Annotated in this window: 46 protein-coding genes (1 of these 46 only partly in view); 27 read left to right on the top strand and 19 right to left on the bottom strand. The window is 71.3% G+C overall.

The features are described from left to right. The first annotated feature begins 207 nt into the window (after positions 1-207). The 8 genes from ACFTXQ_RS20580 to ACFTXQ_RS20545 all read left to right on the top strand — a co-directional run bounded on the left by ACFTXQ_RS20580 (position 208) and on the right by ACFTXQ_RS20545 (position 6,875). On the top strand, positions 208-861 hold the full coding sequence (locus tag ACFTXQ_RS20580) for an HAD family hydrolase (RefSeq protein ID WP_382642694.1): 654 nt from the start codon (positions 208-210) through the stop codon (positions 859-861). Positions 862-904: 43 nt separating this feature from the next. Then, positions 905-2,113 (top strand): MFS transporter, encoded by a 1,209-nt coding sequence (locus ACFTXQ_RS20575; RefSeq protein WP_382642692.1) that lies wholly within the window; start codon positions 905-907, stop codon positions 2,111-2,113. Then, on the top strand, positions 2,064-3,233 hold the full coding sequence (locus ACFTXQ_RS20570) for an acetoin utilization protein AcuC (RefSeq protein WP_382642691.1): 1,170 nt from the start codon (positions 2,064-2,066) through the stop codon (positions 3,231-3,233). The genes ACFTXQ_RS20575 and ACFTXQ_RS20570 overlap by 50 nt, the downstream gene beginning before the upstream one ends. Before the next feature lie 100 nt (positions 3,234-3,333). Beyond that, on the top strand, positions 3,334-4,164 hold the full coding sequence (locus ACFTXQ_RS20565) for a phosphatase (protein WP_382642689.1): 831 nt from the start codon (positions 3,334-3,336) through the stop codon (positions 4,162-4,164). Positions 4,165-4,278: 114 nt separating this feature from the next. Further along, a complete protein-coding gene (locus ACFTXQ_RS20560) occupies positions 4,279-4,488 on the top strand; it encodes a helix-turn-helix domain-containing protein (RefSeq protein WP_008738568.1) in 210 nt (69 codons plus the stop codon). Positions 4,489-4,609: 121 nt separating this feature from the next. Then, complete coding sequence (locus ACFTXQ_RS20555; RefSeq protein ID WP_003948845.1) at positions 4,610-4,708, top strand: 30S ribosomal protein bS22; 99 nt, start codon at positions 4,610-4,612, stop codon at positions 4,706-4,708. A gap of 95 nt (positions 4,709-4,803) precedes the next feature. After that, positions 4,804-5,889 carry an NAD-dependent epimerase/dehydratase family protein gene (locus ACFTXQ_RS20550; protein WP_382642687.1) on the top strand — a complete coding sequence of 362 codons (1,086 nt, stop codon included), beginning with the start codon at positions 4,804-4,806 and terminating at the stop codon, positions 5,887-5,889. Further along, a complete protein-coding gene (locus ACFTXQ_RS20545) occupies positions 5,889-6,875 on the top strand; it encodes a lysophospholipid acyltransferase family protein (RefSeq protein ID WP_382642685.1) in 987 nt (328 codons plus the stop codon). The genes ACFTXQ_RS20550 and ACFTXQ_RS20545 overlap by 1 nt, the downstream gene beginning before the upstream one ends. Before the next feature lie 48 nt (positions 6,876-6,923). Here the strand turns inward: ACFTXQ_RS20545 and ACFTXQ_RS20540 are convergent, their stop codons facing one another. From ACFTXQ_RS20540 to ACFTXQ_RS20530, 3 genes are all read right to left on the bottom strand, one after another. Then, positions 6,924-8,129: a DUF5667 domain-containing protein gene (locus ACFTXQ_RS20540; protein WP_382642683.1), complete on the bottom strand. Its 1,206-nt coding sequence runs from the start codon at positions 8,127-8,129 to the stop codon at positions 6,924-6,926. A 213-nt stretch (positions 8,130-8,342) separates the two neighbouring features. After that, complete coding sequence (locus ACFTXQ_RS20535) at positions 8,343-9,158, bottom strand: ECF subfamily RNA polymerase sigma factor, BldN family (protein WP_382642681.1); 816 nt, start codon at positions 9,156-9,158, stop codon at positions 8,343-8,345. 396 nt (positions 9,159-9,554) lie between these two features. After that, positions 9,555-10,553, bottom strand: a complete 999-nt coding sequence (locus ACFTXQ_RS20530; RefSeq protein WP_382642680.1) for an HAD family hydrolase — start codon at positions 10,551-10,553, stop codon at positions 9,555-9,557. 118 nt (positions 10,554-10,671) lie between these two features. On the opposite strand from ACFTXQ_RS20530, the gene ACFTXQ_RS20525 reads away from it, so the two are divergent. The 6 genes from ACFTXQ_RS20525 to ACFTXQ_RS20500 all read left to right on the top strand — a co-directional run bounded on the left by ACFTXQ_RS20525 (position 10,672) and on the right by ACFTXQ_RS20500 (position 17,796). Then, a complete protein-coding gene (locus ACFTXQ_RS20525) occupies positions 10,672-10,950 on the top strand; it encodes a glutaredoxin family protein (RefSeq protein ID WP_382642678.1) in 279 nt (92 codons plus the stop codon). A 273-nt stretch (positions 10,951-11,223) separates the two neighbouring features. Further along, positions 11,224-12,033: a redox-sensing transcriptional repressor Rex gene (locus ACFTXQ_RS20520; RefSeq protein ID WP_382642677.1), complete on the top strand. Its 810-nt coding sequence runs from the start codon at positions 11,224-11,226 to the stop codon at positions 12,031-12,033. Continuing rightward, positions 12,030-13,745: a glutamyl-tRNA reductase gene (locus ACFTXQ_RS20515; RefSeq protein ID WP_382642675.1), complete on the top strand. Its 1,716-nt coding sequence runs from the start codon at positions 12,030-12,032 to the stop codon at positions 13,743-13,745. Before ACFTXQ_RS20520 ends, ACFTXQ_RS20515 begins: the two co-directional genes overlap by 4 nt. After that, a complete protein-coding gene (gene hemC / locus ACFTXQ_RS20510) occupies positions 13,742-14,707 on the top strand; it encodes a hydroxymethylbilane synthase (protein ID WP_382642673.1) in 966 nt (321 codons plus the stop codon). The genes ACFTXQ_RS20515 and hemC overlap by 4 nt, the downstream gene beginning before the upstream one ends. Next, positions 14,704-16,371, top strand: coding sequence for a uroporphyrinogen-III synthase (locus ACFTXQ_RS20505; protein ID WP_382642671.1), 1,668 nt, complete (start codon positions 14,704-14,706; stop codon positions 16,369-16,371). The genes hemC and ACFTXQ_RS20505 overlap by 4 nt, the downstream gene beginning before the upstream one ends. Before the next feature lie 75 nt (positions 16,372-16,446). Further along, entirely contained in the window at positions 16,447-17,796 is a 1,350-nt protein-coding gene (locus ACFTXQ_RS20500) for a HEAT repeat domain-containing protein (protein WP_382642670.1), read from the top strand. Here the strand turns inward: ACFTXQ_RS20500 and ACFTXQ_RS20495 are convergent. Both ACFTXQ_RS20495 and ACFTXQ_RS20490 read right to left on the bottom strand, forming a co-directional pair. Then, on the bottom strand, positions 17,793-18,101 hold the full coding sequence (locus tag ACFTXQ_RS20495) for a DUF397 domain-containing protein (RefSeq protein ID WP_382642668.1): 309 nt from the start codon (positions 18,099-18,101) through the stop codon (positions 17,793-17,795). The two genes, ACFTXQ_RS20500 and ACFTXQ_RS20495, sit on opposite strands and share 4 nt — an antisense overlap. After that, a complete protein-coding gene (locus ACFTXQ_RS20490; RefSeq protein WP_382642666.1) occupies positions 18,098-18,883 on the bottom strand; it encodes a Scr1 family TA system antitoxin-like transcriptional regulator in 786 nt (261 codons plus the stop codon). The genes ACFTXQ_RS20495 and ACFTXQ_RS20490 overlap by 4 nt, the downstream gene beginning before the upstream one ends. 154 nt (positions 18,884-19,037) lie before the next feature. On the opposite strand from ACFTXQ_RS20490, the gene ACFTXQ_RS20485 reads away from it, so the two are divergent. After that, complete coding sequence (locus ACFTXQ_RS20485) at positions 19,038-19,451, top strand: ATP-binding protein (protein WP_382642664.1); 414 nt, start codon at positions 19,038-19,040, stop codon at positions 19,449-19,451. Positions 19,452-19,499: 48 nt separating this feature from the next. Beyond that, entirely contained in the window at positions 19,500-19,847 is a 348-nt protein-coding gene (locus ACFTXQ_RS20480) for a hypothetical protein (protein WP_382642662.1), read from the top strand. Positions 19,848-19,850: 3 nt separating this feature from the next. On the opposite strand, the gene ACFTXQ_RS20475 is transcribed toward ACFTXQ_RS20480, so the two are convergent. Then, the gene (locus tag ACFTXQ_RS20475; protein WP_382642660.1) at positions 19,851-20,591 is read right to left on the bottom strand and encodes a hypothetical protein; all 741 of its coding nucleotides are present in this window, start codon (positions 20,589-20,591) and stop codon (positions 19,851-19,853) included. Between the two features lie 142 nt (positions 20,592-20,733). On the opposite strand from ACFTXQ_RS20475, the gene hemB reads away from it, so the two are divergent. The 3 genes from hemB (at position 20,734) to ACFTXQ_RS20460 (ending at position 23,346) form a co-directional block, all read left to right on the top strand. Then, entirely contained in the window at positions 20,734-21,735 is a 1,002-nt protein-coding gene (gene hemB / locus ACFTXQ_RS20470; protein ID WP_030851849.1) for a porphobilinogen synthase, read from the top strand. 108 nt (positions 21,736-21,843) lie between these two features. Then, entirely contained in the window at positions 21,844-23,001 is a 1,158-nt protein-coding gene (locus ACFTXQ_RS20465; protein WP_382642658.1) for a preprotein translocase subunit SecY, read from the top strand. A gap of 72 nt (positions 23,002-23,073) precedes the next feature. Further along, complete coding sequence (locus tag ACFTXQ_RS20460; protein WP_382642656.1) at positions 23,074-23,346, top strand: DUF1876 domain-containing protein; 273 nt, start codon at positions 23,074-23,076, stop codon at positions 23,344-23,346. A gap of 47 nt (positions 23,347-23,393) precedes the next feature. Here ACFTXQ_RS20460 and ACFTXQ_RS20455 read toward each other — a convergent pair whose 3' ends face one another. Both ACFTXQ_RS20455 and ACFTXQ_RS20450 read right to left on the bottom strand, forming a co-directional pair. Continuing rightward, positions 23,394-24,140 carry an ABC transporter permease gene (locus ACFTXQ_RS20455; RefSeq protein WP_382642654.1) on the bottom strand — a complete coding sequence of 249 codons (747 nt, stop codon included), beginning with the start codon at positions 24,138-24,140 and terminating at the stop codon, positions 23,394-23,396. Continuing rightward, positions 24,137-25,078 (bottom strand): ATP-binding cassette domain-containing protein, encoded by a 942-nt coding sequence (locus ACFTXQ_RS20450; RefSeq protein WP_382642652.1) that lies wholly within the window; start codon positions 25,076-25,078, stop codon positions 24,137-24,139. The genes ACFTXQ_RS20455 and ACFTXQ_RS20450 overlap by 4 nt, the downstream gene beginning before the upstream one ends. Positions 25,079-25,182: 104 nt before the next feature. On the opposite strand from ACFTXQ_RS20450, the gene ACFTXQ_RS20445 reads away from it, so the two are divergent. Next, a complete protein-coding gene (locus ACFTXQ_RS20445) occupies positions 25,183-25,965 on the top strand; it encodes a TetR/AcrR family transcriptional regulator (RefSeq protein ID WP_382642650.1) in 783 nt (260 codons plus the stop codon). A gap of 275 nt (positions 25,966-26,240) precedes the next feature. On the opposite strand, the gene ACFTXQ_RS20440 is transcribed toward ACFTXQ_RS20445, so the two are convergent. Continuing rightward, on the bottom strand, positions 26,241-27,200 hold the full coding sequence (locus ACFTXQ_RS20440) for a hypothetical protein (protein ID WP_382642648.1): 960 nt from the start codon (positions 27,198-27,200) through the stop codon (positions 26,241-26,243). Positions 27,201-27,280: 80 nt separating this feature from the next. Beyond that, positions 27,281-27,676 (bottom strand): hypothetical protein, encoded by a 396-nt coding sequence (locus ACFTXQ_RS20435; protein WP_382642646.1) that lies wholly within the window; start codon positions 27,674-27,676, stop codon positions 27,281-27,283. A 307-nt stretch (positions 27,677-27,983) separates the two neighbouring features. Between ACFTXQ_RS20435 and ACFTXQ_RS20430 the strand changes: the two genes are divergently transcribed. Next, entirely contained in the window at positions 27,984-28,358 is a 375-nt protein-coding gene (locus ACFTXQ_RS20430; protein WP_382642644.1) for a hypothetical protein, read from the top strand. 57 nt (positions 28,359-28,415) lie between these two features. Here ACFTXQ_RS20430 and ACFTXQ_RS20425 read toward each other — a convergent pair whose 3' ends face one another. Together ACFTXQ_RS20425 and ACFTXQ_RS20420 are read right to left on the bottom strand one after the other, a co-directional pair. Then, on the bottom strand, positions 28,416-29,213 hold the full coding sequence (locus ACFTXQ_RS20425) for a VOC family protein (protein ID WP_382642701.1): 798 nt from the start codon (positions 29,211-29,213) through the stop codon (positions 28,416-28,418). Between the two features lie 53 nt (positions 29,214-29,266). Next, positions 29,267-29,746 (bottom strand): DUF3995 domain-containing protein, encoded by a 480-nt coding sequence (locus ACFTXQ_RS20420; RefSeq protein ID WP_382642642.1) that lies wholly within the window; start codon positions 29,744-29,746, stop codon positions 29,267-29,269. 106 nt (positions 29,747-29,852) lie between these two features. Here ACFTXQ_RS20420 and ACFTXQ_RS20415 point away from each other — a divergent pair, with 106 nt between their 5' ends. Both ACFTXQ_RS20415 and ACFTXQ_RS20410 read left to right on the top strand, forming a co-directional pair. Beyond that, the gene (locus tag ACFTXQ_RS20415) at positions 29,853-30,083 is read left to right on the top strand and encodes an antitoxin (RefSeq protein ID WP_382642640.1); all 231 of its coding nucleotides are present in this window, start codon (positions 29,853-29,855) and stop codon (positions 30,081-30,083) included. Beyond that, positions 30,080-30,478: a type II toxin-antitoxin system VapC family toxin gene (locus tag ACFTXQ_RS20410; RefSeq protein ID WP_382642638.1), complete on the top strand. Its 399-nt coding sequence runs from the start codon at positions 30,080-30,082 to the stop codon at positions 30,476-30,478. The genes ACFTXQ_RS20415 and ACFTXQ_RS20410 overlap by 4 nt, the downstream gene beginning before the upstream one ends. Positions 30,479-30,674: 196 nt before the next feature. Here the strand turns inward: ACFTXQ_RS20410 and ACFTXQ_RS20405 are convergent, their stop codons facing one another. Both ACFTXQ_RS20405 and argS read right to left on the bottom strand, forming a co-directional pair. Then, positions 30,675-32,099: a hypothetical protein gene (locus ACFTXQ_RS20405; RefSeq protein ID WP_382642636.1), complete on the bottom strand. Its 1,425-nt coding sequence runs from the start codon at positions 32,097-32,099 to the stop codon at positions 30,675-30,677. A 141-nt stretch (positions 32,100-32,240) separates the two neighbouring features. Then, the gene (gene argS / locus ACFTXQ_RS20400) at positions 32,241-34,001 is read right to left on the bottom strand and encodes an arginine--tRNA ligase (protein WP_382642634.1); all 1,761 of its coding nucleotides are present in this window, start codon (positions 33,999-34,001) and stop codon (positions 32,241-32,243) included. Between the two features lie 179 nt (positions 34,002-34,180). Here argS and lysS point away from each other — a divergent pair, with 179 nt between their 5' ends. Beyond that, positions 34,181-35,920, top strand: a complete 1,740-nt coding sequence (gene lysS, locus ACFTXQ_RS20395; RefSeq protein WP_382642632.1) for a lysine--tRNA ligase — start codon at positions 34,181-34,183, stop codon at positions 35,918-35,920. A 91-nt stretch (positions 35,921-36,011) separates the two neighbouring features. On the opposite strand, the gene ACFTXQ_RS20390 is transcribed toward lysS, so the two are convergent. The 3 genes from ACFTXQ_RS20390 to ACFTXQ_RS20380 form a co-directional block, all read right to left on the bottom strand. Then, positions 36,012-37,328, bottom strand: a complete 1,317-nt coding sequence (locus tag ACFTXQ_RS20390) for a DUF2637 domain-containing protein (protein ID WP_382642630.1) — start codon at positions 37,326-37,328, stop codon at positions 36,012-36,014. Positions 37,329-37,478: 150 nt separating this feature from the next. Next, a complete protein-coding gene (locus ACFTXQ_RS20385; protein ID WP_382642628.1) occupies positions 37,479-38,207 on the bottom strand; it encodes a DUF3558 family protein in 729 nt (242 codons plus the stop codon). Between the two features lie 124 nt (positions 38,208-38,331). Continuing rightward, on the bottom strand, positions 38,332-39,204 hold the full coding sequence (locus ACFTXQ_RS20380) for a DUF3558 domain-containing protein (protein ID WP_382642627.1): 873 nt from the start codon (positions 39,202-39,204) through the stop codon (positions 38,332-38,334). Positions 39,205-39,372: 168 nt separating this feature from the next. Here ACFTXQ_RS20380 and ACFTXQ_RS20375 point away from each other — a divergent pair, with 168 nt between their 5' ends. Then, the gene (locus tag ACFTXQ_RS20375) at positions 39,373-40,566 is read left to right on the top strand and encodes an RtcB family protein (RefSeq protein WP_382642626.1); all 1,194 of its coding nucleotides are present in this window, start codon (positions 39,373-39,375) and stop codon (positions 40,564-40,566) included. Between the two features lie 82 nt (positions 40,567-40,648). Here ACFTXQ_RS20375 and ACFTXQ_RS20370 read toward each other — a convergent pair whose 3' ends face one another. Beyond that, a complete protein-coding gene (locus tag ACFTXQ_RS20370) occupies positions 40,649-41,221 on the bottom strand; it encodes a Uma2 family endonuclease (protein ID WP_382642624.1) in 573 nt (190 codons plus the stop codon). Positions 41,222-41,379: 158 nt separating this feature from the next. Further along, a complete protein-coding gene (locus tag ACFTXQ_RS20365; protein ID WP_382642622.1) occupies positions 41,380-42,159 on the bottom strand; it encodes a hypothetical protein in 780 nt (259 codons plus the stop codon). A 222-nt stretch (positions 42,160-42,381) separates the two neighbouring features. On the opposite strand from ACFTXQ_RS20365, the gene ACFTXQ_RS20360 reads away from it, so the two are divergent. Together ACFTXQ_RS20360 and ACFTXQ_RS20355 are read left to right on the top strand one after the other, a co-directional pair. Beyond that, positions 42,382-43,470: a hypothetical protein gene (locus ACFTXQ_RS20360; protein WP_382642620.1), complete on the top strand. Its 1,089-nt coding sequence runs from the start codon at positions 42,382-42,384 to the stop codon at positions 43,468-43,470. A gap of 56 nt (positions 43,471-43,526) precedes the next feature. Continuing rightward, positions 43,527-43,784, top strand: partial view of a polysaccharide deacetylase family protein gene (locus ACFTXQ_RS20355; RefSeq protein WP_382642618.1) — the 5' end (the start) only. It continues 402 nt past the right edge of the window; only the first 258 of its 660 coding nucleotides appear in the window; its start codon is at positions 43,527-43,529; its stop codon lies beyond the right edge, outside the window.

Genomic DNA, 43,784 nt, shown 5'->3' with positions numbered 1-43,784 from the left:
AAGCTAAGCCTTTCAGCGCCGATGGTACTGCAGGGGGGACCCTGTGGGAGAGTAGGACGCCGCCGAACAATCATTGTGGGAAAGCCCCGCACCTTCTGGTGCGGGGCTTTTCTGCGTTCCGGGGCCGAATCCGGTGTGCTCAGAATCCGTCGGATGCCCGGCATGGGGACGAGCGGATCGTGGGCTGACGGCTCGTAGGGTTGGGGTATGGGTTATGACCTCGTCATCTTCGACAACGACGGCGTGCTGGTGGACAGCGAGCCGCTCGCCAACAACGTCCTCGCCGAGTACCTGACCGAGCTGGGGCACCCGACCACGTACGAGGACTCGCTCAGGGACTACATGGGGGCGGCCGTGCACCGCGTGCACGATCTCGTCCTCGAGCGGACCGGCGGCCGGCTGCCCACGGACTTCGACAAGACCCTGACCGCGCGGACGGCCGCCGCCTTCGAACGGGAACTCAAGCCCGTCGCCGGGATCGAGGACGTGCTCGGAGCGCTGACCGCGAGCGGGGTCGGCTACTGCCTGGCGTCCTCCGGGAGCCACGAGCGGATCCGGGCCGGCCACCTGGCCGCCGGGATCGACGGGTGGTTCGAAGAGGAGTGGATCTTCAGCTCCGACGACGTGGGCCAGGGCAAGCCGTCCCCCGAGCTGTTCCTGCACGCGGCTCGGCAGATGGGCGTCGACCCCGCGCGGTGCGTGGTCATCGAAGACAGCCCGCGGGGGATCGAGGCGGCCCGGGCCGCGGGGATGGACGTGTACGCGTACACCGCGATGCTGCCCGCCGACCAGCTGCCGGGGGCCACGGGTTACTTCGGGGACATGATGCAGCTCCCGCTGCTTCTGCAACTGCCCGTGTGATCTCTCTACCCACCGGTAGCCCTGGGGCCTACGCTGTGCCGCCATGACGGTTGACGTGCGGCTACGGCGCGGGCGTAGCGCTCTGGGGTTCAGCTTCTTCGCGCAGGGCGTCGCCTTTGCGCTGCTCGTGACGCGGATCCCGGCGATCCAGGACCGGTACGGGATATCCGACGGGCTGCTGCCCGCCTTCCTCGCGGCCGTGCCGATCCTCGCGGGGGTGTCGAGCGTCGCCACCGAGCACCTCGTGAAGCGGGTCGCGCCCAGTGCGGTACTGCGGTGGGCGCAGCCGCTGGTGCTGCTGTCGCTGCTGGGGGTCGGGGCCGGCACGCAGCTGTGGCACGTGGCGGTGGCCCTGGGGGCGTTCGGGCTGTCGGTCGGCGCGCTGGACGCCTCGATGAACATGCTCGGGGTCAGCCTCCAACGGGCGTACGGGCGCAGCATCATGCTGGGTTTCCACGCCGCGTACAGCCTCGGCGGGATTCTGGGCGCCTCGGCCGCCTGGGCCGGGGCGCACTGGCACCTCGACCTCTTCGTGAGCTACCTGCCGACCGTGGTGGTGCTGCTGCCGCTCGGGCTGGTGGGCAGCCGGCGTTACGTCGACGCTCCCGCCGAGGCCCACGAGAAGGGGCTGGGGGCCGGTGGGGGCAAACTGCTGCTGCCGCTCTGCCTGGTGATGGCGTGTGCCTACATCGGGGACTCGACGGTGGCGAACTGGAGTGCCAAGTACCTCCAGGACGTGCTGGGGAGCTCCGAGCAGCTGGCGACCGTCCCGTACAACGTCTACATGGTGACCACGCTGATCGGGCGGGCCGTCGGGGACCTGGGCGTGCGGCGCTTCGGGGCCGCGGCCGTGGTCCGGGGCGGGACCCTCGTCGCCGCCTCCGGGTTCGCCGTCGTCGCGTCGGCACCCGGCGCGTGGGTGGGGATGCTCGGCTTCACGCTGCTGGGGATCGGGCTGTGCGTGATCGTGCCGCAGACCTTCGCCGCCGCGGGGCGGTTGTTCCCGGGCGCGTCCGACACGGCCATCGCCCGGCTGAACATCTTCAACTACGTGGGGTTCCTCATCGGGTCGCCGCTCGTTGGGGGGATCGGAGACGCGTGGAGCTACCGCGGGGCCATGCTCGTACCGATGGTGCTCGTCTTGATCACGCTTCTGTACGCCCGCTCGTTCGGCTCCGACCGGGCCCGATACGGTGTCGGGCATGAGCGGCCGCGGGTTGTTGATGTGGGACGAGGCGGTAACGAAGTATGACTTCGGGCCCGGCCATCCGATGGATCCGGTGAGGCTGGCCCTGACCATGGGGCTGGTACGCGCCTTCGGGCTCGACCGGGCGCTGGAGGTACGGGCGGCCCGTCCGGCCGGGGACTCGACGCTGCGGCTCGTCCACCGGGAGGACTACGTCGCGGCGGTCCGCGAGGTGTCCGCCGACCCGGGGATCGCCGACGGGTCGTACGGGCTCGGGACCATGGACGATCCCGCCTTCCACGGGATGCACGAGGCGTCCGCGCTGATCGCCGGGCAGTCGGTGGCGGGCGCGGAGGCGATCTGGCGCGGCGAGGCCGAGCACGCCGTGAACTTCGCCGGCGGGCTGCACCACGCGATGCCGGGCGGGGCGGCCGGGTTCTGCGTGTACAACGACGCGGCGCTGGCGATCGCGCGGCTGCTGGAACTGGGGGCCGAGCGGGTCGCGTACGTGGACGTCGACGTGCACCACGGGGACGGTGTGCAGGCGGCCTTCTGGGACGATCCGCGCGTGCTGACGGTGTCGTTGCACGAGCACCCGCGGACGCTGTTCCCGCAGACGGGGTGGCCCGAGGAGACCGGGGGGCCGGCCGCCGAGGGGTCGGCGGTGAACGTCGCGCTGCCGGCCGGGACCGGCGACGAGGGGTGGCTGCGTGCCTTCCACGCGACCGTGCCGGAGCTGTTGGCGGACTTCCGGCCGCAGGTGCTGGTCACCCAGCACGGGGCCGACACGCACTTCGAGGACCCCCTCGCCCATCTGGCGGTGTCGCTGGACGCGCAGCGGGCGGTGCAGGAGGCGTGCCACGGGCTGGCGCACGAGTACGCGGGCGGGCGGTGGCTGGCGCTGGGCGGTGGCGGGTACGCGGTGGTCGACGTCGTACCGCGGTCCTGGACGCATCTGGTCGCCATCGCCGGGCACCGGCCCGTGGATCCGGGGACGGCGGTGCCGGCGGACTGGCGGGACGAGGTGTATGCGCGGACCCGGGAGGTGGCGCCGCTGCGGATGACCGACGGGCGGTCGCCGGCCTGGCGGGACTGGGAGGCGGGGTACGACCCGGCGGACCGGACCGATCAGGCCGTCCTGGCCACTCGGCGGGCCGTGTTTCCGTTGCGGGGCATGCTGACCTGAGGCGGGGCGGGGCGGGGCGGGGCGAGGCCGGAAATGCCCTGCCTCAAACGCCGGCGGCTGAATGTGCGTCCGGCGGGGCTTTGTGAGGCAGCATCGGAGGGTGTTGAGTGCCGGCGCCCTGCGTGCGCATCTGCTGGCCGCCCGGTTGGCCGGGACCGTTGCGACCTCGCGGGAGGAAAGCCTGCGCAGTTACCGGCTGTTCGCGGCGCGGGATCCCCGGGTGTTACTGGGGCTGGAACCCGAGTGGGGCTGGGACGAGGGTGACCTGCTGAGGCTGATGGCGGACAAGTGCGGGGTGTCGGCGGATCCCGCGCACGTCAGCGGCCCGGACGTGATCGATCCGGAGCTGACGCTGGCCGCGCTGGAGGTGTTCGCGGGGCGGCTGCGGGCGGCGGCCGAGGTGCGGGCGCCCGTGTTGTTCGGGACGGGGCACCCGCACCGGCTCCTGGGGTTCTACGGCGGGTTGGCCGAGGCGATGTCGGCGGCGGGATGTGTTGTCCTCACTCCGGCGCAGGGGGCCAGTGTCGACATGGCGACCCGGTTCGGCGTACGCACGCACAGCATCGATTACGTACGGGGGGTCGCACTGGTGCGGGAGCCCGGCGTGCGGCGGCCGGGGAGTGCCACCGGCGCACACACCCATTCGCCGCTGCCGGTTCGAATGGCGCTGGAAGCCCTGGCGGAGGCCGGCGGGCCCCTGCCGGAACTCGTGGTGGGGGATCACGGATGGGTCTGCGGTGCAGGTCAGTTGGGTGTGGAGGCGATCGGGCTGGCCGATACGGATGATCCCGCGCTCTTCGTCGGGGAGGCCGAGGGCCGGGTCTCGGTGGCCGTTCCGCTTGATGACGCGGTGCGCGCGGACTACTACCGACCGCTTACTCGCTACGTGCTCGGCCGGGCGGGCTTGCCGCACGGCCAGGAGTGGCTGTAGCTCCTCTTCCCCACTCGTATCACGCGCCCCTACTCTGGGGAGTGAGCGTGCGACGACGAGGAGTAACCGGAGGGGAAGCCGGTGCCCGTCATGCGCGGAAGGTCAAGGTGTGTCATGGCTGCTGGCGAGAGGCCTCTCAGTGAGGTTCAGTTCCTGACCGTGGCGGAGGTCGCCTCGGTGATGCGAGTGTCGAAGATGACCGTGTACCGCCTGGTGCACAACGGTCATCTGCCCGCAATCCGGGTGGGCCGGTCCTTCCGGGTCCCCGAGAACGCGGTCCACGAGTACCTCCGAGAGTCCTATGTGGGGGTGGAGTCGGCCTGAGAGTGACCCCCCGGCACCTCTCGGATTACAAGCTCAGAGCTGGGACGGGTAGGCTAGGCCGACGTAGGTCGTGTGGGCCCAGACGCCCCGCACCAGTGAAGAGAAGTGAGCGAGGGTAGTCGTGGGCTCTGTTATCAAGAAGCGGCGCAAGCGGATGGCTAAGAAGAAGCACCGCAAGCTGCTCAAGCGCACCCGCGTCCAGCGCCGTAACAAGAAGTAAACGGCAGCTGTACGTGTTCTCCGCAGCCCCTCCACCATCCTTGGTGGAGGGGCTGCGGTGCAGCCGGGGTACTTCTCGAGGGAGGCGCTGAACTCGTGGGGAAGGTCGTACTCGTCACCGGGGCTGCCCGGCAGCTGGGCGGCCGCTTCGTGCGCCGGATCCAGCGCGACCCGGAGGTCGAGCGGGTGATCGCGGTGGACGCGGTGACGCCGCCGCACCGGCTCGGATCGGCCGAGTTCGTCCGTACGGACATCAGACAGTCGGCGATCGCCCGCGTGCTGGCCGAGCACGCCGTGGACACGGTGGTCCATCTCGCGGTCACGGGGGGCACCGGGGGGACCGGCGGTGCGCACAGCACCGTGAAGGAAACGAACGTCATCGGGACGATGCAGCTCCTCGGGGCCTGCCAGAAGTCGCCGACGGTACGGCGGCTCGTGGTGAAGTCCAGTACCAGCGTGTACGGGGGCACCTCGCGGGATCCGGCCGTCTTCACCGAGACCACGGAGCCCAAGTCGCTGCCGGCGGGCGGCTTCGCCAAGGACGCCGCCGAGGTCGAGGGGTACGTACGGGGCTTCGCCCGCAGGCGGCCGGACGTCGCGGTGTGCGTGCTGCGGTTCGCGAACATCCTGGGGCCCTTCGCGGACTCGGCGCTCGCCGAGTACTTCTCGATCCCCGTGATGCCGACGGTGCTCGGCTACGACCCGCGGCTCCAGTTCGTCCACGAGGACGACGTGCTCGACGTCCTGCGGCTGGCGGCGCAGGAACCGCGGCGGGGGACGCTGAACAGCGGGACCTTCAACATCGCGGGCGACGGGGTCCTGCTGCTGTCGCAGTGCGCGCGGCGGCTGGGGCGGCCGACGGTGCCGATGCTGCTGCCCGCGGTGACGTGGGTGGGGTCGGCGCTGCGGGCGGTCGGGATCACCGACTTCTCGCCGGAGCAGATGAGGCTCCTGACGCACGGCCGGGTCGTGGAGACCACCCAGATGCGGGAGGTGCTCGGCTTCGAGCCGATGTACACGACCGTCGAGACCTTCGCGGACTTCGCGCGGAGCCGGGGGAACGGGCTGCTGCCGCCCGAGCGGATGGGGCGGGCCGTGGAGCGGGTGGCGGCCGTGCTGAAGGCCGACATGCGTGCGGCTGCCGATGCGGATGCGGATGCGGATCAAGGAGCGAGGCGATAGTGGCGGACGCCAAGGTCATTCCGTTCGACGAGGACCGGCCGAGACGGCGGTCGCCGCGCAGGGTGCGGGCGGTGTCCGCGCCCGAGCCGGCGGCGGAGCCCGTGGAGCCGGCCGCTCCCGAGCCGGCGCCGGTGGAGCCGCGCGGCGGCGGCTGGGACCGGCGGATCGCGGGCGGGCTGTCGTTCCTGCGGCGGCGGATCACCGGGGAGTACGAGGTCGACGACTTCGGCTACGACAAGGAACTGACGGACCAGGTCCTGATGTCCTTGATGCGGCCGCTGTTCGAGAAGTACTTCCGGGTCGAGGTGAAGGGGATCGAGAACGTCCCGAAGGAGGGCGGGGCGCTGATCGTGGCGAACCACTCCGGGACGCTGCCGCTGGACGGCCTGATGATGCAGGTGGCGGTGCACGACCACCACCCGGCGCAGCGGCACCTGCGGCTGCTGGCGGCGGACCTGGTGTTCATGCTGCCGGTGGTGAACGAGCTGGCGCGGAAGGCCGGGCACACCCTCGCCTGCGCGGAGGACGCGCAACGGCTGCTGGAGGCCGGGGAGCTGGTCGGGGTCATGCCCGAGGGCTTCAAGGGGATAGGGAAGCCGTTCGGAGACCGGTACAAGCTGCAGCGGTTCGGGCGGGGCGGGTTCGTGTCGACGGCGCTGCGGGCGGGGACGCCGATCGTGCCGTGCTCGATCGTGGGGGCGGAGGAGATCTACCCGATGGTCGGCAACGCGAAGACGTTGGCGCGGCTACTGGGGATCCCGTACTTCCCGATCACGCCGACGTTCCCCTGGCTGGGGCCGTTGGGGGCGGTGCCGTTGCCCACGAAGTGGACGATCCAGTTCGGGGAACCGATCGCTACCGCGGGCTATGCGGCTGAGGCGGCCGATGATCCGATGCTGATGTTCAACCTGACCGACCAGGTTCGGGAGCAGATCCAGCACACGCTGTACAAGCTGCTCGTGCAGCGGCGGTCCGTTTTCTTCTGACGCGCCGTTGAAGGGCGGGCTGCGAGGTGCAGCCCGCCCTTCCCGTTGTTACTCCGCGTCCTCCGCGTTGATGCCCAGGCCCGGTAGGAGGCCGGGGAGGAGGGGCGGGAGGGTGATGTCCGGCTTGGGGTGGTCCGGGGTGCCCGGGGAGGGCGGGGCGGACTGGCCCGCCGGCGGGTTGAGGATGTCGCCGGCGCCACCGATCAGGCCGCCGGTGGCCGGGGGCCTGCTGCTGCCCGAGGGGGACGGCGCGGGGCTGCCCGACGGGGTGCCGGAGGCGGGGGCCGACTGGTGCTTGGTGCCGGGGGTGCCCGGTGTGGCCGGGGTGCCGGACGAGCCGGAACCCCGGGTCTGCTCCGGGGGCTTCGGGAGCAGACCCTGGAGCGGGGCCACGTCTTCGTCTATGGCCCGGAACACCGATTCCACCTCGCCGCCCACATCCGTGAGCTGCGGGGGGAGGTTCGACCGCAGTTGCCCCCACGTGTCGCGGTGGGAGCGGGAGAACGCAGACAGCGCCTTGATCGGGTCGAGCGAGCCGTCCCGTTGGTAGGCCGCCTGGAGCAGCCGGTGGCCCTGTTCGGCATCGTGCTTCATGCCCGCCAGCGCTCGGCGGATGTCACCCAGGGCCTCGTGGTCCAGGATGTTTCCGCCCTTGCCGCGCTCCATCAGCCTGCGGGCCTCCGACAGGCGGTTCGAGGCCTGGTCGAGGTAGAGCTCGCCCCGGTCCGAATCGTCCTCGGCCATCCCGAGCTTCAGATCCTCCATGCCCCGCTTGATCGGGTAGAGGGAGTCACCGGGCAGGGCGTCGGTGCTGGCAGCGGCCACTCCGCTGAAGGCCCCTGCGGCCACACCCACGGTGAGTCCGCCCGCTGCGATGCCCTTGGACCAGCGGGAGCGGGGCCGCAATTTCCGGAGCGAGGTCGCCCGGTGGGCGCCGCGGCCGGTCCGCTGTTCGGGCACCTGAGGGTCCGATGCGGCACCGCCCCCGGCCCTTTCCTCGAGCACCATGGCCTCCATGGCGGCAACGAGCTGGGCTCGCTGCACCACTTTGACCTCGGGGTCCAGCACCGGGCGCGGCATACGTTCGCCGAGCGCGCTCGCCAGGGCCAACAACCGGTCGTGGTCGGCAGGTTCGGCAGGTGCCTCGGACTGCTCGGCCGCCGGGTCCGGTTCCGAAAGGTCGGACTGGGTCCGATCCTCCAGGGCCTGGGCGAAGGCGTTCGCCCGCCGGTGCGGAGTCACGTTCGCGATCACTGGCGGCACCTCCTCTCGTCATGACGATCGACTCCCCAAGGTGTCCGGAAGGTTGCCTTCCTTGAGCACATCCACACTTTCGAGTGAGCGGCTTCGGGCAGGGCGTGTCCACAGGGAGCCTGCATTCCGCACAACGAGCGTCGCGGCACTTGGGTTACGGACGAAGGATGATCGGACCACAGCGTCATCGAGGGGTCACCGGTTGTGAGTGATTCAGCGGGCGTCTTCGGGGAGGAGGCGGGCCAGGGTGCGCACCGCCCGGTACTGGAGCGTCTTGATGGCGCCTTCGTTCTTCCCCATCACCCGGGCCGTCTCGGCGACCGAGAGGCCCTGCAGGAAGCGCAGGGTCACGCACTCCTGCTGCTGCGGATTGAGTTTCCGTACGGCCTCCAGCAGGGCCGCGTTGGAGAGGGACTCCAGGACGGAGTCCTCGGGGGACCGTTCCACCTCGTTCGCGTCCAGCATTTCGCCCGTGGTCACTTCCAGGCGGAAGCGGCTGGACTTGAAGTGGTCGGCGACCAGGTTGCGGGCGATCGTCACCAGCCAGGCGCCGAAGTCGCGGCCCTGCCAGGTGAAGGTGGAGATGCGGCGCAGCGCGCGCAGGAAGGTCTCGCTGGTGAGATCCTCCGCGGTCGCCTTGCCGCCGACGCGGTAGTAGATGTAGCGGTAGACCGTGTCGCTGTACTGGTCGTAGAGGCGGCCGAAGGCCTCGGCCTCGCCGGCCTGGGCGCGTTCGACCAGGTCCATCATGCGGGCCTGGTCGCTGTCCGCGGTGGGGCGGCGGGGGGCGGCCTGCGTGCTCGTGCCGGCGGTCCCGGCCGAGCCCGCGGCCGTACGACCTCGTCTGCCCACCGTCGCTCCGCCGTCCGTCAGGGCATAGCAAGGGCCGGCCGGGCCGAGACCGGCAGGGACCGCGGCGGCGAAGGCGGGGACGGCGTACGCGGTGGGGACGAAGCCGCGCAGGTGGTCGAGGACCGTTGCGCGCAGCGTAGCCAGGCCCGAGGCGTCAACCCCGACAGGTGGGTACACGGGACTCCCAGAGGCAGAGCTTCCATCACGTGCAGTGCGGGACCGTTCACCCGTCGTGGCGACAGATGGCCGGTGGCATGCGTTTGAGGAGAATAACGCTTCGTACAGGCAGCACTACACCCAGTTGCTCAAATCACCGGTTCCGACACTTCTGTTGCGTGTCGAGGGCATATTCAGTCGCTGTTGGTGATCGTTTGGTGATCAGTTGGATGCGCGGAATGGACGCTTCCTAGGGGGCGCGCGACCGAGTCGGGCATGGCGGAGTGCCCTGCCCCATCCGGGGGTAGGGCTGGGGGAATGCCCCCGGGTACGGAGGGGCGGAGCCGGGCGGGCGCGGCCCGTCGGGCGTGCGGGGGCTCCGGCGCTGGCGGCGGCCCGTCGCCGGGCCCGTCGGGGCTAGCGGCGGCGGCGGTGCAGGGCGATGGCGGCGGCCGCGCCGCCCGCGAGCGCGCCGACTCCGGCGGCCGCCGGGACGCCGACCTTCACGGCCTTGCGGCCGGTCCGATAGTCGCGCAGCCGCCAGTCGTTGGTCCGGGCATGCTTGCGCAGTTTTGTGTCGGGATTGATCGCGTACGGGTGCCCGACCAGTGACAGCATCGGAATGTCGTTGTGCGAATCGCTGTAGGCGGCGCAGCGTTCGAGGTCCAGGCCCTCGGCGGCGGCCAGGGCGCGGACGGCCTCCGCCTTGGCGGGGCCGTGCAGCGGCTCGCCGACCAGGCGGCCGGTGTAGACGCCGTCGACGGATTCGGCGACGGTGCCCAGCGCCCCGGTCAGGCCGAGGCGGCGGGCGATGATCGTGGCCGTCTCCACGGGCGCGGCCGTGACGAGCCACACCTTCTGGCCGGCGTCGAGGTGGGCCTGGGCCAGGGCGCGGGTGCCCGGCCAGATCCGCTCGGCCATGTACTCGTCGTAGATCTCCTCGCCGATGGCCATCAGTTCGGAGACCTTGTGGCCCTTGACGATGGACAGGGCGCTGTCGCGGGCGTCCTGCATGTGGTCGGGGTCCTCGACCCCGGCGAGCCGGAACCAGGCCTGCTGCCAGGCGAAGCGGGCGAGTTCGCGGCGGCGGAAGAACTCGCGCTTGTAGAGGCCGCGGCCGAAGTGGAAGATCGCGGCGCCCTGCATGACGGTGTTGTCGAGGTCGAAGAAGGCGGCGGCGAGGTCGTCGCCGGCGACGGGGAACTCGGGCTCGGGTTCTGCCTCTTCCGGTGCCGGTGCGGGTTCCGCCACCGCTTGCGGTGCTTCCGCTTCCGCCTCGTGTGGCCCGGCCGGCCCGGCCTCCACGGTTTCGGCCAGCGCGGTCTTGCGGGCGGCCTCGGCCGAGGCCTCGCCTGCCAGCACGCTCCGCGCGGTGGCGGAGCGCCTACGGGGGGTGAGCCATCCCAGAGCGGCCATGACGCGAGCATAGCCACTGTGTTCGGGAGTTCCCGAACCGATGGGATTCGAAGGCGTGAACTCTTCGGGGCGCGCCTGTTACGGCGGGGAGCGGGCGCAGGAGCGGGAGAATGGGCGCATGAGCCCTTTGTTGCGCCGCAAGGAAAAGAAGAGCCCCGCGGAGCGGATGGTGACGCTCGTCGGGAAGCCGGGGTGCCACCTCTGTGACGACGCCCAGGAAGTGGTCGAGAAGGTCTGCGCGGAGACGGGGGCGCAGTGGGAGAAGAAGGACATCTCGCAGGACGAGGAGCTCTACCGGTTGTACTGGGAGCAGATTCCGGTCGTGCTGGTGGACGGCGAGCAGCACACCTTCTGGAGGGTGAACCCGGACCGGCTGCGGCGGGCATTGGGGGGCTGACCCGCTCCCCGGTTACCATCATGGGCGATTTATGGGGTCTCGGGGGCGTATCTGTGAGGAGTGTGTACGGTTTTGCCCCCTTCGGGATTTGAACGGGTTCGGCGTGCCGTCGGTTCCTGCCTCACCCGCCCCGGTTGCGTGACCCCGGTCACTTTGGTCGGACAAAGCGGACACAATCTTTGTGCACGCGTTCACAAAGGCATAGCCTGCTGTCGACGGGGCGGTCCTGGGACAAGTGGCCGCCTGCAGCCCCGCTCATCCCGCAGGAGCATCGTGGCAACTGGCCGAACTCACCGACCGGCGACCCGCAGCCGAGGTATTCCCGAGGCCACTGTCGCCCGGCTTCCGCTGTACTTGCGCGCCCTCACCGCGCTCTCCGAGCGATCGGTCCCCACGGTGTCCTCCGAGGAGCTCGCGGCCGCCGCCGGAGTCAACTCCGCGAAGCTGCGCAAGGACTTCTCGTACCTCGGTTCCTACGGGACGCGCGGCGTCGGCTACGACGTCGAGTACCTCGTCTACCAGATCTCCCGCGAGCTCGGGCTGACCCAGGACTGGCCGGTCGTCATCGTCGGCATCGGTAACCTCGGCGCCGCCCTGGCCAACTACGGCGGCTTCGCCTCGCGCGGATTCCGCGTGGCCGCGCTGATCGACGCCGACCCGGCGATGGCCGGCAAGCCGGTGGCCGGGATGCCCGTCCAGCACACCGACGACCTCGAGAAGATCATCGAGGAGAACGGCGTCTCCATCGGCGTCATCGCGACGCCGGCCGGAGCCGCGCAGCAGGTCAGCGAGCGGCTGATCGCCGCCGGTGTCACCTCCATCCTGAACTTCGCCCCGACCGTGCTGTCCGTGCCCGAGGGCGTGGACGTGCGGAAGGTCGACCTGTCCATCGAGCTCCAGATCCTCGCCTTCCACGAGCAGCGCAAGGCCGGCGAGGAAGCCGCCGCCGCAGCCGGCGAGAGCGGCTCCTCCGTGGGCGGCGCCGCCCCCGCCGCGGCCGTGGTGCCGCCGGCCGGGCGCGCGGCCGCCGAGGCGCGCAAGGGCAACCCCGAGGGCGACGTGCCGGCGGTGATGCCGGCATGAGTCTGCTCGTCGTCGGTCTGAGCCATCGCAGCGCGCCCGTCAGCGTGCTGGAGCGGGCCTCGCTGTCCGCTGACGCCAAGGTGAAGCTGCTGCACGACACGCTGGCCGCCGAGCCGGCGGTCGAGGCGGCGGTGCTCGCCACGTGCAACCGGATCGAGCTCTACGCGGACGTGGACAAGTTCCACGCCGGCGTGGCCGAGCTGTCCACGTTGCTGGCGCAGCACAGTGGTGTCGCGCTGGAGGAGCTCACCCCGTACCTGTACGTGCACTACGAGGACCGGGCCGTCCACCACCTCTTCTCGGTGGCGTGCGGGCTGGACTCGATGGTGGTCGGCGAGGGGCAGATCCTCGGGCAGATCAAGGACGCGCTGGCGCTGGGGCAGGAGCTGCACACCGCCGGGCGGCTGATCAACGACCTGTTCCAGCAGGCGCTGCGGGTCGGCAAGCGGGCGCACTCCGAGACCGGGATCGACCGGGCGGGGCAGTCGCTGGTGACCTTCGGGCTGGAGCAGCTGGCCGTTCACCTCCCGGTGGGGGAGTGGGCCGCCGGCAAGCGGGCGCTGGTGATCGGTGCCGGTTCGATGTCCTCGCTGGCGGCGGCGACGCTGGCGCGGGTGGGCGTGGCCGAGGTCGTGGTCGCCAACCGGACCGCCGAGCGGGCGGAGCGTTTGGCGGAGATTCTGGTTGCCTCGGGCACCGGGGTCGCTGCGCGGGCCGTCCCGATGAGGGCGGTTGCCGATGAGCTGACGCGCGTCGATGTGGTGGTGTCCTGCACCGGGGCCACCGGGTTGGTGCTGACCGCCGATGACGTGCTCGCCGCCGTGTCCCGGGGCTCCGCCCCGGACCCCGCGCCTCAAACGCCGGCGGGGCTGGATTTGGCTCCCGCCGCTGTTTCGGCTGCCGCCGGAGGTTCGGCTGCCGCCGGAGGTTCGGCTGCCGCTGCGGTGGAACTGCTGGACGCCGGGCTCGTGGCTCGGCTGGCCGCTGCCGCCGAAGGCGGGAAGCGGCTGGCCGATGCCGGGGCCGCGCGGACCATCGCCGCTCCCGCGGAGGCGGACGGGTGCCCGGTCGGGCCCGACGGGCGGGCCGCGCTGACCGGGGTCGATGCCAACTCGCTGGAGCTGCACGGGACCTGGGCCGACCAGGGCGAGGCCGCCGCGCAGCGGCAGCCCCGGCGCACCACCCGTACCCACGCGGACGGCACCGCCGTACGGCTGGCGCTGCTGGACCTGGCCATGCCCAGGGACGTCGACGCCGCCGTGCACCGGATTCCCGGCGTGCGCCTGGTCGACATCGAGAGCCTCGCCGAGGCTTCCGCCGACGCGCCCATGGCGGCCGACGTGGATGCCGTACGGGCGATCGTCACCGATGAGGTGGCCGCGTTCGGGGCCGCCCAGCGGGCCGCGCACATCACGCCCACCGTCGTCGCGCTGCGCGCCATGGCGGCAGAGGTCGTGGCCATGGAAGTGGCCCGGCTCGACGGGCGGGTACCCGACCTCGACGAGCGGCAGCGGGCCGAGGTCACCCAGACCGTGCGCCGCGTCGTCGACAAACTGCTCCACGCGCCGACCGTGCGCGTCAAGCAGCTCGCGAGCGAGCCCGGCGGCGCCGGGTACGCCGAGGCGCTGCGCGAACTTTTCGATCTCGACCCGCAGACGGTGGCCTCCGTCAGTCAGGCCGACAAGAACGACGATCCAGGACGGGCATCATGAACCCACGTCTCGACCAGCCCCTCCGGCTCGGCACGCGGCGAAGCAAGCTGGCCATGTCCCAGTCGGGCCATGTCGCCGAGGCCGTACGGGCGATCACCGGCCGCCCCGTGGAGCTCGTGGAGATCACGACCTACGGTGACGTCTCGCGGGAGCACCTCGCGCAGATCGGCGGGACCGGCGTCTTCGTCACGGCCCTGCGCGACGCGCTGCTGCGCGGCGAGGTCGACTTCGCCGTGCACTCGCTGAAGGACCTGCCGACCGCGCAGCCCGACGACCTCGTGATCGCGGCCATGCCGCGGCGCGAGGACGCGCGGGACGCGCTCGTGGCGCGCGACGGCCTGACCTTCGAGCAGCTGCCCGACGGCGCGCGGGTCGGTACCGGCTCGCCGCGGCGGATGGCCCAGCTGAACCACTACGCCCGTTCCCTCGGCAAGCGGATCGAGACCGTGCCGATCCGGGGGAACGTCGACACGCGCATCGGGTTCGTGCGCGACGGCGAGCTGGATGCCGTCGTGCTGGCCGCCGCCGGCCTGAACCGGATCGGGCGCAGTGATGAAGCGACCGACCTGCTGTCGGTCGACCACGTCCTGCCGGCCCCCGGCCAGGGCGCCCTCGCGGTGGAGTGCCTCGCGTCCGACGCGGACCTCATCGCCGCGCTCGGCAAGCTCGACGACCCGTACACCCGGGCCGCCGTGACCGCCGAGCGTTCCCTGCTCGCCGCCCTGGAGGCCGGCTGCAGCGCGCCGGTGGGCGCCTTCGCCGACCTTTTGGCCGACGGGCAGATTGTCAATGAAATGCGCCTGCGCGGCGTCGTCGGAACCCTCGACGGCTCGACGCTGGTGCAGCTGTCCACCACCGGTCCCGTGCCCCAGTCGTACGACGAGGCCATGGCGCTCGGCCGCGAACTCGCGGACGAGATGCTGGCCAAGGGCGCGGCCGGTCTTATGGGGGAGCGAGCGTGAGCCCCACAAGTCCGAACACCTCCGCATTCGCGGGCGTCGCCGCCCACGGGCACGTCACCTTCCTCGGTGCCGGCCCGGGCGACCCGGGTCTGCTGACGCTGCGCGCCGTCGAGGCGCTCACCGCCGCGGACGTACTGATCGCGGAGCCCGAGGTGCTCGAAGTCGTACGGACGCATGCGCGCGCGGGGGTGGACACGCCGCAGCTGACGATAGCTGACGAAGTGTCAGCAGCCGCCGGGGTCCCGGTGATCCGCGATGCCGCCAATCTTGTCATGGAGGCCGCGCGGTCCGGCAGGCGGGTCGTCCGTGCCGTCACCGGCGACCCCGGGCTCGACGGGAACGCGGCCGGCGAGATGCTCGCCTGCGCCACCGAGGGCATCCCCTTCGAGGTGGTGCCGGGCGTCGCGACCGCCGTCGGCGTGCCCGCGTACGCGGGTGTGCCGCTGCGGGGCGAGCAGGGTGCGGACGTCCGTTTCGTCGACGCCCGCAACGCGTCGGCGCGCTGCTGGAGCGAGGTGGGTGCCAGCGACGGGATCCTCGTCGTCTCCGCGACGCTGGAGACGGTCTCGGCGGCGGCCGCCGAGCTGGTGGGCGCCGGGCGCAAGCCCGACACCCCGCTGACGGTGACGGTCGCCGGTACGACCACGCGGCAGCGGACCTGGACCGCGACGCTGGGGACGATCGCCCAGGTGTTCAAGCAGGGCAAGGTGCTGCCGTCGCCCGAGGGCGCCCGGCCGGTCATAGCCGTGGTCGGTGAGCACAGCGCCGCCGCGCGGCGCGAGGACATGGCCTGGTTCGAGTCGAAGCCGCTGTTCGGCTGGCGGGTGCTCGTGCCGCGCACCAAGGAGCAGGCCGCTTCGCTCTCCGACCAACTGCGTTCGTACGGCGCGGTGCCGCACGAGGTGCCGACCATCGCCGTGGAGCCGCCGCGGACCCCGCAGCAGATGGAGCGGGCCGTGAAGGGCCTCGTCACCGGCCGCTACGAGTGGATCGCCTTCACCTCGGTCAACGCGGTGAAGGCCGTACGCGAGAAGTTCGAGGAGTACGGGCTCGACGCGCGGGCCTTCGCGGGCATCAAGGTCGCCGCGGTGGGCGAGCAGACCGCCGCGGCGCTGGTGGAGTTCGGTGTGAAGCCGGACCTGGTGCCGAGCGGGGAGCAGTCCGCGGCCGGTCTGCTGGAGGACTGGCCGCCGTACGACCCGGTCTTCGACCCGATCGACCGGGTGTTCCTGCCGCGGGCCGACATCGCGACCGAGACGCTGGTCGCCGGGCTGATCGAGCTCGGGTGGGAGGTCGACGACGTCACCGCCTACCGGACGGTGCGCGCGTCGCCGCCGCCGGCGGACACGCGCGAGGCGATCAAGGGCGGCGGCTTCGACGCGGTGCTCTTCACGTCCTCGTCGACCGTCCGCAACCTGGTCGGCATCGCGGGCAAGCCGCACAACGTGACCGTCATCGCGTGCATCGGCCCGGCGACGGCCAAGACCGCGGAGGAGCACGGGCTGCGGGTGGACGTGCTGTCGCCGGAGCCGAGCGTGAGCAAGCTGGCGGAGGCCCTGGCCGAGTACGGCGCGGCGCGCCGCGAGGCGGCCAAGGAGGCCGGCGAGTCGGTCTTCCGCCCGAGCGAGCGGCGTCCGGGCGCGCGGCGGCGTCGTACGACCTGACCGGCCTGATCGACGAGGTCCCCCGACAGGGCCCGGGTGCCACGTGCGCCCGGGCCCTGTGGCATGTTCGGGCCCATGGGGCTGTACGAAGCGGTACGGGCGGGGGACGCCGAGCGGGTGCGCGAGCTGCTGGAGGCGGGCGCGGACCCGGACACGGCGGGCGAGGACGGGCTGCCGGTGCTGTGCGCGGCGGTGGCCGCGTTCGCGCACGGGATCGCCGAAGACCTCGTGGAGGCCGGCGCGGATCCGGACCGGGTCCTGCCGGACGGAACGACCCCACTGCTGCGGGCCGTCGAAGGCGGCTCCGACTCGACGGTCGGGGCCCTGCTGTGGTCCAGGGACCTCCAGGACCCGGGGCTCCGCCTGCCGGAGGCGGAGCGCGAGCGGCTGCTCGCCGCCGCCCGGCACTGGTACGGGACGGGCCCGGAGACGGAACTGCGCCGCCGGACCGGCGCCACGGGTCCGGCGCACACCAGCGAGGTCGACGAGAACTGGTGCCGGGTCGGGCAGATCGCGCTCGGCGGGCTGACCGTCCGCGCCGGACACGGCGCCGTCCTGACCACCCTGGAGTCGGCGTTCGGCGTCCCGGCCCCGCTGGAGGAGCTGGTGGCCCGTGCCGTCCGGCACCCCGACCCCGGGCACGTGGACTGGGCCGGCTCCCGGTACGCGCTCGGGGAGCGGCTCGGCGAGGGGGCGTGGGAGACGGTGACGGCCCTGCGCCACCACCCCTCCCCGGACCATCGGCGCTTCGCCGCCGACTGGTTGCAGACCCAGCAGTTCTTCCCGGGCCACGACGTCTACCCGCACCACGAGGAGGACCGTGAGCTCCTCGCCGCCTGGGCCGACGCGGAGCCGGACGCCGTGGTGCTGGCCGAGGTGCTCTCGGCCCTCACCGAACACGAGGTGGAACACCCCCGGCTGGAAGCCATCGGCCTCCGGTACGCCGGCCATCCCGATCCGCGGGTGCGCCGCGAGGTGCCCGACTGCCTGTCGTGGTCCGGTCGACCGCTGACGCCCGGGGGCGGCGCTGCGCTGCGCGCCCTGACGCGGGACCCGGACGACCAGGTCCGCTTCACGGCCGCCCTGACCCTGCTCGCGGAGGAGCATGAGGACCCGGAGCGGCCCCGGGCCGTCGTCCGCGACCTGGTCCGCGACCCGCACAGCCCGGTGCACGGCGGGGCGGCGGACTACCTGGCCGCTTCCGACGACCGCACGGCCGACGCCACGGCGCTCCTGCTGGGGCTCCTGGACACCGACGACCGCGTGCTGCGCCTGATCGGCGCCTACGGCCTGGCCCTGCGGAACGACCCGCGCACGCCGGAGGCGTACGCGCGGGTGCTCGAACTCGGCCCGATCTACCAGCCCGACCACCGACGGAACGCGCTGGTGGACTGGTGCCGGCGCAACGACCCGTCCGCCGGCTAGGCGGCGACCCAGCGGGTCAGGGCCGCCCAGGCGGCGGGGGCGAGGGGGAGGGTCGGGCCGTCTTGGACCTTGGAGTCCCGGACGTGGACGGTGTCGGCGCAGTCGCACGACGCGACCTCGACGCACTGGCCGCCCTCGTCGCTGCTGTGGGAGGACTTCTGCCAGGCGTAGCTGGCAACCTCGACGCAGGCACCGCCTTCGTCGTTGCTGTAGGAGGACTTCTGCCAGGTGATGGCCGCTTCCAGGCACTGGCCGCCCTCGCTGCCGCTGTAGCTGGACTTGAACCACTTCAGTGCGGTGCTCATGACTCTCCTAGCAGCCGGTCCAACAGGCCTTTCGTCTCTGCGACGTTGAGGGCCTGAGACCGCAGCATTGCATACTTCTGAGCAAGGATGCTGACCTCATTGGGATCGCGGACGAGGATGCTGCCGCGCTGGGTCTCCGAGTACGCAAGACGCTGGTGATCGGGGGTTTCCAGCAGGATGAACGGGCCTGTGAGACCCGCGTGAGCGGTGAGGCCGAGGGGTAGAACCTGGAGCGAGACGGCGGGGCGGTCAGCGCAGTCGCGCAGGTGGCGCACCTGCTCCCGGTGGACACCGTTGCCGCCAAGACGGTCGCGCAGTGCTGCTTCCGAGACGATGAAACCGAGAGTGGGCGGGATCCTGCGGTGCAGTATCTCCTGACGCTTGATTCGGCGGGCAGTCTGGAGCTCGATCTTCTCCTCGCCCATGTATGGGACGCGACAGCTGAACACAGCGCGGGCGTATTCCTCGGTTTGGAGTAGGCCGGGGACGAGCACCGTGTCGTACCAGGACAGGGCGAGGGCCTCGGCCTCGCTGGCAAAGTACTCCTCCGCCCAGGCCGGGACCATGTCCACCTCGGGGAGGCGGTTCGCCGCCACCGTGAGGACCCCGGGCAGGCCCAGGTTGCGGTCCATCTCTTCGGCGACGTTGGGCATCAGGACGCGCCTGCCCTGTTCGATCGAGGCGAGGGTTTCGACGTCGATGTGCAGCGCCTCGGCGAGGGCGCGTTGGGTCATTCCCTTGGCGATGCGGGCGGCGGCGACCTGGGCGCCGACCATCTTCATCGCGGTGGCGTTGGGCCTGGCGGCCCTCCTGCGTGGTGGCATGGCTGTGAACTCCCCGCCTGGACGTGCGAGATACCCGTACCAACCCGTACTCATCAAGGAGTACGGGTTGCTCGTCTCCTCCACGCTAGTCACTCACCGCGACGATCACGCCGTGAACGTGGAAATCCAACCCGCCCTGCTGCGCGAGCGGTTCTACCCCCGCAGCCGCCAAACTGTCCGCTCTGCCAGGGAGTTCGCGGACATGACGCTGCACGCGTGGGGTGTCACATGCCGCCGGGACGACATGTTGCTCTGCGTGAGCGAGCTGGCGACCAACGCCCTGCGTCACGGTGTCCCGCCCGGCCGGGGGTACCTGCTGCGGATGCTGCGGTTCGAAGACCTCGTTCGGGTCGAGGTGCACGACAGTGGCGGCGGGCGTCCGCGGATCGAAGGCCGGGGCCCGGGGTGCGAAGGCGGGCGCGGGTTGCTGCTCGTGGCGGCCGTCGCCGACCGGTGGGGGGTCGGGGCGCGGGTGCCCGGCAAGGTGGTGTGGTGCGAGTTCGGGCTCGTACCCAGGCGGGATTGAGTACCTGTGCGGATCCGGGGACCACCGGGGGCGGGGTTCAGTGTCCCCATGACCGAGCTGACACACGACCGCGACCGCCGGGCCTTCGTCGCGCCGCTGGCCTCCACCCTGCTGACGCTGCCGCTGGCCTTCGTGACGCTGCTCTACGCCGGGCTGTCGCCGATGGCCTGCGACTCCTGCGGGACGGAGGCGGCCCATGCCTTCGACGCCAGCTTCGAGATCGCCTTCCCCGTGTTCATCGCGGGGCTGCTGGCCGTGCTGGGGCTGCTCGTGTGGTGCTGGGCCCTGCCGTGGCGGACGCGCAACGCCGGCCAGCGCGTCGCGATCGCGGTGGCCACGCCCGCCGTGGTGCTGCTGAACGCGCTGGTGTTCTGGGGGCTGCTCGACCTGCCGTAGGCGTCAGCTCTGCGCCTGCTGGAGGAGGGAGGTCTGTTGGGAGATCAGGGCGGGCGGGAAGTCGCGTACGTCGCGGTCGCCGACCGAGAGTTTGGTGAAGGTCGCGACGACGCTTCCCGTGCGGACCACCGTGTACTGGGTCACGTGCGGGCCCATCTCGGTCGGGGCGGTGATCTCGAACCGCACCGCTTCGTCCCCGAGCTGCGGGGCGGGAGAGACGGTGACCGTGCCCTTGTAGGTCGTGATCGGTTCCGGGGCCGGGGCCTCGTAGTACCGGCAGGTGTTCAGCCCCTCGCGGACCTGGGCGAACGCCGCCACCGCGCCGGAGTTCCCGTAAGAGGCGAGGGTGGAGTTGCCGCCGTTCCCGTCGTTCTTCCAGTTGAAGGTCTGCTCCACCACGGCCGGCGCGGGTTGGGAGGGCTGCCGGGCATGGGCGGCGGTCAGCATCTGCGCGCAGGCGGGGTCGGACGGCTCGGAGTTCCGGTCGCCCGCCCGGCGTTTGCGGACCGAGACCGGGTTCCCGTACGTGTCCGCGCCCGCCTCTCCCGGCAGGGCGGCCGCCACCAACTCCTCAGCGGTCAGCGGGCGGCTCGGGGGCGCCTTCGGGGCGACGGGGGGCGTGGAGGCGGGAGCGGGTCCGGGCGCCGGCTTCACGGGTGGTGGCGAGCAGCCGACGAGGGCCAGGGCGGCGACGGCCGCCAGGGCCGGCAGGCCGGGGGCCCGTCGGGCAACGCGTATCGGCATGGTCTGTCCCCGGGAACGGTACGGATGATCAGGCGGAGGCTAGCGGCCGTGATCCACCATCGCCAGGGGCTTTCCGTCTGGCGGGACAGCGACCGCCTAGGCTTGTGCCGACTGCTGTCGATGCTCGAAGAGGCGACTGAGAATGAGCGCGTACGGATCCTTCCCCGGCTCCCGGCCCCGCCGGCTGCGGACCACCCCGGCCATGCGGCGGATGGTCGCGGAGAACCGGCTGCACCCCTCGGACCTGATCCTTCCGGCGTTCGTGCGCGAGGGGATCTCCGAGCCGCTCGCCATCTCGGCGATGCCCGGGGTGGTCCAGCACACGCGGGACACGCTGCGGAAGGCCGCCGTGGAGGCGGTCGAGGCGGGCGTCGCGGGGATCATGCTCTTCGGGGTCCCGGCGGACGAGAACAAGGACGCGCTGGGCACGGCGGGCACCGAGCCGGACGGGATCCTCCAGGTCGCCATCCGCGATGTGAAGGCGGAGGTCGGGGACGACCTCGTCATCATGTCCGACCTGTGTCTCGACGAGTACACCGATCACGGGCACTGCGGGGTCCTCGACGAGCACGGCCGCGTCGACAACGACGCGACGCTGGAGCGGTACGCGGAGATGGCGCAGGTCCAGGCGGACGCGGGCGTTCACGTGGTGGGCCCGAGCGGGATGATGGACGGCCAGGTCGGTGTCATCCGGGACGCGCTCGACGAGACCGGGCACGAGGACGTGTCCATCCTCGCCTACACCGCCAAGTACTCCTCCGCCTTCTACGGGCCCTTCCGCGAGGCCGTCGCGTCGAGCCTCCAGGGTGACCGCAAGACCTACCAGCAGGACCCGGCGAACGCCCGGGAGTCCCTGCGCGAGCTGGCCCTGGACCTGGAGGAGGGCGCCGACATGGTCATGGTCAAGCCGGCCGGCCCCTACCTCGACATCCTGTACCGGGTCGCGCAGGCGGTGGACGTGCCGGTGGCCGCCTACCAGATCAGCGGCGAGTTCGCGATGATCGAGGCCGCCGCCGAGAAGGGCTGGATCGAGCGCGACCGGGCCATCCTGGAGACCCTGCTGGGCATCAAGCGGGCCGGTGCCGACACGATCCTCACGTACTGGGCGACCGAGGTCGCGGGCTGGCTGCGCGAGGCCCGCTGACCCGCTGCCGCCGCAACCGTCACCGTCAACGGGTTCGTCCTACACGCCGGTTGGGCAACGTTGACGGTGGGGGTGGGGGCTCTGTCCAGATGGGTGCGCGCGTTACGGATGCCGGACACGCGGCGGCGGCTGCTGGTCACGCTGGGCGCGGTGCTGCTGTTCCGGCTGGGGCAGAACCTGCCGCTGCCGGGGGCGGACGGGCCGGTCGGCCCGGGCGGGCTGGCCGATCTGGTCACCGGCGGTGGGCTGCGGGCGCCGGCGGTCCTCGCGCTGGGTGTGCTCCCGCTGTATGCCGCGCGCGTCCTGACCTCGGTGCTCACCGCGCTGGTCCCGCGGATGAGGGCGCTCAGCGAGTACGAGGACCCGGGGAGCGGGAGCGCGGTGGGCGCCGCCGTGATCGGGCGGTTCAGGCGGTACCTCGCCGTCGGGCTCGGTGCCCTCGGGGGCGTGGTGGTGGCGGTCGCGGCGGATGCCGGGCGGGCGTTCCCGGACGGGGTCGCCGTGGTGGCCTGTACGGCCGCCGGCACCGCGCTCACGGTGCGGCTGGCCGAGTGGATCGGTGACCGCGGGCTCGGTGACGGGCCGTCCCTGCTCTTCCTGACCCAGGTCGCGGCCGTCCTTCCGGGGCAGGCGTACGCCGCCGGGGGCGCCCCGGCCCTGGCCGTCGTACCGGCCGTGGCCCTGGTCGTCGTACCGGTCGTCATCACGGCCCGGCAGGCCGAGCGGCGCATCCCGGTGCAGCGCGCGCGGCGGATGACGGGCCGCTGGAGGCACGGCGCCGACACCGTGTACATCCCCGTCCGGTTCGACCAGGCCGGATACAACCCGATGGTCTGGGCGTCCCTGGTGGTGTTCGCGCCGGCGTGGCTGTGGGGGCTGGGCGGCCCCTGGTACCTGGCGGCCGCCTTCGTGGCCGTCGTCCTCGGCATGTACCGGTGCGCGCTGCGGGTGCTCGACCCGCAGGAGGCGGCCCATGACATCCGGCGGCAGGGCGGTTTCGTCCCGGGCATCGAACCGGGCCCGCCGACCGCCGCCCACCTCGGCCACGTCCGGTCGCGGATGGCCTGGTGGAACGCCCTGTACTCCGGGGTGATCGTGCTGCTCCCGATGGTGGCGCTGACCGTACTGGGCATCGGGGCCCGGGACCCGCTGAGCGCTCCGGGGATCCTGATGGCCGCCGGCCTCGCGATGATCGTTTCCATGGACGTCGCGAAGCAGGTCGAGTCCTCGCTCCTCATGGAGCAGTACGCGCCGTACCTGCGCTAGCCAGCGTTCGCGTACGGGGCACGAGGGGCGCACCCTGGAAGTCAAAGGGTGACCCCCTGGAGGTGATGCACCATGTCCACGCTGGTCGGATGGCATGTGGAACTGGAGTTCACCGAGGAAGGCCACCGCACGAGTGCGGCGGCCATGGTCAGACTCGGTGACGGCAGCGAGGTGAAGGCGCGCGGTTACGCCCTGCGCCACCCCTCGGACCCGGAGCAGTTGCGGGTCGGCGAGGAGATCGCGGGAGCCCGTGCGCTCATGGATCTCTCGTCGCAGCTGCTGACGAAGGCACACGGTGAGATCGACGAGGTGACGGGCCGGCACTCCTACCCGCTGACCCACTGATCCACCTCCGCGGCAGGGCGGTCCGAGCCGAGTGTCCGGGCCGCCCGCTACCGCGTCCGGCGCCGGAAGAGGACGGCCGTCAGGGTCACGGCGAGGGCCGTGATGGCCGCGCACCAGGCGAGGGCGATCCAGGGGGTGTTTCCTGCGGGGCGGTCCAGGAGGAGGGCGCGGAGGGATTCGATCACCGGGGTGAGGGGCTGGTGGTGTGCGAAGCCGTGGAGCCAGCCCGGCATGGTGTCGATGGGGACGAAGGCGCTGGAGGGGTAGGGCAGGAACATCATCAGGAACGTGAACCCGCCCGCCGCCTCGGGGGATTGGGCGAGCAGGCCGAGGGCCGCGGCCAGCCAGGAGATCGCCGTGATGTAGGCGGCGAGGAGTCCGGCGGCGGCGAGGAAGCCGGGTGCGCCGGCCTGGGGGCGGAAGCCGATGGCGAGGGCGACGGCGAGGACCAGGGTGGTGGAGAGCAGGTTGCGCGCGACGGAGGCGGTGACGTGCGCGGTGAGGAGGGGGATGCCGCCGATGTCGCGGGAGCGGAAGCGGTCGATGACGCCGCCGCGCATGTCGTCGGCGACGCTGATGGCGGTGCTGGCCGCGCCGAAGCCGGCGCAGAGCAGCATGGCTCCCGGGACGACGTAGGTCACGTACGCGGTGCCGGTGTCGATGGCCCCGCCGAAGAAGTAGACGAAGATCAGCATCAGCATGACGGGCAGCATCAGCGCGGTGATCAGGACGTCGGGCTGCCGGCGGCTGATGCGCAGGCTGCGGGCGGTGAGGGCGAGGGCGGCGGTGCTCATGGGGCGGCTCCCGTCAGGGTGAGGAACACGTCGTCGAGGGTGGCGCTGCGGACCGCGAAGCGGTCGACGGTGGTGCGGTCGGGGTCGAGTTCGTCGAGCAGGGCGCGCACGTGGGCGGCGGTGCCGTCGGTGGGCAGTCCGAGGACGAGCTCGTCGGGGGCGTGGTGGACGGCGCGCGGGGCGAGCGTGTCGTAGGCGGCCCGGGTGGCCAGGGTCAGGTCGAGGCGGTGCCCGGCGACGCGGGCTTTGAGCTCGGCCGGGGTGCCTTCGGCGGCGATCCGGCCGTCGGCGAGGACGGCGACGCGGTCGGCGAGCCGGTCGGCCTCCTCCAGGTACTGGGTGGTGAGCAGCACGGTCGTGCCGTCGGCGCGCAGTTCCCGTACGAGGTCCCACAGGTCCTGGCGGCTGCGCGGGTCGAGGCCGGTGGTGGGTTCGTCGAGGAAGAGCACCTCGGGGCGGGAGACCAGGCTCGCGGCGAGGTCGAGGCGACGGCGCATGCCGCCCGAGTACGTCTTCGCGGTGCGGCCGGCGGCCTCGGTGAGTCCGAAGCGGGCGAGCAGCTCGTCGGCGCGGGCGCGGGCCGCGCGGGCGGAGAGCCCGGAGAGCCGGCCGGTCATGCGCAGGGTCTCGGTGCCGGTCTGGAGGTCGTCGAGGGCGGCGAACTGTCCGGCGAGGCTGATGCGTTCGCGGACGCGGGCCCGGTCGGCGGTGATGTCGTGGCCGGCGACGCGGGCGGTTCCGGAGCCGGGGTCGGGGGCGGTGAGGGTGGCGAGGAGGCGGACGGTGGTGGTCTTGCCGGCGCCGTTGGGGCCGAGGAGGGCGAGGACGCTCCCGCGGGGGACGGTGAGGTGCAGGCCGTCGAGGACGCGGAGGCCGCCGTAGGACTTGGTGAGGCCGGTGGCGTGGATGCCGTGGTCGGCGTGGTCGTACGTGGTCATCGGGGACCACGCTCCCTTCTGCGTATGGGTTACGCGCTTCTGTGTAAGTAATACACAGACCTAGGATGTGGGTCAATCGATCTGCTGCGGAGGGAGGGACGGCGATGCCGGAAGAGGACGGCGCAACGGGACTCCCCGCGAGCCTGGAAATGGCCTGGGGCCTGCGCGAACGCCCCGGAAAAGGGCCGCGCCCGACCCTGACGCTGGCGCGGATCGTGGACGCGGCCGTGGCCCTGGCCGCCTCCGAGGGGATGGACGCCGTCTCCATGGGCCGGGTCGCCAAGGAGCTGGGCGTCTCGACGATGTCCCTCTACCGGTACGTCACGGCGAAGGAAGAGCTCTACATCCTGATGTCGGACGCGGGAGTCGGCACACCGCCGCCGCCGTCCGCGGGGGAAGGCGCGGGCTGGCGGGAGCTGCTGTCGGAGTGGGCGTACGCGCAGCGGGCCGTCCTGATGGCCAACTCCTGGATCCTGCGCATCCCGATCACGGCGCCGCCCGCCACCCCGAACCAGCTGGCCTGGATGGAACGCGGGCTCGCGGCCCTGGCCGGCACGGGCCTGGAGGAGGGCGAGAAGCTCTCGACGATCATCCTGATCGGAGGTCTCGTACGGAACGAGGCCACCATGGCCGCGGACATGATGGACGCCATCGTGAAGGCCGGTCTCTCACCGGAGCAGGTCCTCGGCCAGTACGTGCACACCCTGCACCTGCTGACCGCTCCGGACACCCATCCGGCCCTCACACGGCTGCTGGAATCCTCCGCCTTCGGCGGCTCGGGCGAGCCGGACTTCCAGTTCCGCTTCGCCCTGGGCCGCCTGCTGGACGGCCTGGCCGACCTGATCGACGGGCGCGGTGGGTCCGCTCCGCGGTCCGGGTCGGGGTGAACCGCTCCGGACCGACGGGCAGGCCGTCCGCCCACGCGCACGCACGCGCACGCGGCGGACGGCCGCCGTCAACCGGCTTCGAGATCAGAGGATGGCGCCGAGCAGCCTGGCCAGGATTGCGATCAGCGCAGCCAAGGGGTGGCCGTGACCATCGAGAATCATGTCGACACCTTTCGTAGGGCCCGGCCTCGGCGCCGGACAGCCGGACAACGACCACCCGTGACGGCGGGCACGCCCGTTGGGCCATCAGCCTGTCCATCCCCGCCCCGGGCCGGCTAGCCGGCGGCGGTCAGGGTGGCGGCGAGCCGCATGCGCTCGTCGAGCTGCTTCCTGACCCGGTCCAGGGTCTCCGCGTTCTGCTCGACCAGCCGCTTCTGGTAGGCGACTTCGACCGTGTACCAGGTGCCCACGAGGTTCGTCTGCTTCTTGCAGTCCACGTCCTGCCGGGCGATGGCGGTGGCCTGCGGGCTGCCGATGTTGGAGTCGTTGATGCCGGGCGGCTGGTCCAGCGGGCTCTTCATGGTGTAGCCGTGCTTGGCCATGCACGCGCTCCAGGCCTCCGTGGAGGTACGGACCCGGCTGTCCTCGCGGGAGCGGGCGAAGCCCTCGAAGCCGAAGTTCTGCGGGACCATCGTGTCCACGGTGTCCTTGGACGGGCTGTACAGCTTGAGGGCGCTCTCGCGCAGGCAGCCGCCCGCGGGGACCTTCTGGCCGCCGACCACCGTGGTCGCCACGTCGGACCCCTCCGCCTCCTCCTGGGTCATCGGGACCGGCTTGGAGGGGTCGACCTCCAGCCCGTGCAGCACCAGCTGCTCGTTGGCGCCGAGGGGCGGCTGGGGCGGCCGCCGGCCGCCCTTCGCCGCCGGGTTCTCGTAGCCGGTCCGCTCCGCCTCGGCGGCGTCGGAGACCCCGTAGCGCCGGTTGTTGTCGTTCTTGGCGGCCGGGTCGGCCTGGCGCCGCTGCTGGTAGCGGAATCCGTAGCGCTGCATGCACCGGTCGACGAGTACGTCCTGCGCCTGGTCGAGCTGTCCGCGCTGCCGGGCGTCCGGGAGGTAGGGGTCGAGGGGGTAGGCGAGGTCCCGGCTTTCGAGCAGCTGCGGGACGGCGCCGATCGCGGGTTCCTTGCCGGAGTCGCCGGCGGCGCCGCCGTCCGATGCCGAACAGCCGGCCAGCAGGAGCGTCAGTACGACTGCGGAGGCCGTGAGGGCGGGCAGTGCGGGACGCGGCGGGTGCATGGGTGACTCCGTGGGGCGGGGGTGGCTGGGGGGAGCAGTTCCGCCGGGACGGCGAGGGCGGAACTGCCGTTCGTGCGCTCCTAGAAGTAGAAGGCCGAGGAGATCGTGTTGGTGAAGGTCGAGTTGGTGTTGCCCCGCGCGCCGGCCGGGATGGTGGCCGTGTAGCCCTGGCCCCCGAAGCCGGTGTAGATCTTCCAGTCGTAGGTGTCCCTGTTCAGATAGGACTCCGTGTAGTTGTCGACGAGTTGGTTGGCGCAGCTCTGGGTGCCCTTGAAGAAGTCGTCGTTGAAGTTGATGTCATTGCCGTAGAGGTCGAAGACCGAGTCCGTCTGGTTCTTGTAGCAGAAGAGGCCGAACTCCCCGGCGGTGAGCCAGCCGTCCTTCTCGGCGGCGGTGGCGGAACCGGCGCCTATGCCCATCGTGACGAGGATCAGGCTTGCGGCGGCGGCGGCGCGCAGTGAATTGCGAAGCTTCATCGGGAATGCCCTTCATTCATTTCGGCCATGGCGGGGGCTCGGGAACTGACCGCCGAGAAGTCGATCACGCTGGGGCGGTCGCCGCAACTATCCCTGAGTACAAGGTCTTTGGGGTCCTTTTGGCCTATGGTGCGATGACATGAAGGCGCCTAGGAGGCCTGCTGTGCCCAGTCTGTGGATCCGGTCCGTGGCCGCTCCCGCCCTGATCTCCCTCCCGCTCCTGCTGTCCGGCTGTTCCGGTGGGGCGTCTGCCTCGGCCTCGGCACCGTCCTCCGCGCCGGCCTCCGACTCGTCGCCTGTCCCGTCAGTGTCCGGTGAGCCGCCCAAGCGCCCCAAAGGCGAGGTTCTCCCCGAGATGGCGCCCTTTTTCCAGTGCCTGAAAGACAAGGGCCTGCCGATGAAGGACACCCCTTCGGGGATTCAGGTCGTGGATGACTCCAAGGCGGATCCGGACAAGACCAGGGAGGCGGAACGCGCCTGCGAGAGTCTCGTACCGGCGACGCCGGTGAGCGCGGAACAGCACGCGAAGGCGAAGGAGTTCACGGCCTGTATGCGGGCGCACGGCATTGACGGGTTTCCGGATCCCGATCCGAAGACCGCGCGGCACGATTACGAGGGCATGGGCCTGAAGGGCACGAAGGAGGGGGACGAGGCCCTGAGGGCGTGTGCCTGGGTCAGGTGAGGTCCGGCTCGAGGGCCGGGGCCCCGCCCCGGTGGACGGGACCTGCGGGCGGGGCGGCTAGGCGGGCTGGTCGGCGGCCTGGGGTGTGATGACCGAGAAGACGCCGCCCTGCGGGTCCGCGAGGACGGCCATGCGGCCCGCCACCATGTCGAAGGCCGGGGCCATGACGCTGCCCCCGGCCCGTTCGGCGGCGGCCTGGATCTCGTCGACGCTGTCCACGCGGAAGTACGGCATCCAGTGCGGCGGCACCCCGGCGGGCAGCTGGGCCAGGTCCATCATCCCTGCCACCGCGCGCCCGTCCACCTTGTACTCGGTGTAGAACTCGGCGCCGGGGAGGGTGGAGCGGGCCGTGGTGACGGGCAGGACGGCGGTGTAGAAGGCCGCCGCGGCGGGGACGTCGCCGGTGTTCAGCTCGTTCCAGGTGAGCGCACCGTGCTCGTTGACGATGCCCGCGCCGTCGAAGCTGCCGGGCTCCCACAGGCCGACGGCCGCGCCGGTCGGGTCGGTGACGAAGGCCATCCGGCCCAGGTCCATGACGTCCACCGGGCCCATCCCGACCGAGCCGCCGGCGTCGGTGACCGTCTTGAGGGTGCCGTCCAGGTTGTCGGTGGTCAGGTAGGTGTTCCACACGGTCGGCGGCATCGGGTCGGGCACGCTGCCGTCCGGGTTGGAGGCCTTCATGATCCCGGCGACCGGCTTGCCCTTGAGGAGGCAGACCGAGTACCCGCCTGTCTCCGGCGGGCCGATCTCGCCCTGCCAGCCGAAGAGGTCGCAGTAGAAGTCCAGGGCCGCCTGCTGGTCGGGGACCATCAGGTCGATCCAGCAGGGGGTGCCGGGCTTGTAGGGGCCGCTCATGTCGGGCACGGATGCCTCCGGGGTGGCGTGGCGCGGGCTGAACGGGGCGACCCCTACCCGGCCCGCCGGGCCCGAACCGGGCCGAACGGGTGATGCCCGGTGCGTGCGAGCGCGAGGCGGGCGGCGGCCCAGCCGAAGCCGAGGCAGGCCGGGGTGTAGAGCGCGAGGTTGAGGACGTAGAAGGCGCTGTCGGGCGGGCTGTCGAGCAGCCCGGTGGCCCACCCGAGCCCCGCGAGGGCCCGTACGCCCATCCCGGCGGCCACGGCGCCGGTGACGGCCCGCGTGAGCGGCCCGCCGCGCCCGCGGGAGTGGGCGAGGACGCCGGCGGCCCCGGCCAGCGTCAGCGCGGCCAGCGGCAGGACCGCGGCGGGCGCGAAGGAGGTCTCGATGCCGAGCACGGCGAGCGACAGCTCTCGCGCATCGACGGCGGGCCAGGTCGCGCCGGTGGCCCAGTACAGGTGCAACAGCCCGTCGGCGGCGAGGAGCCCGGCCAGCGCGAGCCCGGTGCGGTGTCGTGTGGTGGTGGTCTGCATGCCCGAAAAGAGGGCGCCGACGGGGCAGACATTCCTGTGGTCCCCGTCACAGCCGGGGGTAGCGGCCGTGCTAGCAGAATGCTTGCAGTGCGACTACTCTTGTTGCATGGCCACTCTCTACGTGCGTGATCTGTCCGACGAGGCGCTCGCCGAGTTGAAGATACGGGCCGCCCGGAGCCGACAGTCGCTGCAGGCGTACGCCCGTGCGCTGCTGGAGGAAGAGGCCGCCACGCCCTCGATGGAGGACGTCGTCACCCGGATCCGCTCGCGCGTATCGGCGCAGCTGAGCGTTGACGACGTGCTCGGTGACCTGGACGCCGGGCGGCGGCGCGAATGATCGTGATCGATGCGAGCGCGGTCGTCATGGTGGTCGCCGACGCGGGGCCGGTCGGAGAGGCGCTGCGGGTGCGGATGCTGGGAGAGCGGCTCGCGGCGCCGCACCTGCTCGACGTGGAGGTCGCCCACGCGTTGCTCGGCCGCCATCGCGGCGGCAAGCTCACGGACGGTCAGCTGGATGCTGCCTGGGACGACTTCGCGGCCCTTCCCGTTCGGCGGATGGAGCACATGCCGGTCCTGCCGAGGGTCCGGGAGCTGTACGCCAACCTGTCGGCCTACGACGCCACGTACGTAGCCCTCGCGGAAGGGCTCCAGGTCCCGTTGATCACCTGCGACGCGAGGATCGCCCGCTCGGGCAGTCCCCGGTGCAAGGTCGAGGTGTTCGGCGCGGCATAGCGGTCCGTACGGGTGGCGGCGCCATGTCGGTGCGTGGACCGCCGGTCCGGTGCTACTGGACTGCGCGCGGTCAAGCTCGGTCCCGGCGCGGGCCGGTCACGCACTACATCGAGGCGATCTGCGCGAACGTCGTCACCTGACGAAGCGGCCGCGCCCCGGCAGTGAATCCTGCCGGGGGCGGGGCCGTTCGGTGGGGTCAGGCCGTGGGGCGGCGGCGGCGGCCCGTGCCCGCCACCAGGGCGGCGCCCATGGCCAGGGCCACGCCGGCGCCGCCGAGGGCCCAGGTGGTGGCCGCGTCGGCGCCGGTGGCGGCGAGTTCGCCGCCGGTGGTGGCCGTGTGGCCGACGGGCGTGGTGTCGCTGATCGGCTTGGCGCCGCCGTTCGGCTTCGGCTGGTTGCCGTTGCCGTTGCCGTTGCCGCTCTCGCCCTTGTCGCCGCCGGTCTCCGGGGCGGCCGCGACGAGCTTCGTCAGCTGCGGCTTGGACTGCGAGCGGGCGAGCCCGTCCTCGGCGTCCTCGCCCAGCGGGGCCATGCCGAAGCTGCGGAAGACCAGATCGCCGGTCGGGGCGTCGCCGGTGAACTTGACGCGGACCTGGACGTCGAAGCTCTGGCCGGCCTTCACGGGGCCGGCGGCGAGGTCGAAGCCCAGGAACACGCCGTCCTCCGTGCGGAGTTCGGCCTCGTGCCAGCCGGCCTTGCCGTTCTTGTCCTTGCTCAGGACCTCCAGCTTGATCTGGCCGGCCTCCATCGACACCCAGTCCGGGCGGGCCAGGACCAGGCCGAGGTAGAAGTCCTCCAGCGACTTCTTGCCCGCGTTGTCGACGTGGACGGAGAGGGTGGTCCAGTCGCCGCCCACCACGATGCGGTCCGGTACGCCGTTCACCGTCAGCTCGGGGCCGTCGACGAAGTCCGGGTCCTCGTAGCCGCCTGTCGCACCGCTGATCTTCGTGCCGTACCAGCTGGCGGGGGAGTGGTTGACGCCGTTCGCGGTGCGGCTCTCGCCGTCCGAGTACAGCTCGAAGGGCACGACCGGGCTGCCCGCCGCGAAGCTGATCCGCACGTCGACGGTGTAGACCTTGCCCGTGGCGACGTTCGCGGTGGTGCCCAGCCGGTACTGGAGGGCGGGGCCCAGCTCCTCGCTCCGGACGAGCTTGGCGGACTGCCAGGAGCCGTCGGCGCCGCGCCACTCGACCTTGACCTGGGAGGGCTTGAACTTGCCGTCCTCCTGGAAGAGGGCCAGGCTCGGCGTGTAGTTCGGCACCGCGATGTGGCCGGAGTTGTCGACCGTCACCTTCAGCGGGGTCCAGCTGCCGTCGGCCTTGAAGCCGTCCTTCGGGATGCCCGCCACCGTGACCTCGGGGCCCATGATGATCCCGTCGGACTGGGCGTCCTGCTCGATCTTCGGCGTCGCGGGCTTCTGCGTCACGGGCGCGGGCGTCCCGGCCACCGGGGTGGTGGTCTCCGGGGCCTCGCCGGCGGCAGGCGCGGCGTCGTCCTTCGGCGCGGTGTCCGGGACGATCACGGCGGGCTGGTCGGCGGCCATCGCGGGCGTGGACAGCAGGGCCGTCGGACCGGCCACGGCGACCGCCGCCACCGCGGCGATGCGCTTGATCTTCTTCACTTCGTTTCCCCCCAGCGCCTTTTGAACGTGCTCAGGTTAGAGGGGCCCGGCCACATTCAAAGGGCCGGTAGATCACGAATCGCCAACGGCCCCGGCAGCAGCTGCCGGGGCCGTTGGCGATATGCGCGGGTTGCGGTGATGTCAGAGCTTCTCGGGGGTGCGGATGCCGAGGAGGGACATGCCCTTCGTGAGGGTGCGGGCCGTCAGGTCGCACAGGAACAGGCGGTTCTCGACCTGCTCGGGGGTCTCGGCCTTCAGGACCGGGCACTCCGAGTAGAAGGTCGTGTACAGCGACGCCAGCTGGTAGAGGTACGCCGCCAGCTTGTGCGGCGCGTGCTCCGACGCGGCCTCCGCGATGAGCTCGCCGAAGTGGTCCAGGTGCAGGCCCAGCGCGCGCTCCGCCGGGGCGAGAGCCAGCTCCGGGTGGGGAGCGGGCCGTGCGTTCCCGGCCTTGCGCAGGATGGACTGGATACGGGCGTACGCGTACTGGAGGTACACGGACGTGTCACCCGTCAGCGAGACCATCTGGTCCAGGTCGAACTTGTAGTCGCGCGAGGCGGAGGTCGAGAGGTCCGCGTACTTCACCGCGCCGATGCCGACCTGCAGGGCACGCTCGCCGATCTCGGCCTCGGACAGGTCCTGGGCCTTCTCCCGTACGACGGCCGCGGCGCGGTCGATGGCCTCGTCGAGCAGGTCCACCAGCCGGACCGTCTCGCCCTCACGGGTCTTGAACGGCTTGCCGTCCTTGCCGAGGACGGTGCCGAAGGCCAGCTGCACGGCCTTGACCTCGTCGTTCAGCCAGCCCGCCCGGCGCGCCGTCTCGAAGACCATCTTGAAGTGGAGGGACTGCCGCGCGTCGACCACGTAGATCAGCTCGGTCGCGCCCAGCTTGCCCACCCGGTCGCGGATCGCCGACAGGTCCGTCGCGGCGTAGCCGAAGCCGCCGTCCGACTTCTGCACGATCAGCGGGGTCGGGTTGCCGTCCGGGCCCTTGACGTCGTCGAAGAACACGCACAGCGCGCCGTTGGAGCGGACGGCGACGCCCGACTCCTCCAGCAGCTTGCACGTCTCGACCAGCATGTCGTTGTAGCCGGACTCGCCGACCACGTCCGGGTCCTGGATGTCCATGTCCAGCTTGTTGAAGACGGAGTAGAAGTAGATCTTCGACTCGTCCACGAACCGCTGCCACAGCGCGAGGGTTTCCGGCTCGCCGGCCTGGAGGTCCACCACCCGGGCGCGGGCGCGGGTCTTGAACTCCTCGTCGGAGTCGAAGAGCGCGCGCGAGGCCTTGTAGAGGCGGTTCAGGTTGGACATGGCCTCCTCGCCGGAGACCTCGTCCTCGCTCTTGTGGTCCAGCTCGTGCGGGTGCTCCAGCAGGTACTGGATGAGCATGCCGAACTGGGTGCCCCAGTCGCCGATGTGGTGGCGACGGACCACCTTCTCGCCCGTGAACTCCAGGATCTCCACCATCGCCGCGCCGATGACCGCCGAGCGCAGGTGCCCGACGTGCATCTCCTTGGCGACGTTCGGCTGGGCGTAGTCGATCACCGTGGTGCCCGGGTTCGCCGCGAGCGGCACGCCGAGGCGGTCGTCGCCGGCCCGCGCCGCGAGGGTCTCGATGATCGCCCGGTCGGTGATCGTGATGTTGAGGAAGCCGGGGCCCGAGACCTCGATCTCCCGGATCAGGTCACCGGTCGCGATGCCCTCGACCACCGTCCCCGCCAGCTCGCGCGGGTTGGCCTTGGCCTTCTTCGCGAGCGCCAGGATGCCGTTGGCCTGGAAGTCGGCCCGGTCGCTTCGTCGCAGCAGCGGGTCGGCCGCACCGGCCTCCGGCAGGGCGGAGACGAGGGCGTCGGCGACGCGCTGATTGACGGACGAAGCGAGCGAAGGGACCGAGGCCATGAGCTGCCGTTCCTGTGAGGTTGTGCCCGAGGGTGCACTTGGGTGTTCCGACAAGTGCCGAGTATCCCACGCGGAGGCTGCTCGCTTCTCGGCATATCACTGGGCGGAAGCAACCCCGGAGTGGCCCATTCCGTCTGGGAGAATGGCTGAAGCCAGCATTCGAGATAGAAGGACGTGTCGTGGCTCAGAGCGCGCAGAGCAGCACAGAGACCGACTGGGTCTCCCGTTTCGCGGACGAGGTCATCGCCGAGGCGGAGCGCCGAGCCCCCGGCAAAGCGATCGTCGTCGCGTCCGGACTCTCCCCTTCCGGCCCGATCCACCTGGGCAACCTCCGCGAGGTCATGACCCCGCACCTGGTCGCGGACGAGATCCGCCGCCGGGGTCACGAGGTCCGCCACCTCATCTCCTGGGACGACTACGACCGCTACCGCAAGGTCCCCAAGGGCATCGCGGGCGTCACCGAGGAGTCGCACGCCCAGCACATCGGCCGCCCGCTGACCGCCGTGCCCGCCCCCGAGGGCTCCGCCTACCCGAACTGGGCCGAGCACTTCAAGGCCGCCATGGTCGAGGCGCTGGCCGAGCTGGGCGTCGAGTACGACCCCATCAGCCAGACCGAGCAGTACACGAACGGCGCCTACCGCGAGCAGGTCCTGCACGCGATGAAGCACCGCGGCGACATCGACGCCGTCCTCGACCAGTACCGCACCAAGCAGAAGCCGGGCGGCAAGAAGCCCCAGCAGAAGCCGGTCGACGAGGCCGAGCTGGAGGCCGCCGAGGGCTCCGGCGCCGCCGCCGAGGACGACGGCAGCGCCGGCGAGGGCGGGTACTTCCCGTACAAGCCCTACTGCGGCGAGTGCGGCAAGGACTTCACCAAGGTCACCTCGTACGACGACGAGACGACCGAGATGACCTACGTCTGCACCGAGGACGAGTTCACCGAGACGGTCAAGCTCAGCGAGTTCAACCGCGGCAAGCTCGTCTGGAAGGTCGACTGGCCGATGCGCTGGGCCTTCGAGGGCGTCGTCTTCGAGCCCTCGGGCGTCGACCACTCCTCGCCCGGCTCCTCCTTCCAGGTCGGCGGTCAGATCGTGCACATCTTCGGCGGCGAGCAGCCGATCGGACCGATGTACGCGTTCGTCGGCATCAGCGGCATGGCGAAGATGTCCTCCAGCAAGGGCGGCGTCCCCACCCCCGGCGACGCGCTGAAGATCATGGAGCCGCAGCTGCTGCGCTGGCTGTACGCCCGCCGCCGCCCGAACCAGTCCTTCAAGATCGCCTTCGACCAGGAGATCCAGCGGCTCTACGACGAGTGGGACAAGCTGGAGGCCAAGGTCGCCGACGGCTCCGTGCTGCCCGCCGACGCCGCCGCGCACAGCCGCGCCGTGCGCACCGCCGCCGGCGAGCTGCCGCGCACGCCGCGCCCGATGCCGTACCGGACCCTCGCGTCCGTCGTCGACATCACCGCCGGGCACGACGAGCAGACCCTGCGCATCCTGACCGACCTGGACCCGTCGCAGCCGCTGACCTCGCTCGACGAGGTCCGGCCGCGCCTGGACCGCGCGGAGAACTGGATCACCACCCAGGTCCCCGCCGACCAGCGCACCCTCGTGCGCGAGGAGCCCGACGCAGAGCTGCTGTCCTCGCTGGACGAGGAGGGCCGCGAGTCCCTGCGGCTGCTCCTGGAGGGACTTGACTCGCACTGGTCCCTCGACGGGCTCACCACGCTGGTCTACGGCGTCCCGAAGGTCATGGCCGGCCTGGAGCCCGACGCCAAGCCGACGCCCGAGCTCAAGGTCGCGCAGCGCACCTTCTTCGCGCTCCTCTACCGGCTCCTCGTGACCCGCGAGACCGGCCCGCGCCTGCCCACGCTGCTGCTCGCGGTCGGGGCGGACCGGGTGCGCAAGCTGCTCGCCGTCTGAGCCGCGTCACATGCGGAAGGGCCCGCACCCCTCGGGGGTGCGGGCCCTTCCGCATGCCTGCGTGGCCTGCCTGTCCGCCTGCCGTGTGCCGTCAGGCGATGTGCTCGTTCTCCAGCTCGGTCTGGTAGCGCTGCTTGAGCTGCGGGAAGATCTTGCGGATCAGCGAGGCGCTGCGCGGGTGCACCACCCCGTACCGGTCGGCCAGCACTATGTCGAGCTGCTCGGCGGTCAGGACCTCGCCGTTCTCCTCCAGGTGCGAGCGGAAGACCTCGTACGCCGCCTCGGCGAACTTCACCGTCTCCTCGTCATCGGAGTCCAGTACGTACTCCTCCTGACGCGGAGCCGGAACCGGGAACTCCTGCCGCTGCTGGAGCAGCTCCTCCGGCTCCGGACCGGTCGGCGGCATCACCGGGGTCGGCTCCAGGCCCTCCACCACGTGGGGGTTGTAACCGCCCTCGTACGCCGCCTGCGGGGCCCGCGGCGCGGCGAACCACGCGCTGTTGTGCGCGGCGGGCATCGCCGTCGGGTCCACCGCGAAGGGCGCGGGAGCGGCGACGTGCGCGTCCCCCGCCGAAGCCGGCTGCCCGGGCAGCAGCTCCGGCTCCGAGCCCGCGGGCAGGGCCGGGCCGACGCCCGTCCCGGGGCCGACGAGACCGGCCACCGCGCCCTCCGGCCCGGCCGGGAGCACCTCGGACGCCGACCCCTCCGACGCGGGCGGCAGCAGCGCCGGGCTGATCCCCGCCGCCGCCAGCCCCTCCGGGGCCGTCTGCGCGAGCGGTACGCCGATCCGCGCCAGCTTCAGCGGCATCAGCGCCTCCACCGGGGCCTTGCGCCGCCACGAACGCCCGTAGCGCGCCTGGAGCCGCGCCTGGTAGATCAGCCGGTCCTGCTCCATGCCGACCGCCTGCTCGTAGGAGCGCAGCTCCCACAGCTTCATCCGGCGCCACAGCTTGAAGGTCGGGACGGGGGAGAGGAGCCAGCGCGTGATGCGGACCCCCTCCATGTGCCGGTCCGCGGTGATGTCCGCGATCCGGCCCACCGCGTGCCGGGCCGCCTCCACCGTGACCACGAACAGGATCGGGATCACGGCGTGCATGCCCACGCCCAGCGGGTCCGGCCAGGCCGCCGCGCCGTTGAAGGCGATCGTGGCCGCCGTCAGCAGCCACGCCGTCTGGCGCAGCAGCGGGAAGGGGATCCGGATCCACGTCAGCAGCAGGTCCAGCGCGAGCAGGACGCAGATGCCCGCGTCGATGCCGATCGGGAACACCAGCGAGAAGTTGCCGAAGCCCTTCTGCAGGGCGAGGGCGCGCACCGCGGCGTACGAGCCCGCGAAGCCGATGCCCGCGATGACGACGGCTCCGGCGACCACGACGCCGATGAGTATCCGGTGCGTACGAGTCAGCTGCATCGCGGCCACCCGCGATCCCCTCCCCTTGTCGAGCACATGCCGAGCACTTACCGAGCCTTTACCAAGCTGCGGCAGGCACAGCGTACGGGTGGCCGGGAGTCAGTGCTTCCGCAGGTCCTCCACTCGCTTCCCGCCCCTCTTCCCGCGCTCCTACTGCTTGTTGGCCGAATCGACCGAGGCGACGGCCTCCTTCGCCGCCGCGATGGCGTCCTGGAGCAGCTTCGCCTGGTCAGGGGCACCGGCACCCTCGTACGCCGCACCGTTGTAGTCGAGGGTCACGACCACGTTCTGGGTGCGCGCCACGATCGTCGTGTTGAAGAAGTCCACGTCCTTCTTCACGCTGTAGACGACCGAGGTGGCCTGCTCGCCGATCCCGCCGGCCGCCTCCGCCTTCACGTTCTGCGCGCCCTCGGTCACCTTCGCCGACTCGACCTGCTTGTTGTACTGCTCCTCCGCGCGCTTGTTGGCGCTGCCGAGGGAGGCGTGCGAGTCGTAGCGGAAGAGGGAGATGGAGAGCCAGCGGTACTGCGAGCCCTTCAGACCGTCCTCGTCGAGGCCGTTCCAGGAGCAGCTCGCCCGGCTGGCCAGGTCGTTCGACTTGGTCGCCGTACCGTTCTTGTCCTTCGCCTCCGGCACGAGGGTGTCGACCGTCGCCGTCTGGACCGCCTTGCAGGGGTCGGGCAGCGTGGCGTACGCCGCCTTCTCCAGGGTCGCGGAGGGCTTCGCGCTGGGCTTGGCCGAGGAGGACGAACCGGACTTCTTGCCGCCGTCCGAGCCCGAGCCCTTGCCCGAATCGGACGAGCACCCGGCGACGGTGAGGATCACCGGGACGGCTGCGCAGGCGAGAACGCGGGTGAGGCGCGAGGCTGATCGGTGCATGGTTCCTTCAGTACGTTGTGGGTCTTCTTCGGACGCGGGCGGCCGCGCGGACCCGAGCAACGGTAGCCCGATCGGGTGGCGGCCTGCTGTGCGCGCCGTCACCCCGGGGCCCGGCGCGGCCCGTTCACTCGTTGAGACGCTCGACCAGAGCCTGCGCCAACTGCCGTGCCTTGTCCTGGGTTTCGGCACTCGGCGGCACCGTCCCGGGCAGCGTCGGCTGCACGCTGTACTCCAGCGTGACGATGACATTCGAGGTACGGAACACAATCCGCACGGTGCGCGCCTGCGCCGCGGTCGCCCCGGCCGGGCTCAGCTTGTCCTCCAGGAACGCCTCGTTCCCGAGCCCGTCCAGCACGCGGGAGCCGAGCTCCTGCGGGGCGGACGGGGAGCCGCTGGGGGTGGGCGAGCCGGCGGGCGCGGCCGGGGTCGGGGCCGCCGGGGGCGGGGCGCTCGGGCTCTGCCCCTGACCCGGAACCTGACCCGGAGCCTGGCCGGGCGTCGGAGTGGTAACCGGGCCGGGGTAGGGCAGCTTCGCGTCGGTGAGCCGGCGCACGTACACCTGGCGCGCCTTGTCGTCGTCGCTGGTGGTGGCCCGGTCGTAGGAGACCACGCGCTCGAAGGCGACCGACAGCAGCCGCGTCTCCTCGGGCGTCTGCGCGGTCCAGCGGCAGCCGACGTGCCGGTCGCCGTCGTACGAGGCGTCCGCGACGCCGGCGTAGAGCTGGTCGCGCTGCTCGGGCGTGAGCGTGTCGGCGGCCGGGAGCATGGCCTTGAGCCGCCTGCTGTCGACGCCGGCCTTGCAGGGGGCGGGCAGGCTGCGGTACTTCCCCGGCTGGGCGGGCGCGGCCTGGCTGCCGCCGGCCTTCGAGTCGCTGGTGTCGCCGCTCTTGCCGCTGCTGGTGCACCCGGCGACGCCGGCCACGAGCGCGGTCAGGACCGCGATGCCGGGCAGGACTCGCCGTACTCGCGGCACTCGCCGCACCGCCTTGCGCTGCACGTCCACTGCTCCCCTCCGGAAAATGCGTTGCCGCGGTTCCGACGCGGATGGACACAATGTCTATCGCACACGCTGGTGCCGGCGCCGGTCCCCTGTCGCATATGGGGCTATGAGCGAGGCTTTTTGCGTATTGAGACTTTTCTGTGGTTTTCGGGGGATTGATTCCGTATGTCGTATGTAGAGGTACCCGGGGCGAAGGTCCCGATCCGGATGTGGACGGACCCGGCGTCGGTCGAGGACGGCGCGATGCAGCAGCTCCGCAACGTCGCCACCCTCCCGTGGATCAAGGGCCTGGCCGTCATGCCGGACGTCCACTACGGCAAGGGGGCCACGGTCGGCTCGGTGATCGCGATGAAGGACGCGGTCTGCCCGGCGGCGGTGGGCGTGGACATCGGCTGCGGCATGTCGGCGGTCAAGACCTCCCTGACGGCGAACGACCTGCCGGGGGACCTGTCGAAGCTGCGGTCGCGGATCGAGCAGGCGATTCCGGTGGGCATGGGCCTGCACAAGGAGGCCGTTGACCCGGCGCGCCTGTACGGCTTCTCGGAGACGGGGTACGCGGACCTCTGGGGCCGCTTCGACTACCTGACGGATTCGGTCAAATTCCGTCAGGAACGTGCCATGAAGCAGATCGGAACGCTCGGAAGCGGCAATCATTTCATCGAATTCTGTCTCGATGAGACAGGTTCGGTCTGGCTGATGCTGCACTCCGGCTCCCGGAACATCGGCAACGAGCTCGCCGCGCACCACATCGGCGTGGCCCGGGGCCTGGCCCACAACCAGAACCTGGTCGACCGGGACCTGGCGGTCTTCCTCGCGGAGACCCCCGAGATGGAGGCGTACCGCAGCGACCTCTTCTGGGCCCAGGAGTACGCCAAGTACAACCGCGCGGCGATGATGGCCCTGTTCAAGGAGGTCGTCCGCAAGGAGTTCCGGAAGGCGAAGGTCTCCTTCGACCGCGAGATCAGCTGCCACCACAACTACGTGGCGGAGGAGCGGTACGACGGCATGGACCTGCTGGTCACCCGTAAGGGCGCGATCCGCGCCGGCAGCGGGGACTACGGGATCATCCCGGGCTCGATGGGGACGGGCTCGTACATCGTGAAGGGGCTCGGCAACGAGAAGTCCTTCAACTCGGCCTCGCACGGAGCGGGCCGGAAGATGAGCCGGACGGCGGCGAAGAAGCGGTTCTCGGCGCGGGACCTGGCGGAGCAGACCAGGGGCGTGGAGTGCCGTAAGGACGCGGGTGTCGTGGACGAGATCCCGGGGGCGTACAAGTCGATCGAGCAGGTCATCGACCAGCAGACGGACCTGGTGCAGGTGGTGGCCAAGCTCAAGCAGGTCATCTGCGTGAAGGGCTGACCACCGCCCGGGCGCGTCTGTCGGGGGAGTGGAGGGGCCCGGACCGGGTTACGGTCCGGGCCCCTCCGCGTAAGTCCGGCTCTCAGTCGAGGAGCATGTCCACGGGCAGTTCGAGGGACACCCCGAGATGGTCGGGGAGCTTGAGGGACGTGCCGCGCTTGAAGGTCCTGCGCAGGCGGTAGGACGTTGCGCGGGGGTCGGTGTAGATCACGACCTCGTCGTGGTGCCGGTCGGCGACGATGTAGACGGGGACGTCGGCCTTGGCGTAGCTCTCCACCTTGGTGCCGGTGTCGTCCGCCCAGTTGGAGGAGGTGACCTCCAGGATCATGCGGAAGACGTCCGGCCGGTAGCAGTTCTTGACCACCTTGTGGTCCAGGAAGTCCGCCTCGACGAGCGAGAAGTCCGGGACGGCGTAGTCGTCGTCGCCGGTGGGCAGCCAGATCCCGATGCCCTGAAGGAATTCCAGGCCCGCCTTTTCGGCTCCGGCCTCGTGGAAGGCCACGGTGAGCCGGGTCAAGGTGCGGGCGTGTCGCCCGTCGGCGGGTGGTGTCACGGTGAGCCTCCCCTGGAGAATCTCCACTCGGTGCCCGGGAAGCTCCCTGGAGAGTCGATCGGCGGCCTCCGCGATCGTGGTCTCGTGCTGTATCACGGCCATAGCTTCCTCCTTTTCGTGACCCACGCTTTCGGAGCGTAGCCGCGGGCGCGGACGATCCGCTCGACTTCACCCGTACGGGCCGGAGGCGGCCGGGACGCACGTGTGCCGTGCCCGGGGGGCCGGGCACGGCACAGGTCGTTCAGTGGACCCTGACGGGGTCAGGAGCGCTTGGCCCTGTTCGCGAACGGGCCGGTGGCCACCGTGTCGAAGTCGATCACGTTCCAGCTGGAGGTGGAGCAGTTGATCACGGTGCCGTTGTTCGAGCACACGAGCTCGTACACGGTTCCGTCCACGGTCTGGACCTTGAAGGTCGTCGCGGGGCCCTGCCCCGAGGTGACCGAGGCGGAGCAGACCGTGGTCCGGTCGGTGGGGTAGCCGGGGCGGAGGGAGAGGTTCTGGCGGTTGTAGGTCGGGGTCGCGGGGCCAGGAGCGGTCACGTTGCCGGCCCGGTGGGCGCCGAAGGCCGTCCCGTTGACCAGGAGGACGCTGACTTCCTCGTTCCCGGTCTGATTGGTCGAGTCGATGTCGTTGCCGCACCCGGCTCCGGGCGTGCCGGGCTGACCGGGCTGACCGGGCTGGCCGGGCTGACCCGGCTGGCCGTCCCGGCCGGGCTGGCCGTCGCGGCCGTCGCGGCCGTCTCGTCCGGGAGGTCCGGGCGGGCCGACCTTGCCGTCGCACTCCTTGCCGTTCAGGCCGGCGGCGCGGGCGTCGGGGCTGTAGTCCTCGTCGGAGTTGTAGTCCTCCTTGCACTTGTCACCGCCGCCCCGCGTGTCCGCCGTCGACACTCCGGTCGGCTGCGGCGTCTCGGTGGCGGCCTGCGCGGGGGTGACGAAGCCGAGCACGGTGATGGCCATCGAGGCCATTGCGCCGGCGGCGACCCACTTGCCCTGTCGGGGCAGCGGGCCCATTCGGGACGGTGTCCTTTGCTCAGGACTCATGTGTGTTGCTCCTCGTGGAACCGGTTGGTCTGACCTTGAGGTGCGATCGGCGATCGGCCTCGACCGGCATCTTTCGGCCAGCGAGGGCTCTACGAGGGGAGGCGCGAGTTCCGATCATCACATCGGGCGTCATATTGGGAGCTGATCAGACGAATGGCCTGTCCGTGGCAGGCCCGGTGCCGGGGATGTTCGGTGATGGGTGACGTGGCCGGTCGGCGGCGTGTGCGTGTACGTGTGGGCGTGGTCGGCGCGGTGGTGGGGTGCTTCGTCGGCGGGCTGGCCGGTTGTGCCCCCGGGACGAGCGTGGCGAAGGCGGCGCCGGCGAGTGCCTCGGCCGTGCCGGCGCCGACCGGGATCGGCAAGGAGGGGGCCGAGAAGGTCTTCAACCAGTGGACGTTCGAGCGGAGGAACGCGCTGGAAGTACGCGACAGCGAGGCGATCGCCAAGGTGGAGGCCGGCGCGTTGCTGGAGGAGGACCTGGCGTGGATGAAGGTGCTGCGCGAGCAGCGGAACGACAAGGGCTGGCCCTACGTCTACAGGCAGCCGGAGGCCTTCATTCCCGCGGACCAGCAGGGGTATCCCCGGTGGTTCGTCGTGGTCAGCCGGGGGACCTCGAAGCCGGGTGACGAGCGGGCGGGCGCCCTGCACTACTTCGTCCAGGAGGGCCCAGGGGCGGGGTGGAAGGCTGCCGCGATCTCGTGGGTGTACGACAAGCCGGTCAGGCCGGGCAAACCCGAGGACCGTTCGTACGAGGCGACCGGCTTCGAGGTGCGGCACAAGGAGATCGCGGCGTTCGGCACGGACGCGGCGGGCGCGCTGGCGTTGTCACCGACCGCCGGTGAGGACCGCGAGGTGTGCGGTCGGTATGCGGAGTACATGAGCTTCACCGCTCCGAACGGGGAGCCGGAGAGCGAGGAGTTCGTGCCGGGCGAGCTGACGAGCGAGGCCGTCAAGGCGTACAACGTGGCCTACGAGGAAGACCTGGACGTCGTCACGAAGAAGTACGGCTTCGAGGTGGCGGGAGCCGAGCTGCCGGTGGTGCGGCTGGCCGACGGGAAGTCGCTCGTCACCTGCTCGTTCGTACGGACCGACACCTGGACCGGCCGGGAGGCTTCGTTTCAGTACACGAGTCGCGCCTATGAGGGCGTCGACGTGCTGCTGGGTGGCGGACACCGATGGTGGCTGAGCACCACGGTGCGCAGGAGCGTGACGGTGACGTTCGAGGTTCCGGCTCAGGGGCCGGCGGATGTCGTGGGGAGCGGCAACGCGCTGTCGGCGCGCCCGCTTTCGGCGGAAGGAACTCCCAAGTAAGGGGTTGACGCTGAGAGTTGGTCTAGACCAGGGTGTGCGGCATGTGGAGATCTCGCGTGCTTGTCGCCGCCCTCGCGTCGTTGTCGCTCGCCCTCGGGGCCGCCGGATCCGCGCAGGCGGGGGTCGGGCTGCCGCCCGTCGTGTCGCACGTGCCGACCGCGGAGAAGGTCGTCTTCATCACCATCGACGACGGCTGGAACCATGACCCGGAGGCCGCCCGGATCCTCCTGGAGAAGCGGGTGCCGGTCTCGCTGTTCCTGCTGCCGGGGGCGACCTCGTACGACACCGGGTACTTCACGGACCTCGTCGAGCAG

The sequence above is a fragment of the Streptomyces sp. NPDC057010 genome (genome assembly GCF_042673805.1).
GTDB lineage: Bacteria > Actinomycetota > Actinomycetes > Streptomycetales > Streptomycetaceae > Streptomyces.
This window is presented reverse-complemented; position numbering and strand designations above follow the sequence as displayed.

Bases quoted from the DNA above. Each gene is read 5' to 3' on its own strand.
- ACFTXQ_RS20390 (WP_382642630.1), bottom strand. From the start codon at position 37,328: ATGCAGCTGACTCGTACGCACCGGATACTCATCGGCGTCGTGGTCGCC.
- ACFTXQ_RS20490 (WP_382642666.1), bottom strand. From the start codon at position 18,883: ATGAAGATGGTCGGCGCCCAGGTCGCCGCCGCCCGCATCGCCAAGGGA.
- ACFTXQ_RS20375 (WP_382642626.1), top strand. From the start codon at position 39,373: ATGTCGTATGTAGAGGTACCCGGGGCGAAGGTCCCGATCCGGATGTGG.
- ACFTXQ_RS20495 (WP_382642668.1), bottom strand. From the start codon at position 18,101: ATGAGCACCGCACTGAAGTGGTTCAAGTCCAGCTACAGCGGCAGCGAG.
- hemC (WP_382642673.1), top strand. From the start codon at position 13,742: ATGAACCCACGTCTCGACCAGCCCCTCCGGCTCGGCACGCGGCGAAGC.
- ACFTXQ_RS20365 (WP_382642622.1), bottom strand. From the start codon at position 42,159: ATGAGTCCTGAGCAAAGGACACCGTCCCGAATGGGCCCGCTGCCCCGA.
- ACFTXQ_RS20475 (WP_382642660.1), bottom strand. From the start codon at position 20,591: ATGCCGATACGCGTTGCCCGACGGGCCCCCGGCCTGCCGGCCCTGGCG.
- ACFTXQ_RS20385 (WP_382642628.1), bottom strand. From the start codon at position 38,207: ATGCACCGATCAGCCTCGCGCCTCACCCGCGTTCTCGCCTGCGCAGCC.
- ACFTXQ_RS20455 (WP_382642654.1), bottom strand. From the start codon at position 24,140: ATGAGCACCGCCGCCCTCGCCCTCACCGCCCGCAGCCTGCGCATCAGC.
- ACFTXQ_RS20440 (WP_382642648.1), bottom strand. From the start codon at position 27,200: ATGCACCCGCCGCGTCCCGCACTGCCCGCCCTCACGGCCTCCGCAGTC.
- ACFTXQ_RS20445 (WP_382642650.1), top strand. From the start codon at position 25,183: ATGCCGGAAGAGGACGGCGCAACGGGACTCCCCGCGAGCCTGGAAATG.
- ACFTXQ_RS20435 (WP_382642646.1), bottom strand. From the start codon at position 27,676: ATGAAGCTTCGCAATTCACTGCGCGCCGCCGCCGCCGCAAGCCTGATC.
- ACFTXQ_RS20420 (WP_382642642.1), bottom strand. From the start codon at position 29,746: ATGCAGACCACCACCACACGACACCGCACCGGGCTCGCGCTGGCCGGG.
- ACFTXQ_RS20580 (WP_382642694.1), top strand. From the start codon at position 208: ATGGGTTATGACCTCGTCATCTTCGACAACGACGGCGTGCTGGTGGAC.
- ACFTXQ_RS20500 (WP_382642670.1), top strand. From the start codon at position 16,447: ATGGGGCTGTACGAAGCGGTACGGGCGGGGGACGCCGAGCGGGTGCGC.
- ACFTXQ_RS20460 (WP_382642656.1), top strand. From the start codon at position 23,074: ATGTCCACGCTGGTCGGATGGCATGTGGAACTGGAGTTCACCGAGGAA.
- hemB (WP_030851849.1), top strand. From the start codon at position 20,734: ATGAGCGCGTACGGATCCTTCCCCGGCTCCCGGCCCCGCCGGCTGCGG.
- ACFTXQ_RS20530 (WP_382642680.1), bottom strand. From the start codon at position 10,553: ATGGCCGCTCTGGGATGGCTCACCCCCCGTAGGCGCTCCGCCACCGCG.
- ACFTXQ_RS20410 (WP_382642638.1), top strand. From the start codon at position 30,080: ATGATCGTGATCGATGCGAGCGCGGTCGTCATGGTGGTCGCCGACGCG.
- ACFTXQ_RS20480 (WP_382642662.1), top strand. From the start codon at position 19,500: ATGACCGAGCTGACACACGACCGCGACCGCCGGGCCTTCGTCGCGCCG.
- ACFTXQ_RS20515 (WP_382642675.1), top strand. From the start codon at position 12,030: ATGAGTCTGCTCGTCGTCGGTCTGAGCCATCGCAGCGCGCCCGTCAGC.
- ACFTXQ_RS20560 (WP_008738568.1), top strand. From the start codon at position 4,279: ATGGCTGCTGGCGAGAGGCCTCTCAGTGAGGTTCAGTTCCTGACCGTG.
- ACFTXQ_RS20575 (WP_382642692.1), top strand. From the start codon at position 905: ATGACGGTTGACGTGCGGCTACGGCGCGGGCGTAGCGCTCTGGGGTTC.
- ACFTXQ_RS20425 (WP_382642701.1), bottom strand. From the start codon at position 29,213: ATGAGCGGCCCCTACAAGCCCGGCACCCCCTGCTGGATCGACCTGATG.
- ACFTXQ_RS20525 (WP_382642678.1), top strand. From the start codon at position 10,672: ATGAGCCCTTTGTTGCGCCGCAAGGAAAAGAAGAGCCCCGCGGAGCGG.
- ACFTXQ_RS20415 (WP_382642640.1), top strand. From the start codon at position 29,853: ATGGCCACTCTCTACGTGCGTGATCTGTCCGACGAGGCGCTCGCCGAG.
- ACFTXQ_RS20450 (WP_382642652.1), bottom strand. From the start codon at position 25,078: ATGACCACGTACGACCACGCCGACCACGGCATCCACGCCACCGGCCTC.
- ACFTXQ_RS20370 (WP_382642624.1), bottom strand. From the start codon at position 41,221: ATGGCCGTGATACAGCACGAGACCACGATCGCGGAGGCCGCCGATCGA.
- ACFTXQ_RS20465 (WP_382642658.1), top strand. From the start codon at position 21,844: ATGCCGGACACGCGGCGGCGGCTGCTGGTCACGCTGGGCGCGGTGCTG.
- argS (WP_382642634.1), bottom strand. From the start codon at position 34,001: ATGGCCTCGGTCCCTTCGCTCGCTTCGTCCGTCAATCAGCGCGTCGCC.
- ACFTXQ_RS20570 (WP_382642691.1), top strand. From the start codon at position 2,064: ATGAGCGGCCGCGGGTTGTTGATGTGGGACGAGGCGGTAACGAAGTAT.